Here is a 57,671-nt window from a genome sequence, read left to right as displayed (position 1 = left end):
GCTGAAATATGGAGCGAAACTGAATCTCAAGAAGATGTATGCTATATTTAACTTATGGAAATTTGAAAGGATGTTTTTAATATGTCAAAAAGCGTTGTAATCGCTGAAAAACCTTCCGTTGCACGAGATATTGCTCGTGTACTGAAGTGTGATAAAAAAGGAAACGGCTATCTTGAAGGTAGTAAATATATTGTAACTTGGGCTTTAGGTCATCTCGTTACATTAGCAGATCCAGAAAGTTATGATGTGAAATATAAAAAGTGGAATTTAGAAGATTTACCGATGCTACCTGAGCGTTTGAAATTAACGGTTATTAAACAAACTGGAAAACAATTTAATGCTGTAAAAAGTCAGCTACTTAGAAAAGATGTAAATGAAATTATTGTAGCAACAGACGCTGGACGTGAAGGGGAATTAGTCGCACGCTGGATTATCGATAAAGTTAAGCTAAATAAACCAATCAAACGTTTATGGATTTCTTCTGTAACCGATAAAGCAATTAAAGATGGTTTTGCAAATTTAAAACCAGGTAAAGCCTATGACAATTTATACGCTTCAGCAGTTGCGCGTTCAGAAGCTGACTGGTATATCGGTCTTAATGCAACTCGTGCTTTAACGACTCGCTTTAATGCCCAGTTAAATTGCGGCCGTGTACAAACCCCTACTGTTGCTATGATTGCTAGTCGTGAGGATGAAATAAAGAACTTCAAAGCACAAACTTACTACGGCATCGAAGCTCAAACAATGGAGAAGCTCAAACTTACTTGGCAAGATGCAAATGGCAATAGCCGTAGTTTTAATAAAGAAAAAATCGATGGTATTGTAAAACGTTTAGATAAACAAAATGCTACTGTTGTGGAAATTGATAAGAAACAGAAGAAGTCATTCTCTCCTGGTCTTTACGATTTAACTGAATTGCAACGTGATGCGAATAAAAAGTTCGGTTACTCTGCTAAAGAAACATTAAATATTATGCAAAAATTGTATGAACAGCATAAAGTACTAACGTACCCTCGTACAGATTCACGCTACATTTCATCTGATATCGTTGGAACACTTCCAGAACGTCTAAAAGCATGTGGTGTTGGAGAATACCGTCCCTTCGCACATAAAGTATTACAAAAGCCTATCAAACCTAACAAATCATTTGTTGATGATAGTAAAGTAAGCGATCATCATGCGATTATTCCAACAGAAGGATACGTTAACTTCTCAGCATTCACAGATAAAGAACGCAAAATTTATGATTTAGTTGTAAAACGTTTCTTAGCTGTTTTATTCCCAGCATTCGAATACGAACAACTAACGTTACGCACAAAGGTTGGCAATGAAACATTCATTGCACGCGGAAAAACGATTTTACATGCTGGTTGGAAGGAAGTATACGAAAATCGATTTGAAGACGATGATGTAACTGATGACGTAAAAGAGCAGATTCTACCTCACATTGAAAAGGGCGATACATTAACTGTAAAGTTACTTATGCAAACATCAGGTCAAACGAAAGCACCTGCACGCTTTAATGAAGCAACTTTACTTTCAGCAATGGAGAATCCTACAAAATATATGGATACGCAAAATAAACAACTTGCTGATATGTTAAAATCGACTGGTGGATTAGGTACTGTAGCGACACGTGCAGATATTATCGACAAACTTTTCAACTCTTTCTTAATTGAAAAACGTGGTAAAGATATTCACATTACATCAAAAGGTCGTCAATTACTTGATTTAGTACCAGAAGAATTAAAATCACCTACACTAACTGGTGAGTGGGAACAAAAACTTGAGGCAATTGCAAAAGGAAAACTAAAGAAAGAAGTATTCATTTCGGAAATGAAGAACTATACGAAAGAAATTGTTTCTGAAATTAAATCGAGTGATAAAAAATATAAACATGACAACATTTCAACGAAGTCTTGTCCAGACTGCGGTAAACCAATGCTAGAAGTAAACGGCAAAAAGGGAAAAATGCTCGTATGCCAAGATCGTGAATGTGGTCATCGTAAAAATGTATCTCGTACAACAAACGCTCGCTGTCCGCAATGTAAGAAGAAACTAGAATTACGTGGTGAAGGTGCAGGTCAAATCTTTGCATGTAAATGTGGCTATCGTGAGAAATTATCAACATTCCAAGAACGACGTAAAAAAGAATCTGGAAACAAAGCCGATAAACGCGACGTTCAAAAATATATGAAACAACAGAAAAAAGAAGAAGAACCATTAAATAACCCATTCGCAGAAGCATTAAAAAAATTAAAATTTGATTAAACAAAAAGGTTCCTACCTCTATCGGTAGGAACCTTTTATTTTAATGAATGATTTTACTTCCTTTTGCATTCTCAACAAATTTTTCACTTGATTTGTTAATTGGTGTTTTCAGTAATAACGCAGCAACAATCATAACTACTACGAAAGCACTTAACACAAGTAAATCTCGTGTTACGATATCCCAAAGCATCCCGCCTACTGTTTCACGAATTGCGCTAATTGCGTATGTGAATGGTAAGAACGGATAAATCGCTTGGAAGAACGCTGGTGTCATTTGGATTGGGAATGTTCCGCCCGATCCTGCTACTTGTAGTACAAGTAAAATGATCGCCATCGATTTCCCAACGTTTCCGAAAATAGAAACGAGTGAGTATACGATACAAACGAAGACTCCACCAATAAATAAACTAAATAACACAAACCAGAACTTATCGACTACGTACGTACCGAGTAAGAATATATCTCCCATCGATACGATAAACGCTTGTGAAAGACCTATCGTTAAGAATGTTAATAAACGTCCGAAGTAAATTTCATGGCTCTTATAATTCGCGCCCTCTTCGTGTACTTCTACCGTTAATAATGAAACCATTAATAATGCGCCTACCCATAATGCAAGCACTGTATAGAATGGTGACATCGCTGAACCATAGTTCGGCATCGCAAATAATTTATTTTCTTTTAAATTTACTGGATTCGCAAAGTAATCACTTTGCTTTTCAACATCATTTTTCAATAAGCGTATGATGTCTTTTAAATCCTCTTCAGATTCAAAATCACGAATTTTATCTGCTAATTCTTTAATCTTTTTCTCAGTCTCCGGCATTTCAGCTTTAATATCTGCCAATTTCTTTTTCCCGTCTACTAAGCCTTTTGATGAATCTTCTAGTAATTTTTTAACATCTGGAAGCTTTTTGTCTGCCTCTTTTAAAATTTGAGATGTGTTTTTAGACATACGTTTCGTACGTTCAATTGCTGTGTTAAAGTTTGGAACGATTTCTGAATCATATGTTGCTAAGAAATCACCTAATTGAGCTGAAGCATTTTTAGTCGCTTCATTAATGCTTTCTACAACCTCTTTTGTAGGCTTCTGTCCATTATTAATTAGTGTAGTTGCTTTATTCGTTGCATCTATACCTTTTTGAACAGAATTTTGTATTTTGTTCAATTTTGCAATTCCGCCATTAAGGTTTTTTCCGCTATTTACATCTGCTAATACCTTATTTGTGCTTTCTAGAACCGGAATCGCATCACCAATTAGATTATTAGTAGCTTGTAGTTGACCATTTAAATCGTTTAAAGCCACTTTTGTACTATCTAATCCATTAACACCTCTATTATTTACGTCTGCTATAACACCTTCTAAATTATTTTTTGCCTTTTCATATTCATTTTTCACACTATCATATGCTTCATTTGCATCAGCTTTAGCTTGATCGACTGTGCTGACTGCTTTTTTATAATCTGCTACAAACGTTTCATTATAATCTTTTTCCGCTTGATCAATTAATCCATTTGCTGCATCTAACTTTTGATTCGCTACATCTGTTACATCTTTCTTTACTTCTTGTCCTGTACCGATAACATTTACAATATCTTTAATACCCTTGTTTGCATTTTCCATACCGCTTTTTAGCTTAGTTAAGCGATCCACTCGCCCTTGGAAAAAGCTTTGACCAAAATCAGTCGTCGCTGACTTTTGAAGTTCAGTAAATACATTAATAAGATATGCAATACTATCTGTACGCCCTTGAAGATTTTCAGAAACCGCATTAAGGTCTTGTTTTGCCTTTTCTGGATCAAACTGACCATTTTGCAATCCATTCACAACACTTTTTCCGTATGCTGTTCCTGCACGTGCTGAGTTTAAAACGTTATTAACTGTTTGATTAATGTTTCTTGCAATGTTTTTATAACCTTCATCATTCATCTTTGAAAGATCAGGGCGTGCTGGGAACTCCGGTAATCCCTTCATACCAGAAAGGTCTATCCCTGGATTCATTAAAAAGTTCGTAAAAGCATTGGCCTTATCCATTACATCTTTTGCTACAGTTAAATTGTTTCTCATTGTTCCAGGTGCGTTCTTTAAAGTTTCATCATTATTTGCAAAGAACTTATCTAAATTCCCTAATGCTTCTTGCCCATCATTAATAACACTCTCTACAACTGGCAACTCTTTTTGCGCTACTTTCACAACATCCTCTGCTCGAGTCGCATCATCTAACGCCTTATCCATCAATGTATTCATTTCTGGGAACTGCGCTTCTAACTTAAAGACAAGATCTTTTACTTTCTCGATACTTGGTAAGTTTGTTTCTAAATCGATTCCAAGGTCATTGAAGATTTTAAAAATCTCACCGTTCGCTGTTTTAACGAAGTTTTTACTAATTTCTTCTGTAATACCTGATGCACCTTTTGCTGTAATTTTCGGTGCAATCGCATTTACCTTTTCATTTACATAGTAATCAAGTTCTGGTTTCTGTGGATTTTCATCCAGAACAGTTGCAATTTTTTCAGAGAAGTCTTTTGGGATTGTAATGCTTGCGTAGTAATCCCCGCGTTCAACTCCGTAAATTGCCTGCTTTTCGTCTACAAACTTCCAACCAAGATTTTTGTTTTTCTTCAGAGAATCTACAATCTCGTCCCCGATATTGATATCTTTCCCTCTTAAATTAGAACCTGCATCTTGGTTAGAAACTGCAATGGGAACCTCTTTTGTATTTCCATATGGATCCCAAGAAGCTTTAATGTTAAACCATGCATATAACGATGGTAAAATCATTAATCCTAAAACAATAACAATTGCAGCCCAATGTTTGGCTACATTCCGTAAATCTGTCTTATAAATACGCCAAATCTGTTTCATAGAAGTTATCACCTAATTATATATTTTTCCTTCTTTAGAAAATGATACATACATTTTGCAATTATATCACTTTCTACATCGTGTATTAACCAAAAACGTACTATTTTTTCCCATTAACTTTCACTTACTTCATTATATAACGAAGTGAGTCAAAGTATGAATACAAAATGACCAAATCGGTTTTACATTCAATAATAACAAATATATATGAAATGTCATAAAAAATACAAGTATTTTCTCTTGGAAATACTTGTATTCCTAAAAAAAATCCTCACAGCTTTTATTCTCTGTGAGGATTTCTTCTATTATATATCCAATTGAACCTCTACACCGAAATGATCTGAAATTACATTTCTGTTTGTACCATTAAAAATAACTTTTGAAGAATGAACTTTTTTACTTTGGTTACATAATATTAGATCGATTCGCAAATTATGTTTATTTTCATCCCAACCAGCAATCTCACCTTGGACAGTCGTTCCTTCATCCTTCTCTATTGCTAATTCATATGTGTCATACAAACCTTTTTGCATCATATACTCATAACCTTCGCCTTTCAATCGAGCATTGTTATTAAAATCCCCCATTAAGAAGGCGAGCTTATTGCTATCTACACGCTCCATCAAACGATCGACTTGACCTTTGAATGACTCTTCTTCATCATTCCACCAACCGAGATGACAAGAGTAAAACGTTATATCCTTACCATTATAAGCAATTGTTGTACTTACAATTTTACGCGTTTTCCAATACGTTGTATCCTCGTTTTCTGAAATGAAGAACGTATCTTCTTTTATAATATTATGCTTCGTTATAATCGCTAATCCTTCTTCGTACACGTCATAACCAATATGAGAGAAATCCCAAGTAATATTGTAATCTTTTACATGTAGCGCTTTTAACTCTTCTAATAGTAAAAGTCCAAAATTATCTTTTTTCTTGTTACCGCATACATTTTCAGCTTGTATGGACTGACTTACTTCTTGCAATGCGATGACATCGTACTCTTCTTCTTGAATTACTTTAGCAAGGTATTGTATCTTTTCTATTTGATTCTCTTCTTGCCAAGAATGACAGTTTAAAGTTAGCAATTTCATATTATTACGCACCTAACATATCTTGAATGTCTGACTTTAATACGTCAGCTTTCGGACCATATACCGCTTGTACACCTTTGTCTTTTACAATAAGCCCTAAAGCACCATTTTGTTTCCACTGTGCTTCTGGTGCAACAACATCTAAATCTTTTACTGTTACACGTAAGCGCGTCATACAAGCATCTACGTCAGCAATATTTTCTTTTCCACCTAATAAATCGATAACTTTTGTTGCTAATGAACCGTCTTGTACATTTCCTGTTCCTTCTGATGCCTCATCTTCATTATCAATATAGTTACCTGCACGCCCTGGTGTTGGTAAATTGAATTTTTTAATTAAGAAATTAAATAGTGTAAAGTTAAGACCGAAGAACACTAATGAAACAATAACAAAGTTGATTAAGTCTCTTGTTAAACCTGCGTTAACCATCATTGGCGTACGAGTAATTAACTCAATAAATCCAAATGCATGAACACGTAAGTTAATTAAATCAGCTAGCGCGAATGCAAGTCCTGTTGTAATAGCATATACAACATATAATACTGGAGCAATAAACATGAACATGAATTCAATTGGTTCTGTTACACCTGTTAAGAATACTGCTAATGCTGCTGATAAAAACATTGGTTTATATTTTGCACGCTTTTCTTTATCAACGTTACGGAACATCGCAAATGCAATCCCCATTAACGCTGCTGTTGAGCCGATAACTTGTCCAGCTTTGAAACGAGCTGGTACAACGTTATTTAATAAATCGTTATATGCCTTCGTATCTCCATTTGCTAATAAATTATTTAAATCTGTAATCCATGCAAGCCATAATGGATCTTGTCCTGCTACAACTTGTCCAACTTTTGAACCAGTTAGCATCGTATATGTTCCGCCTAGCTCTGTATAGTTCATCGGAATCGTTAACATATGGTGTAAACCAAATGGTAATAATAAACGCTCTAACGTTCCATATACAAACGGTGCAACAACTGGTGCACTATCTTTTGAAGCTGCAATCCAGCGACCAAATTCATTTAACCCACTTTGGATGAATGGCCATAGAAGTGATAATACAATCGCAGTAACTGTAGACCAAAGAATTACAACGAATGGTACAAATCGTTTTCCATTAAAGAATGCTAATGCCTGTGGCAGTTTATTATAGTTATAATATTTGTTATATAAAGTAGCTCCTAAGAAACCTGTGATAATCCCTACGAACACTCCCATGTTTAATGCAGGTGCACCAAGTACAGAAGTAAAGTAATCTTTTACAATTAAATCTCCCGCTATTACTGAAGAAACTTTCGCTTTTGAATCCGCTAACATTTCAGCGTTTACCCCAAATATAGCTCCTGTAATTCGGTTTGTTAAGACGAATGCTAATAGCGCTGCAAATGCACCACCCGCGCGATCTTTCGCCCAAGATCCCCCAATTGCTACTGCGAATAAGATGTGTAGATTTGTAATGATTGCCCAACCGATGTCTTCCATTACGCGAGCGATTGTATGAACTGCGTTAACATCCCCAGCAGACATACCAATTAACTTACCGATGGAAATCATTAAACCAGCTGCTGGCATTACGGCTACAACAACTAATAACGCTTTCCCGAACTTTTGCCAAAAATCAAAAGACGTAATTTTCATCTGTTCTTCCTCCCCTTTATTTATAAAAACATAATGATTTAAATTATAATTTCTGTTCCCTTTATGAAAACGATTCCTTATGTTACTTTATTTTTATCTTTACGCAACCGTTTTCATAAATCTATTTTAATAAAAGCGTTTTCACTTTGCAATAGAAATTTATTTTTTTTAATAAAAAAAGATGCTCAAAGAGCATCCTTTTTTATTATGAAATGCGATAAACCCTTGTTTCATAAGGCTTTAAAGCAATTGTTGTTACTTCTTCATGTTCCGCAACTTCATAGTTATTTAAAAGCAAACGTTTGCGTTCTAGTGCAAATGAACCCTCATTATACACAGCTTCCTCTTTTGAGATATTACTAATTACAATGACTTTTTCATCCTGTAACGTACGTGTATATGCATAAATTTGTGGATCGTCTTCTAAAAGTAAATCATACGTACCATAGTTCAGTACATCGTGCTCTTTTTTCAGGGCAATCATTTTCTTATAGAAATTAAAAATAGACTTTTCTTCATTTTTTTGCTTTTCAACATTAATTTCTTTGTAATTTGGATTCATGCTAAACCAAGGTGTACTTGTTGTGAAACCAGCATTCATCTCATCATTCCACTGCATAGGTGTACGTGAATTATCGCGGCAAGAAGCCCATATAATCTCCATCATATCTTGATGTGGTACGCCCTCTGCAATTTTCTCGCGATATAAATTTTTAATTGCTACATCATCGTAATCTTCAATATTTGGTAACTGAACATTTGTCATACCAATTTCTTGGCCTTGATAAATAAAAGGTGTACCGTGCATAAAGAAATACATCGCCCCTAGAGCTGTTGCACTTTCACGCCAATATTGTTTATCATCTCCCCATGTTGAAACGATACGTGGTTTATCGTGATTCTCAATATATAAAGCGTTCCATCCTTTATTTTCTAATCCTTTTTGCCATTTCGTTAATACTTTTTTCAATCCTACAACATCAAGGTCTTTCTTCTTCTCTGCATCCCATAAACTTAAATGTTCAAATTGGAATACCATATTGAACTTACCTTGCTCTTCTCCAACCCAAAGCTCAGCATCTTCAATCTTAACACCATTTGCTTCACCAACAGTCATAATATCGTACTTAGAGAATGTATTTTCTTTTAGCTCTTCTAATAAAGGTTGAATACCTTTCACATTCATATGTTTATCAAAAGATGGCACATATTTTAACCCTTTTGGATTTGGCATATCCTTGAGGCCTTCTTCTTTTTTAATATGACTGATTGCATCAACGCGGAAACCATCAATACCTTTATCAAGCCACCAATTAACCGTATCGTATAGTACTTCGCGAACTTCTTTATTCTCCCAGTTTAAATCTGGTTGTTTACGTGAGAATAAATGTAAATAATATTGTTCTGTTTCTTCATCATATTCCCATGCCGAACCATTAAAAATACTTTCCCAGTTGTTTGGCTCCGCACCATCTTTACCATCATGCCAAATATACCAATCACGCTTCGGATTATCTTTAGATGAACGTGATTCAATAAACCATGGATGTTCATCACTCGTATGATTAATAACTAAATCAATAATAAGCTTCATATCACGCTTATGAACTTCATCTAGTAAAGCATCAAAGTCTGCCATTGTACCAAACTCATCCATAATATCTTGATAATCACTAATATCATAACCATTATCATCATTAGGTGACTTATACATTGGACAAATCCAAATTACATCTATACCTAAATCTTTTAAATAATCCAGTTTTGCAATAATACCTTGTAAATCTCCAATACCATCACCATTTGAATCCATAAAGCTTCGTGGATAAATTTGATAAGCAACTGCTTCTTTCCACCATGTCTTATTCATAGTCCTTCTCTCCTTTTGCATCCCATCGGAATTTTATGCAAACGTTTTCGTAACACTATCATAACAAAATATGAACAGTTTGCAACTGTTTTCATTGAACTCTATGTAGATTCTTTATTCTTATGCTTTATTTATTTCTCACAAAGGTAAATCTCATTCTTCACCTCTCCTTGTCCACGCGTATTACAGACATTTTTCATATATTAATAAAAAACTCTGATTATTTTAGAAAGGAGTAATAAATTGAAGCAAACAAAATTAACAGGTCGTATCGTTGTTCCCACAGATCCTGACTACGACGTAGCCCGAATGAATTTAAATTTAAGTATTCCAAAACTCCCTTGTATTATTGTTTTTTGTCAAAATAACAAGGATGTCTGTAACGCCTTAAAATGGGCACGTGAACGTCATATACCATTTCGGTTAAGAAGTGGACGTCATAGCTATGAAAATTTTTCTCTTTTAAATAGAGGACTTATTATTGATGTGAGTGAAATGCATCGCATTACTGTTAATACAGAGAAATTAACAGCAACAATTGAGGCTGGTGCAAATCTTGGCACTGTTTATAAAGAACTTTGGAATTACGGTGTTACAATTCCTGCTGGTACAAGTGCAAGCGTTGGAGTTGTTGGATTAGCACTTGGCGGTGGTATTGGTATGCTTTCGCGCTTATTTGGATTAACATGTGATCAATTAATGGAAGTGGAAATGGTACAAGCGTGTGGAAAATTTGGTGCAAAACTCATTCGTGCAAATGAACAAGAAAACTCTAACCTTTTTTGGGCATGCCGTGGTGGCGGTGGTGGAAACTTCGGAATTGTCACTTCCTTAACTTTTCGAGTCCACCCGATAAAAAATGTATCAATTTTCTCAATTACATGGGAATGGGAAGACTTTATTGCTGCATTTCAAGCGTGGCAAAACTGGGCACCTTATATAGATGAACGTCTCACTTCATCGATCGAATTATTCGCCAAGCAACGAAATAAAATTGAAGCACAAGGCGAGTTTGTCGGTTCTCCCTCTGAACTCCATTCCCTATTATCCCCTCTTCTTGAAACTGGTAGCCCCTCTCTCTTTATAGAAGAAGTTCCTTATATAAAGGCTGTTGAATTTTTTAATGGAGGTAACATCCCTGAAAATTTTAAGCGCTCTGGTTCCTATGTCTATAAACCTATTCCCCTTAAAGGCATTCAAATCATGCAATCCTTTCTTTCTCATGCACCAAATAAAGATGCTAGTATTTGGCATCAATCGCTCATAGGTGCTGTTGAAAATATTTCGCCGAATGAAACGGCTTATTTTCATCGTAAAGCAATTATTGCTCAAGAATACATTACCTCTTGGAAATGCGATGATGAAGAAAATCGAAATATACGCTGGGTTAAAGGTTTACGAGAAAGCTTAGATCCTTATACACTAGGTGACTATGTGAACTGGCCCGATATCGACATTAAAAATTGGCAAACTAGTTATTATGGCTCTAACTTTCACAGATTACGTAAAGTAAAAACCATGTATGATCCTTGTGATGTTTTTCATTTCCAACAAAGTATTCCTCCTTTTCATACGTGAAAAAAGGGGATAACATAAAAAAATCATCCAATATACCGTTACCTCGCAGTATGTTGGATGATTCAAGTTGATTTTCTATATCGTTTCAAATTCTTGCTCCTACTCATAAACTTTTACTTACAGATTAATTGTATTTCGTATCATTTTCATGCAATGAATGTAATTTAATATTTGGTACTTTATCTTTTTCAATACCTCTATTATAAGAAACAGGAACTTGAAATTCAAATTGCTTTGTCTCATGTTTTTGTAAATAGACTGGTTTCGGTACTGGATAGCTTTTTGAATTCTCGTTTGCATTATCATATAAAACAACTTTTAATGCTTGTGAATGATTACGATAATTTTTTAAAGTAACAATGCACTTCGGTTGGATATTCTCTCCATTTTTCTCCATTCTACACTGGCTATCTTCTTTTTTATATTCTATTGCTTCTACCCCTGCTTTTCCTGCATAATACCATGTTTTATTCAATGTCTGGAGGATTGTATTTAAAATAAACGGCATCATTACAATCAAAATACTAGTACCTACTACTTTTATTTTATTCATTTTTCTAAATGTACTAGACTCCTTTTTTCCTAGCCATTTTAAAAATAATATAAATGCAATTACATGTAGTATGAAAGAAACAATCAATATATTTGAGACTTTATAATCCATATAAACATACGTATGTATCGGAATCTTATAGACATTGAATAGTTTTTCCCCAATTAATTCATTATCATTTGGAATTTTTAATAATAACAAAACCCCTATACTGTAACAAATAGCTACTAATCGATCATACTCAATACGAATCATTCTTTCTCCCCTTCACTTTGTATTTTATTATCGATTTTAGCTATTATTACCATACTATACAATCTTTTTATAGAGGATAACGTAAAAAAGTTCCTTATAAATATATAAAGAACCTTATTAATATACACTATGAATTAAAAAATCAATATACAATTTTCACATAGAGATTTCTTCAAAATATGTTGGATCATGTATTGTAATTTTTTTATCTAAAATTGTAACAATGCTATCATTTTTTAATTGTTTTAATACGCTGCTAACTGTCTCTCGAGATGTTCCAGATATTTTGGATATTTCAATTGTTGTAAGTGGACATGAAATTACAATCTTTTCTCCACTCTGTTCTCCTAAATCCTGCATTAAATAATTTAACGTTTGGATAACACGATCTTGTGCATTAGGAATTGTAATATTTTGCACTCGATTTTCGTTCAATTTTAATATAGATGATAATTGCTGAACAACGTACATCAATTGTGTTCTGCTGGACTTTACCATATCTTCAAAGATTACCGTTGGAATATAATATACCTCCACATCCGTCATTGCTTCTGCTGTATAGTTATATCCTCTGTCTGTAAACATACCACCATAAGGAAAAATAGAATACCGCTTTACATAGTCATCGTATAATAAGTTCCCATTTTGATTAACCCGCTCTAACTTTACAAAACCATCTAACATGAAGTAAATTCTTTCCCTTGAATCCCCTTCTAAAAATAAAAATTGACCTTTTTTATAAGTTCGCCAATAAACAAACTCTGTTAAGCCTTTCAATTTTTTTTCTGTTAAATGAGCAAATAATTCGAACTGCTTTAAGTCTTTCACTACGTTCCGTCTATTCATAAAATTCCCTCTCTCTTGCTGTATGTTGGAGCGAAAAATCAAGAAAGCGTATTCAATTTGAATTTTATCATAATTAACTTGTATATTCAGATTTCATCATGAAAACTTTATGAACAATGAGTACAAAAAATATTAATAAATAAAAAGAATGAAGTTATTAACCTCATTCTTTTTTTACTACTAAGTAGCGTACATAATAATTTAAACATACATGCATACATTCTGTTTTGAAATAATAGTACCGGCTTTTTCTTCTAGTGCTTCATATACTTTTTCTAAAGACGTAATAATCGTTTTTCTTTTTGGATTTGTATTAACAAAATTAATAGCAGCTTCGATTTTTGGAAGCATGCTTCCCGCAGCAAATTGTTGTTCTTCAATATATTCTTCTAATTGATTCACTGTGACATGCTCTAATTTTTTTTGATTCGGTTGATTATAATTTACATACACATAATCAACTGCAGTTAAAATAACGAGCGTATCGGCATCTACTAATTCTGCTAATTTCTGCGCAGCGAAATCTTTATCGATAACCGCTTCAGTTCCTTTTAACCCTTCTTCAGAATCAATTACTGGAATTCCACCTCCGCCCACAGCTATCACTATGTTTCCATCTTCGACCAAAGAATTAATCACTTTATGTTCATGAATACTTACAGGCTTCGGTGATGGAACAACACGTCTCCATCCTCTACCAGCATCTTCTTTAAACACTGCTTTTGTTTCATCCATTAATTTTCTGGCCTCTTCTTCTGTATAAAAAGGACCAATTGGTTTAGTTGGATTTTTAAATGCCTCATCTTTTTTATCCACAACAACACGTGTTATAACCGTTGCTACATCTTTGTTTATATTCCGTTTTTTCAATGCCTTTTCAATTGCATTTTCCATCCAATATCCAATCATCCCTTGGCTCATTGCCCCACAAGTATCTAATGGCATTGCAGGTGTCTTTTCCGTTTCTGCAGCTTTTTGCTGTAATAAAATATTCCCCACTTGTGGGCCATTTCCATGCGCAATTACTATATCCACATCATTTTCCATTATTTTCACAAGTTGTTCTGCCGTTTTTTCCAACGCTTCTTGCTGCGCTCCCGCAGTAGCTTCTCCAGACTGTATCGCATTTCCCCCTAGTGCAACTACAATTTTTCTTCGTGCCATATTCCAGCCCTCCAGTTGATTTCGCTTTCACAGCGCTTTATAAAGTAATACTGCCTGTAATTAATCCATAAATCGCAAAGAATGCTAAAGCACCAATTGCTACGGATGATGCTAATTCCACTCGAGTAAATATTTGCTTCGAACTCTTTTGCTTTTGAACATTGTAAAAAATAAAAATACCTGGCGCATATAAAGTCATTGTTAATAATAAATACTCTAAACCGGCTGCATAAACTAACCACACGCCATAAATACTTGCGATCAAGCCAATTATTATATTTTTATTTCGATCTGCTTCTTCAGACTTTAAGCTATGCTTCAGTTGATAAAATGCTGAAAAAGCATATGGGATTAAAATAGCTGAAGATGCTAAAGAGAATGCAAAGTTATACGCCTGATCAGAAACGACGAATGTTAACAAGAATATTTGTATTAAACCATTTGTTATCCATAATGAATTTACTGGAGCCTTATTTTTATTTTCTTTTGCGAACCATTTTGGAAATACTCCATCTTTAGCCGCTAAATATGGAATTTCAGAAGCGAGCAAAGTCCAACCTAACCAAGCACCTAATACAGAGATGACTAAACCTAAATTAATAAAGATAGCACCCCATTTTCCAACAACACTTTCAAACAAATAAGCCATAGCCGGATTTTTCAAACCTGCAATGTCTGCTTGCTGCATAAGTCCAAGAGACAATAATGTGATTAAAATGTAAATGATGAGTGTACCAATTAAGCCAATAACGGTTGCTTTCCCTACATCACTTCTATTTTTTGCTCGACTGGATAAAACAACAGCCCCTTCTACCCCAATAAATACCCATAAAGTTACAAGCATTGTACTTTTAACTTGGCTGCCAACTGCTCCCCATGAAAAAGAACCAGTTTGCCCCCAAAATCCATCTAAGAACGTATCAATATGAAACGCAAAGATTCCTATGACAATAAATACAAATACAGGTACTAATTTTGCGATTGTAGTTACTAAATTCACAAGGGCTGCTGATTGAACTCCACGTAAAATTAACATGTGAACACACCATAATAATACGCTTGCACCAATAATGGATTCTACATTTTGACCGCCTTCAAAGATCGGGAAGAAATATCCTAATGAAGAAAACAATAATGTACCGTAAGCTACATTCCCAAGCCAAGCAGATAGCCAGTATCCCCACGCACTATTAAACCCCATAAAATTACCAAACCCTGCTTTTGCATAGCTAAAAATACCACCATCTAAATCTGGCCGTTTTACAGTTAGATTTTGAAAAGATAATCCGAGTGCGATCATCCCAATTCCTGTTATAACCCAGCCAATAATAATGGCTCCAGCACCAGCACCTTTTGCCATATCACTCGCTAAATTAAAGGCTCCACCGCCAATCATAGACCCAACTACAAGAGCCGTTAGTGTAAACAACCCTAATTTCTTATCTTCACCCATTCCACTCACCTCTCTTTAATTACAATAACAATACAAAAGCAATAGTGAATGATAGTGTCTAAAGGAGGAGAAAGAAGAAAGGAAGACTCCCTTTCTTCTTTACTCCATGTTTCCTAAAGTAGCTGCCATAACCGCTTTAATTGTATGCATTCTATTTTCAGCTTGATCAAATACTTTTGAATGTTTACTGCGGAATACTTCGTCAGTTACCTCCATTTCTTTCAACCCATATTTCTCATAAACTTCTTCGCCATACATCGTTTCAACATCATGAAATGCAGGTAAACAATGTAAGAAAATCACGTTTTCATTCCCTGTTGCTTTAATCATTTTCATATTTACTTGATAAGGTTTCAATAACTCGACACGTTCAGCAAATTTTTCTTCTTCCCCCATAGACACCCATACATCTGTATAAATTACATCTGCATTCGCAACAGCTTCTTCCACATTACTTGTTATCATTACTTGTTCATTATATTTTTTTGCTAAATCAATTACTTCTTGTGCAGGCCATAAAGATTCCGGTGTACAAATACGTACATCCATTCCAACGATTGCTCCACCAACTAGTAAGCTATTAGCAACATTATTTCGCCCATCGCCAACGTAAACGAGCTTCACATTTTTCAATTTCCCTATATGTTCTCTAATTGTTAATAAATCTGCTAGTGTTTGTGTTGGATGCCACATATCTGTTAATCCATTCCAAACTGGCACACCAGAATTTTGTGCTAAAGATTCTACAGTTTCATGATTAAATCCACGAAACTCAATTCCGTCAAACATACGCCCTAACACTTTTGCTGTATCCTCTACAGATTCTTTTTTCCCAAGTTGAATATCACCTTTCCCTAAATATTCAGGATTTGCCCCTAAATCTGTACATGCTACTGTAAATGCACAACGCGTACGAGTAGAAGTTTTTTCAAATAAGAGCGCTACATTTTTACCTTCTAAATAATGATGCGGGATACCATTTTTCTTTTTCTCTTTTAATTCTGCTGCCAAATCTAGAAAATATAACAATTCTTCTTGTGTAAAATCTTTTTCTGCTAGAAAGCTTCTTCCTTTTAAATTTGGTCTAGTCATTAACATAATTCATCCCTACTTTCTCCGTTATTTATACTAAATATCTTTACGAACAATTGGCATACTCATGCAACGTGGACCCCCACGACCACGAGATAATTCCGAACTTAGCACCTCAATCACTTCTATACCGTGTTCACGTAATAACGTATTAGATACATAGTTGCGATCATATGTAACAACTACACCTGGCGCAATTGCTAATGTGTTCGAGCCATCATTCCATTGTTCACGAGCAGAAGCAATTACATCTCCTCCTCCACATGGAATAAGAACTAATTCACTTAAGCCTAATACCTCTTTTAATGCTTCCATTAAAGAAGTACGATGTGTAATTTTAAGAGTTTCCTCATCTGATCCTTTTTCTAAAATATAAATATTCATATTCCCTTTTGGCCCTTGAATGGCTGGGTGAATTGTAAACTTGTCATAATCAACCATTGTAAATACTGTATCTAAATGCATAAATGCTCGACATTTTGGAATTTCTATTGCTAACACTTTCTTAATTTTATTTTGTCGGCTAAAGAGATTTTTAGCTAAACGTTCAATTGCTTTAGCTGAAGTACGAGCAGATACTCCAATCGCAATTGTTTCTTCATTTAAAATTAGCTCGTCGCCACCTTCAATCGGAAATTTATAATCACGATCTAACCAGATTGGTACATTATGTTTTGCAAATCTTGGATGATATTTAATGATGTACTCCATGAATAATGATTCACGTCTACGCGCTGGTTCTCTCATCTTATTTATCGTTAAGCCATCGCCCACGCTAGCTGCTGGATCACGAGTAAAATATAAATTAGGCATTGGATCTAAGTAAAACGGATAGTGATCTTCCATTAATTCATATAAATGTGTCTTCTTACTTGTTTCAATTTCGTTTTTCCGTACACCGCCCATAATTTTTTGAATTAATTCTTCATTTGAAAAGGAAAGTAAATATTCTTTTAAAGTTTGATGTGCAACATTTACGTCGGCCTGTCCTTCTTTTAAAATACGATCAACAAATTCTTCTCGAAGTTTTTTATCTACTAACGCCTCAGCGGCTAGTTTTTCTAAATAAAGAACTTCAACACCCCGATTGCGTAACGTTTGTGCAAAATAATCATGCTCTTTTTGAATAATTGGTAAGTATGGAATATCGTCAAATAATAATTGCTGCAAATAATCTGGCGTCAAGTTTTCCACTTCTTTACCCGGTCGTTTTAATAAAACCGTTTGTAATTCCCCAATTTCTGAAGTAACATGTATCGGATGTTTCATTTGTTGTACCTCCTTTTAAATATGTTTGATGTCTTACAAGTACATAATAAATGCTCTGTACTTTCATCTTTGTGAAAGCATCCACATTATCATTGTGAAATATTAAACAAGTTATTTTTTTAAAATCATACGAATATGTATTTTTATAACAAACTATCTTGCTTTCTCAATAAAAAATACATATATTACGCATATATGTTGAATATTTAACTTCCGTATTTAAACAAAAATCCTGTTTTTAATTTTATTAAAAACAGGATTTTTGCATCTAAATAATTAAATTTAATCTTTCTTCTATAATCTCCCTATCTGATTTCGACTGTGAAATTATAAGGCATGTATCATTTCCACATATACATCCTATTTTTTCTTTCCAATCTAACTCATCAAATAAAACACCAATAACATGTGCATTACCAGGTAATGTTTTAATAACCATTAATTGATCTACACAATCAATTTTTACAACAACTTCTCGTAATTTTTTCTTTAACTTTATATCAGTTTGTAAATGCTCTTCTGAGAAAACTTTATATATCATTAATCCTTCTTGAGAAGGTACCTTCGTTAAGTTTAACTCACGAATATCGCGAGAAACCGTAGCTTGTGTTACTAATACATCTTTTTTTGCTAACAATTCTACTAATCTTTCTTGCTTATCTATTTCATACTCCTTTACAAATTGTTTAATTAACCGTTGTCTTTTTTCTTTTTTCATAAAAGACACCCCTTTTAATATTATAGCTCGCTATAATTTTCATCCGAAAGGGACAGAAAAGAATGTTGCGGAAACGTTCATAGTTTAACTGTAAATATTAAATCAAGCTAAATAAAAAAGAGAAGAACAATATTCTGTTCTTCCTTTTACATTGAAAATCGTTCAATTGTTTGTTTCAAATCAGTTGCTTGCTTCTCTAAATCCTTTAATAATTGATCGATTACTATCATATTTTTAGATTGTTGTAGCGTCACACGTGCTACTTCTTGCGAACCAGCTGACGTTTCTTCAGCAATTGCTGCTACAGCTTTTGTTTGTGCTCCTGTTTGATGAATGTGGCTCACTTGTTCATTCATATAACTACTAATTTGCTGAGTTGCATCGGCTACTTCCATAACACTTGATGACATTTCTTTTAAAATTAATTCCGTAGCTTCCCCACGTTTCGCCTCTTCTTTAGCTATTTTCACTTGTTCTGTCATTTTCATTGCAACTTGTTGTACTTCATCTTGCATATTCCGTAATAACTGCGATATGTTTCTTGCAGAATGATCACTTTCATCAGCAAGTTTACGTACTTCTTCCGCAACAACCGCAAAGCCTCTTCCATGCTCTCCTGCGCGAGCTGCCTCAATAGAAGCATTTAGTGCTAATAAATTCGTTTGGCTAGCAATTGCACTCACAACAGACACAATATGTTCTACTTGTTTCATTCGTTCTTCTAACTTCTGTACATTTTGCATTGAATCTTCATTTTCTTTTGCCAATGTTTGAATACCTTGAATTAAAGACGTAAAGACACGAGTACTATGCCCTAAAGCTTCAACCATTTCTGAAGACAATGTATCAGACTGCTTCGCTTTTTCTTCTACTTCACTTGCAATAGAAGTCGTTGTATCAACAGCAGAAACAATTGCTTGAATTGATGCCGCTGATTGCTCAGCGCCTGAAGAAATCTCTGCAAGTGTCTCAGATACACCTTGCGCTTGTCTCGTTGCTTCGCCTGTTTGTTTTCTAATCTGCTGTACTTGATTATTTGTATACGAAAATGTTGTATCAATATTTTTTACCATGCCCCTTAAGTTTCCTAACATCATATTAAATGCAACACTTAAAGATTTAATTTCATCATCTGTCTTCGGTAATGGAACATCTTCACGAATATCACCCTCAGCTGCTTTTCTTGCCGCTTCCTCTAACTTGCGAAGCGGTTTAATTAAAAATACGGCTGCTCCATATGCTAAAATTCCAGACCATACTACCCCTAATAACATAACGATAATATTATATACAGTTTGACTTACATAACTTTGAAAATAATCGTATATCACGTAAATAAAAAATATACTTGTTGAATATGTAATGAAAGCTAAAACTGTAGTGAATAGCATAAGTTGTGTACGTAATCCAAAAGAAAATGTTTTTCTTTCTTTTTCCATCTTCCCTTTCCCCCTTTTTATAAGCAATATAAATACTACCTATATATTATTATCCATATTTTCATTATAGAAGGATATAGAGATTTTAAAAATCATTATTTCTTTGAATATCAAATTGCACAAAAAAAATAAAGGATTCTGACAATTTATGACTAATAACAGAAATACAGGGCAACATTTGTAAAATATATTTTTAACTGGGGGTTTTGTATGATTCAAGTTCGAAATCTAGTAAAATCATTCGGTTCACTTGATGTGTTAAAAGGAATTGATTTAGAAGTAAAAGAAAAAGAAGTTGTTGTTTTAATTGGTGCCAGTGGTTCTGGTAAAAGTACATTACTTCGCTGTCTTAACTTTTTAGAAATGTACGATGAAGGCGAAATTCACTTACAAGGTGAGCGAATTGATCCAAAGCATTCAAATTTAAATAAAGTCCGTGAAAATGTCGGTATGGTTTTTCAGCACTTTAACCTCTTTCCTCATATGACCTCACTAGAAAACATCATAGAAGCACCTATTCACGTAAAAAAATTAGAGAAAGCAAATGCACAGGATATTGGAAATCAACTTCTCCAAAAAGTCGGCCTTCAAGATAAAGCGGATGTAACTCCTCATCTTCTTTCAGGTGGTCAAAAACAGCGCATTGCCATTGCACGAGCTCTTGCAATGAGCCCTAAGATTATGCTATTTGATGAGCCTACCTCAGCTTTAGACCCTGAACTTGTTGGAGAAGTATTGCAAGTTATGAAAGAACTTGCTGAAGAAGGGATGACAATGGTTATTGTTACTCATGAAATGAATTTCGCAAAAGATGTAGCTGATCGCGTCATCTTTATGGACGATGGAAAGATTGTAGAAGATGCTCCGCCAGTACAATTCTTTTCAGCTCCATCACATGAACGGGCAAAACAATTTTTACGCAACGTTTTATAATGTAACTTTTGTTTCAAACGAAAAGGAATACATTCATACGGTGCACAACTAATCATCCAAATAAAATATTTCAATAACATACTAAAAAACTATCCGTATGATCAATATATAGGAGGGGTTTTATGAAAAGAAAACTATTAACCATTGTTGCGAGCATTACACTATGTACATCCTTCATACTAGGAGCTTGTAGCAAAGAAAGCTCTACTACTTCATCAAATAGTGAAAAAGAATTTCGCTATGCGATGAGTGGATTATACAAACCTTTTAACTATAAAGAAAATGACGGCAAACTTGTCGGCTTTGATGTAGAAATCGGTGAAGCTCTTGCTAAAAAGATGAACATGAAGGCTACGCCCGTTACAAACCCATGGGAAACGCTGATTCAAGGTCTTCAAGCGAAGAAATATGATGTAATACTGGGTAGTATGGCAATTACAGAGGAGCGCTTAAAAGCTGTTAGTTTCTCAAATCCGTACTATCGCTCTGGCGCCCAAATTTTTGTGGCTAAAAAGAATACCGCTATCTCTTCTCCAGAAGATTTAAAAGGTAAGAAAATTGGTGTTGTAAAAGCTAGTACCTTTAAAAATCTTGTTGCAAAATATACAGATCAAATCACAGAATATGACAGCGATATTACTGCTCTTATGGACTTAGAGCCTGGGCGTGTTGACGCAGTAATTACGGATCAAATGGTTGGTCTACGTATGATAAAAGAAGGAAAATCGAAGATAAAAGAAGCCGGAAAACCATTAAATCTTGATGAAATGGGAATTGCTATTCGCAAAGATGATAAAGAAATGGTTGAGAAAGTAAATAAAGCGTTAGATGAAATCATTAAAGATGGTACGTATGAAAAGATCAGTAAAAAATGGTTCGGGCGTAATATTCTCGGTGAAGAGGAAAAAACGAAGTAAGTTAGCCATTCAAAAGATTTATAAACAATGCCCCACTGATTAAATGTTCATTTTATGTGGGGCATTTCATTCTCTACTAAAATCTATACAATATGAGGTGAAACGCATGTTTGAAATTTTTATCTCTTCCTATCCCACACTCTTAAAGGCTACTATTGTCACATTACAATTAACATTAACTTCCCTAGTACTCGGTTCATTAATTGGATTATTATTCGCTTTCTTTCGAATCTCTAACAATAAAGTTTTAAATAGTATCGCTCATGTCTACATTGCTATTATTCGTGGTACACCTTTAATTGTTCAAATTGCCATTCTCTATTTTGGAATTACATCCGTTGTTGTTTTCACCCCTTTTTGGGCAGGTGCAATCGCTTTAGCAATTCATAACGGAGCATATATTACGGAAATTTTCCGTGGATCTATTCAATCCGTTGACCGGGGACAATTAGAAGCAGCTCGCTCTTTAGGCATGCCTTATCCTTTAGCTATGCGACGAATTATATTACCACAAGCATTTCGTCTGTCTCTTCCTCCTCTAGGAAACCAATTTATTATCGGATTAAAAGATTCTTCACTTGTTGCTTATGTAGGAATGTCCGAATTATGGGGTTCAGGTTTATCAATTGCAGCAGGTAATTTCCAACAATTAGATACTTACATAATCGTTGGTGCATACTATCTCATACTTGTTCTTCTATTTACTTATTTTGTTAATCTTTTAGAAAAACGACTACAACGAAAAGAAACTAACTCCGTCCAAGTCCATAAAAGGAACAAAAAGGAAGTTTCTTTATAAGAAAAAGCAAGCCTGAGATGGCTTGCTTTTTCATTGCAAAAATATATTAATTTTTACTGATTTACTTTTTTAATACTCTTTTCTTCTTCTATATGTTCCTCACGATATGAAATATTATGAGGATCTAGTCCATTTCCTAAAGAACCATAGAAATGCTCTCTATGCGGATCCACTAATTCACTTCCTTGATAATACACACGTGGTGTATTCCATAGCGCTGCCAAAGCTTTTGTCATCGGCATCTCATGATAGCGTTCCGGCCACATTTCTTTAATCTTCTCTTTTACTAACGGATAGTATTTAGAACTCATAGCGGGAAACAGATGATGTTCTGTATGATATGAGAAATTGAAATGTAAAACGTCTACCCAGCGCGGCACTGTTACTGACAAACAGTTTGCTAACGGATCATTTACTGGAACAATTGGATTTAAGCGGTGATTTGTTGCGATATATGCCATTACAATAAAGTTAGCAATTAACAACGGAATGACATATGCAAATAACCATTTTCCAGGTCCCATAATAAACAATAAACTAATCCAAACTGTCCAAGGCAAAAGAAGTTGAAGCCATACAGATTTTTGATTGGATGACTTGAACTCTTTTATAAAATGAAAGAACATTCGAGTCGAATGCAATGTAAATTGAATTGTTAGTGACAGAAAACTAAAGAATGAACGTACATGTAAAGGCATACGATATACCCAACTCAAAAACTTACTCTTCTTAAGTTTCTCAAGTGTCGGCCATGCATCTGGATCATTCTCTTCATGCTGTGTATGAACATGATGCGTTGCATTATGCCACTTTCTCCAAAGCTTTGGCCCTGTTGATAATGGCATAAATGCAATCGCGCCTAAGAAGTCACGAAGCCATGCCTTTCTTACAACAGTTCCATGTAAAATTTCATGCCCTAAAAATCCTAGTGAAGCAAAACATAATCCAAGAACAATCGCAATTCCTAGATTCGCCCACACATTCAATTCAAATACACCAATCGATATTAACCCCGCCAATGCCACAAGCAAATAAGCCAGTCCACCAAATAAACGAGTAGGCACTGGTTTAAATGCTTTTTTCGGCAAATGTGGTGATACACGTGCTGCATACCACCCAAACGTATGAAGCTCCTTCATCCTTTTGCTCCTTTCTTATGCCGCGCCTTGCGCAACTTACATATATCAATTCTTGCTTCCAGATTGATTTTACTAGATGATCCAAAAAGCATCTATTATAAGGAAAATATACTCACTCTATCGTCACTTATTTTTCGCTTTTATTATCAATGAAAAACATTTCTCTTTTTACTCTCTATCAACCTTTCCACATGATGAATCATAACAATAGAATTTCTATATTGTCAACACCTTTTATGACCTAGTAATAAAAGGTGGTTATATTTTTATAATCATACTTTATTTCACTAAAGAAAATGTATAGATTCCATAAGGATTTACCCACTATATATAGACATTTTCTTAAACGCCATAGACTCTATCTCATTCAATAACTCCCTATGTAATCAACAAACAGAATCACTTGAATTTAGTTTTATATAAATCCTACTACATCATAATGCCCCACCTAATTAATTATATTAAAATAATTTATAACCTCTTTTAATAAAAATAGACTACTTCTAAAACAACACACATGAATTTCATATAATATGGAAATATTAAAAGGAAAATTGTTCTAAAATCAGGAGGTTTCCGCAATGACAAGTGATACATTTCCACAACTGCCGCTATCTTATTGGATTGAATCTACTCAGTTTCCTACTTTCCCTCGTTTATCCGAAAATATAAAGACGAAAGTTGCTATTATCGGTGCTGGTATTACAGGTATTACTACTGCCTATTTACTTGCAAAAGAAGGCATCGATGTTGTTTTAATTGATTCTGGTCGTATTTTAAATGGAACGACTGGGCATACAACAGCGAAAGTAACAGCACAACATGATCTTATTTATGATGAATTAATAAATCATTTCGGTGTAGAAAAGGCCCTGCTTTACTATGAATCAAATAATCAGGCTCTACAATTCATAAATAAAACTGTTCAAACATATAAAATCGACTGTAATTTCTCAAATGAAGATTCATATTTATATACAACTACTGATAACGGATTAAGAAATTTATCGAAAGAATATGAAGCTTATCAAAAATTAAATATACCTTGTGACTATGTTCAATCTCTATCGATTCCTATTCCAGTACAATCTGCGCTTGTAATGAAAAATCAAGCACAATTCCATCCCCTTCTTTATTTAAAAACACTTTTAGAAAAGTTTGTGGAGATGGGCGGAAAGGTCTACGAACAAACAACAGCTATGGATGTGGAAAAGGGCGATTATTCACAAATAATTACAAAAGAGGGCCATCATATCACTTGTGAATATGTCGTCTCTTGTTCACATTTTCCTTTTTATGATGCGAATAGCTTTTTCTTTACGCGAATGTACGCAGAACGCTCCTACGCTCTTGCAATAAAAGCAAAAACGGAGTATCCAGGTGGCATGTATTTAAGTATTGATGATCCAAAGCGCTCCTTACGCTATATAACAAACAATGGAGAAAAATTAATTTTGATTGGCGGAGAGAGTCATAAAACAGGTCAGGGAATAAATACGATGCTTCATTATGAAGCACTCTATTCTTTTGCTGAAGCCACTTTTGGAATAGATGAAGTTCCTTATAGATGGTCAGCACAAGATTTAATTACTCTAGATAAGCTTCCTTATATCGGACATATTAACGAAAGAAATCCAAATATATTTGTTGCAACTGGATATCGCAAATGGGGAATGACAACTGGAACTGCTGCCGCTCACCTACTGAAGGACTCCATCCTAAAAGTTCACAGTCCCTATAAAGAACTGTATGCACCATCACGCTTCCATGCAAATCCAGATATAAAAACGTTCCTCTCCCAAAACATTGATGTTGCGAAACATTTAATTGCAGGAAAGATTGAAACCGCATTACGTAAGCCAGAAGATCTCGAAGTTGGTGAAGGATCTGTCGTACATGTTAACGGTAAACGAGCAGGTGCTTATAAGGACAAAGAAGGAAAATTACATATCGTCGATACAACTTGTACACATCTCGGCTGTGAAGTTGAATGGAATAATGGTGATTGTACTTGGGATTGCCCTTGCCATGGTTCTCGTTTTTCAATTGAGGGAGACGTTCTTGAAGGCCCAGCAGACCAACCGTTAAAACGAGTTGATAATGAGTAAACAAATAAAGAAGTTCAACAAAATTACTGTTGAACTTCTTTATTTGTTATAAACCCTTTTCAGATAAAATTCGACACAAGGAGGAAAATATTAACATTAAATAAAATAATATATTCATCTACAAATTAAAAGGGGTGAATATTATGCAACCTTCAGCTCCACCTCATCTAGAATCTACAGAAACTATCTTTCCAAGCTCTATTACAAAACTTGTTGTTTTTATTTGTTGGCTAGCCATTTTAGCTGATGGATATGATTTAGGTATTTACGGTGCCGTTCTACCAAAGCTCCTAGAAGACAAAAGCTGGGCGCTATCACCAGCGCATGCTGGTACAATTGCAAGCTATGCTTTATTTGGGATGTTTATTGGAGCTATTCTAGTTGGAACGATTACAGATCTAATTGGGCGTAAATGGACGCTTATATGCTGTTTAGCACTTTTTTCTATCACAATGGGTTTAGCGGCTATCGCTCCTTCTCCTGAGTTATTTGGATTATCTCGATTTATAGGAGGAATCGGATTAGGCGGTGTTATCCCAACAGCTTCAGCACTTACTGTTGAATATTCACCAAAAAAAAGGCAATCTTTTATTTATGCTCTTATGTTTACTGGCTATCCTTTAGGTATCGTGTTAGGTGCTATTTTGTCCATGCTTATGTTAGAAGATTTCGGATGGAGAATTATGTTTGGTATCGGAATGATTCCACTACTCCTCATCCCTTTCATTATTCGCTATTTACCCGAGTCCATTCAATTTTTATTATCACGTAATCACCAAGAAGAAGTGAACCAAATTCTTAATCGTTTTCAAATTGAATTTCATGTAAAAGATAAAACTCATCAAGACCCATCTACTATACGAAAGAAAAATGGATTTTTTACTTTATTCTCAAAAGAATACATAAAAGCAACGCTACTTTTTTGGATCACTTATATAATGGGAATGTTTTTAATATATGGTTTAAACACTTGGTTACCACAGATGATGCGCCAGGCAGGATATCCTCTTGGGTCTAGTCTGTCATTTCTACTTATGCTAAATATTACCGCAGCTATCGGCGCACTATTCGCTGGAGCAATTGCTGATCGTATAGGAGCAAAAATTGTTATTAGCATCTCTTATCTTATGGCAGCCATATGTATCGGACTATTAACAATCAAACCATCTGTTACAATCATTTATCTTTTAATTGGCCTTGCTGGTATTGGATCAGTCGGTATTACTCAAATATTAAATGCATATGTAACACAATACTTCCCATCACATATCCGAGCTACCTCCTTAGGCTGGGGACTGGGGCTTGGCCGAGTTGGTGCAATTGCTGGCCCAATTCTCGTCGGTATTATTATGACAATGCAATATGACTTAGCATGGAATTTTTACTTATTCTCCTTTGCAGGTCTTATCGCAGCTATATCTGTTTTCTTCATTCCTACAAAATAAAAAGAGCACAAACTTACTTGTGCTCTTTTTCATATGCTTCAAACAACATATCTCGAAACAATGTATTTAAACTCTCAATATCGATTCCTGATCCCTTTTCAATTCCTTTTACATATTGCTGATAGTAATGAATTTGTTCTTCTAAAAATTGATTTAGCACCTTAATTTTCAATCCAACATCTAATTCAGTACCTGCTTTTTTCTTTATTAACAACTTTTCAATTTCATCTAATACGCTACGTTCTAATGATAATTCTGTAATTAATCGATCAAATTCTACAGGAGGTAAAGTCGTTTTCTCTTCTAGCCACTTACAAGCTAAAATGGGACGTAATACATAAAAGTACTTTTTCAGCTTTACATTCTCACCTTGCAAAAATTCACGATAATTTTTCGACGCCATATGTAAATAATGATATATCGTTGCTTTTGGATCAAAATTCTTCTCACTCATCTGTTGAAGTAGTTCTGGAAAATTAGAGTTTTTCGAATAAAAAATTGGTGATCGAATCCACTCAAGTAAAGCAGGATTCGACTTCGCGAATAGTTGCAACGCCTTTTTAATATCCCAACCACTTATATCTAAATCATCACTAATTGGATATTCAATTACATCTCGTTTGTCATGAATTGATAAATACCATTCTACCGGATGTATATAAACAAACCTAACATCATAATCGCTATCTTTCGATGGAAACCCCCAAGCACGACTCCCTGATTCCACCGCAAATAAAATTTTTACATCATTCTCTTTTTCAATTCTTTCTAACTCCAACTCGATTTTCTCTCTCATTTCATAACATCTCCATTTTTTGATTATTTCCTTGGAAATTCGACAATACACTATTAATTTTACTACATACTAAAAAAACTGTCAGAAATTACTGACAGCCTAATGAAACGTCTATTGTTGCTTTTCAATTACAGTAGCAGCAATTCGTTCAAACTCTTTTTGAATCTCCTCTTTATATGCATCTACTATTGAAAAATCCATAGCAGCAATATAAATTCGTTCTAATTTATCACGAACCGATTTTGCTTTCGCTAAGAAAGACATCGCCTCATTCATTTTTGCTTTATATTGAATGGAGACATCACGAATTTCCTTCGCATATTTCTCATCCGTCCCTGGCGTAACAATAAGGGCATACATATCAATAATTTCATCACCCTCGCGACTTGGAAAATATTCATGTGGTGCGGTGCTATCAAAAATTGCAAATCCTAATTCTCTTACGATAACCATATCAAGACTATTCGGGTCAAATCCGCAATGATATACTTCAACTTCAAACCCTTTTTCTTCAGCTGCCTTAGCTAACTTTTTGAGCATCGTTGATTTTCCAGAGCCTGGGCGCCCTTTTATGAAATAACGATGTGGTAACCCTTCTGTTAAATTAGGAACAAAATCAACTGCTCCTTTCGGTGTAGCAGCTCCTAAAAAACGATGTTTTACAAGCGATTGTCTCCCGCTTTTATCTGCAAATAATTTCTGGATTAGCTGATTGGTTAGTTCATTTGCTTTATTAAAATCTATATTATCAATATATATCTTCTCCCACTCATCATGTATAACCAATGCCTCTTTAAAACGTGCGTAAGCAAACTGAAAAGCTTTGCTTGCTTCTGAAACAAATCTTTCAATTTCTAACTTCTGCTTTCTTAGTTTATCTGAGTCCCAAGCAATTCCTAAATTTATATACTCTTCAACAACTCCTGGCATTTTTGGCTCAATAACATGCGGCGATGTCCCATCAACAATTCCTACTTTTAATTTTGGGATAATTACACCATCAACCGATTTATTATCAGAAGAACAATGTAAAAATTCAATATCATATCCTTTTTCAATCCATTCACGACCTATTGCCTTTATTAAAGAAGATTTTCCCGTTCCTGGGCCACCCTTTAAGATAAATAATCTGTCTAATCCTTTTAAATTCTCTTCGTATAAATTGTGAAATCCCCTAGCTGTATTACCACCAGCATAATAATTTAATACATTTCCTGTCACTGCACTCACTCCTTCGCAGCATTCTATTTACATAAGCCACAATATGCGAGCAGCTTTATTTGGGTGAATACCTATTTTGTATTGCACGCAAAAAGGAAATGAATTACAATTTAACTATCGGAAAATTCCGATTTTAAAAACTGAATACTTCTTTATCAAGAGAGGCAGAGGGACCGGCCCTTTGAAGCCCAGCAACCTCAGTTTATACAAACTGAATAGGTGCTAATTCCTGCAAAATGCAATGCATTTTGGAAGATAAAACTCAACTAGCATGTAAAGCTCATCTTTCTTGATACTGAAGGATAAGCTTTTTATTATTTGAAAAACATATATTGGAGGTATGTAAAATGAAAGTAATTGATTTATCACAAACATTTGAAAATAATATGTCTCAATTTCCTGGAACACCTAAAATACAACTAGAAGCTGTTACAAGTGTTGAAGAATCAGGATATCAAGTTACAGATTTTCATTCTGTCGTTCATGTTGGCACGCATTGTGATGCTCCTGCGCATTTTATTTCAGGCGCAACGACCATCGATCAATTACCGCTGGATCAATTTGTAGGTGAAGCTGTTCTTATAGATGTAACACATATTCAAGAGCGAAAATTACCTAAGACAGTATTGCATAATACTGACATAAAAGAAGGTGATATTGTTATTTTTCATTCTAATCTATCCACAAAATGGAATACAGAAGCTTATGAGAAGGAAGCATTTTATCTTTCTGAAGAATTAGCTAAAGAACTAGTGCGATTAAAAGTAAAATCTATCGGTTTAGATTTCATTTCTCCTGATGAAGTCACAACAGAAACATCACCGATTCATCACATATTACTAGGGAATGATATTTACTTAATTGAAAACTTAACAAATCTAGATGCTATCGAAGCAAAACGTTTCTTTTTCTCAGCAGCACCTTTAAAAATTAAAAATAGTGACGGTGCTTTCGCAAGAGCATTTGCTGTTATTTTTTAAACATAGCCTATAAAAAAAGCAAAGGCCACTACTGGTCTTTGCTTCTATATTTTCTATTTAAATTAAGAAAGAATTGTTCCACACGAGGACGCACCCAAGCTAAACAATCTATCTCTTTCTTCTTTGTGCAAGCTATCTCTTCTCCATCTACCATTTCAACAAGTTCTAGTTCTAACAGTTGCCTCGTGAATGCTAACATATTCACTTCTTCGGATGGATACTCTTCTTTTAATTTCTCCTCAATTTCCCCCAATAAAAAACCGTCACGCATCATTGCCAATGCATCAATCCAAAGTGGCGGCATTTCATATTTTTCTCCTGTAATTGTATCTTTTACAATATAATTCTTTTGCTCTTTTCGAAATTGAATCGTGTGTAAACATACAGTCGAATTTAATGTTAATTCCATCATACCACCTCTTTCATAATATCTGCATAGAAAAAAGGATGCGTGTGCACCCCTTCTTATCTTTTCATAACACTACTGAACCGCTACATGAGCAATCAATCTCATGTCGATATTTTCCTCCATTATAAACGAAGTATTTTATAAAAAAAACCCTTCTTGAAACATTTTATAAAATGTTTATATTTACACAACAAGAACACTTTTCTGAAAAATCTTTTCTCCCAATACATTAAAAGGTCGGCAAAAAAATTTCTACTTTCGTTCCTACTCCTACACTACTTTGGATCGTGATACTCCCTTGATGTTCCTTAATAATTTTATATGTAATCATTAATCCAAGTCCTGTACCAGTCTCCTTTGTTGTGTAAAACGCCTTGCCAATTTTTTCTAACTTCTCATTCTCTATACCAAATCCTTGGTCTTCAACAGAAATACACAAATGTCCTTGCGTTTTTTGATATGCACGGATATGAATTTCTCCACCCTCTGGCATTGATTCTATTCCATTTTTAATGATATTTAATAACACTTGTTTTAATTGCTTATCATCACCGTTTATAGCCGGTAAATTCCCATCTACTTGTAAATGACATTTAACTCTATATTGCGTTGCATAACTTTCCATTAGATGCACAACATATAGAAGGATGTCTCGTATATTACACCTTTCATAATTTGTTGGCTTTGGTTTTCCTAACAACATCAATTCACTAACAAATCCATTGACTCTTTCAATTTCTTGTAGCATAATGTCGTAGCTCATCGTATCAGTTGGATTTCTTTCTTTTTGCATTTGCGTAAACCCTTTTAACGCTGTTAACGGATTTCGAATTTCATGAGCAATTGTTGTAGACATAGTCCCAATCACAGCTAAATTTTCCGTCTCTTTCATATTGTTCATCATTTCAACCACTGTTCTTACATAAGATTGAAATCGTTTTAATAAAGAATGTGAAATAATGAAATAAAATACACATAAAACAAGTGGAATTATCACTTTTAAATCTTGTAATAGCAATGTGAAAAATACGTACTTTCCAATTACACTAAAGGACACTAAATAAAAGTATTTTCTATTCACGAAAACTGGGGCAAATAAAATTAATAACATTTCTACCATACTGCCATGTTCAAAAGGTCTATCCGTTCGCAAATAAATCATTAAATTATTCACAAGATTGATAAACATGTACCCAAATAAAAATAAATATTTTACAGAATATACATACCCTCTTTTTTGAAGATATATAGAAATAGGAAATAATGCTATTACAAATATAGGCACACCTATCCCAAGACTACCTTCTGGCCAACCTACCGCTGTTCCACTAATATTCATAGCAGGATATACAAAATAATATATAGCGTCATATAAAAAGAATATAATATAAAATAATAATATAAATACCTTTAAGGCTCTTCTTTCTTCATAAATCAAGCTCTTGTATTTATTCATATAAAAACTCCCCTTGATCGATACAAAAAACTTTCATTGTTATCTCCTTAAAGTATAAGTATGAAATTGCTTTCAGGGCAATATTTAACCTTATAATACTGAAAGGAAGGAGATCTCTCCTTCCTTTTGGTAACAACTTACATCCATCTTACCCTGTCATGTAACAATCCATCCGTAAAATTATTATGCCCCATTACAAAATCCTTCATATATAAATTTAAATACTCACCGTACTTACTTTCTGTATTTAATAACAACTCCTCGACGTAATAAGCACCTTGTTCAAATTGATCTAAAAGTAAACTGGACAAGCCCGCATAAATCCCGCACCCTACCTGAAAATACGTTGCATTCGTTTTATATTTACGAAAAACTTGGCTACTATTCATCACATTATACATATATGCCTCACTATTTTCATAAACGAGTAACACACCGACCAAGTCCTCTCCAGCAACCTCTTCTTCCGCTGGATTAAACACTTTACGATTCCAGTTCCATAAATCTTCTACTTGATCTAAGTTCTGTCTAATTATATTTGTTGTATACTCATTAATTCGATAAAGAAAACCAACTTCCATATTGAAGTTTTTCCCTAAAATTAATACTTCCTCATGTGGCATTAAACAACCATAGAATTCTTTTTCTCCTAACTTCACTTTATACTCTGAAGAATATACATCTTCATAAAAGTAAAGAGGACGATGATGACTCATATACATCGGATAACTCCAGATCGCTTCATCTAAAAATCGCTCTACTGCCCATGAAGCATAAAGTGTATGTGGCTTTATAAGTGCTGTATCATTCAAAAATGATGTGTCATGTTCTACAATATAACATGCTCTTGGCCTTTCATTTGGTCGTTCCTTCATAAGCTCAACAACCATCCATTGAACAACACCTGGATTCATACCTGAACCTATAATCGCTTTTGTATTTGTAAATTTCTCTTTCTCCTTCTCAAACCTTGTATATCTTTCCGTAAGCTGAAAACCGATTAAGCTATCGTCCTGATCTACTGCCTCATTTTCCAAGGCTGAATTAATATAACAAATTCCTAGTTCATTACAGCAGCTTAATACTCTAATTGTATCTGCCCCTGAAACATCAATCACAACACTCGTTCTTTTTTCTTTTAAATGTTTTTTAAATTCCACTACATTTTGAAGGTTTATTTCATATAAATATAATTGATCTTTCAAATTCGAAAACAACTCATCGTAATAATTCCTATCTTTTTGTTTTATATCCACCAAATGAAATTTAGCATTCTTTAATACTTCATAAATTGGATCTTTTTCATTTGCTATCGCTTGATTTAAAATTGCTAAAACTGCTTTTGCTGCTCCACCAGCACTACCAAGCAATGTAATTGATAACGAATTCGGAAACTGCTCCACAAACAAAACCCCTTTAATAAATTAGTTGAGCAGCTCCTCCTCAAAAAATAAATTGAATATATAATAAGATAGCTCGTACACAATGTTTATAAGTTAGTGCAAAGTTACCTTTTAAAAAATCACACTATACTATGCTTATATTCAATTCATTTTCCCCTCATCTCCAAATTAAACTAAAACAAATAGGCTCGACCTTTTCTTCTGCATATAAAAGAAAAAGCCAGCCCTTTCAACTAGCTTACGGACAATGGACAGATTTTACATGTTGAATATTTACATACATTTTCGCATCACGTGCTTTTGAGATTTCAATATGACCTTCATCAATTTTCGCCATTTTTCCAATTTTATTGGACTCCTCACCTAAATCGAACACCATAATTTTCCCAGCCATTTTAATAAGCTGTTCTTCAAACGTTCGAGCTAACGTAATATTTAACGGATTCACGGGGAGTTCATTTTTATTGAGGGCATAAGGCACTTGATTTTCTTTATACGGAATTAACCATTTCAAGTGTTTTAAAGATATATATACAGTTTTATAAACTGGACTATAAAAAACAATATAATCGTTCATCACACTTGTAACATAACCATGTATTGGAGCATTTCCGGCTACATAAATTTCCGTAAAAATCCCTTTAGATGTACTTAATACTTTCCTCAAAGAAATTGAAGGAGACTCTCTCTTAATTACAGAATCCACATCTGGTTTTGAGATTTCTTCATCATTTGATCTTAAAAACTTATAATATTGTACATGATATAAAGATATATATACGTAGTCTTGTCCATTGTAAAGAACAACGATATCATTTCCTACATCAATTAATACACCTTTAAATCTTTTTTCACCGATTAATTTAACATATATATTTTCTCCAATACTTTTGTTTAACTCATTCATCTATATCCTCCTTCCTACGAATTTCTTCTTATCTGTCTTCCATTTCTAAAAAAATAATCAGGGCAAAGTTCTGTTTTAATAGTAAGTAATTCCTTTTCATACTATCGAAATAAGAAATTGTTCTTCTCTTTCCCTCATAATGCCCCTCTTATTTATTAAACATTATTCATCTTCATTCTTTTTACATTTAACTACTTGACTCACACTCTTAATATGAGACTTAATTACATAAATAACTTCATCACCGTTTACTAGTGTAATACAGCCATGGTGTACCTCACTTAATAAACCTTCCACACACTCTGGACCGCCACGATTAATTTTTACCCACTTATACTTCAAGTCTTTTAATATATCTAAAAAAGTATCCTCATCAGAGCAGAAACATGAACTATAGCAATCGCCACATTTACTTTCTTTCACTTTCTTCACTAGACTCTTCACATGTTTCAACTGATAATATACTAATTCACCATGAGGTAACTGTAACGTTAGATAATCTTTTCCTAACGATACGAGCTCACCAACTCGACTTTCTGGTCCACGAAGGTTTACTTTTACAGTCTCACCAACTAAACATTTAATTTGGTCACAGCATAATACATTCTCCAATTTCGTATCCCCCTTTCTTATTATCTTCCTCTACTTGATTGTCTTTGTGCACGAGCACGACCTGAATTATCGCTACTTTCCTTACTATTGTCGCTCTCATCGCTCTCTCCGCATGCTAAAGCATTATAGTTAACACTTTTAATATGCTTTATTGCAATTAATATAATTTCTTCTTTTACGATTAATGTTACGAAGTCACAAGAAACATCTTGCAAAATGCCTTCCACTTTCTCTGGACCGCCGCGATTAATTTTCACCCAGCAATATTTGAAACTTTCAAGTAGTGCTTCAAAATCTTCTGCACAGGCGCAATCTTCCCACTCACAATCACTTGATCCACATTCTTTCGCATTTTTTGTAATACTTTTTAGATGTTTAAGTTGATAGTAATAAAGCTCACCTTTTTCATTCTTCAATACGAAGTAGTCCTGACATACTGATATTATTGTTCCTTTTTGAGATTCTGGACCACCCCTGTTTACTCTCACAAAAGATCCAATTAAGTCTTTCAAAAAATCACAATGAAATAAACTCACGAGAAAACCCCTTCCATTAATTTATAAGCTTTTGCACTGATAGTATATGTATCTGTACAGGTTACGTTCTCTATGTTTGTCCTAGCTAGAAAAAAATATGCTTTTAACATGGTAGACTACTACCTATCAAAATTTGAAGAAAGGCTAAGAACTTCTTATGTTTTTGATATCTTCAAACAAAAAACCCCTTATGAAGATACATTTCTGCATATCTTCATAAGGGATTTCCCATAGTTTAATCTTCGTCTTTAACATCCATATCTTCTGGAATTGGTTCGTTCAATATTTCTTCCACTAATTGCTTATATTTCTCCATTTGTTCTAAATGCGTATTGAATTGTTCTTTATTTACTAAATATTGCTCTCCATCGAATAGCGCACGAATTTTCTTTTGCTGAATTAACTCTTCAATATACGATTTTGGTAAATTCAAATACTCCGCAGTCTCTTCTATTGTTATATACAATGCGTTCATTCCTTTATTATTTTTTCATCTATACTGTATCTTACTTTACTTTATTTTTGTAAACAAATAAAAAAGATTTTGTAAATGCAGTTCAAAAAGCAGGTAGATGCATTCCATATATTGTATAGTATTATATAGTAAGAATTTTTTAAATATAGAATGGTATTACCCATTTACACAAAGGAGAGTTAACATATGGCTACTCGTCACATCATTACAATGTTAGAAAAAACACTACAAGTTGAAACAGAAAACACAATTTCTCATTTGAATGTATCTTTATCTGATCGTTTTCTTTCTCAAAGCACAGCAATACATGAAAACAATTGTTATCATACAATTGGTGAATGGTACAAAAATCATTTCTTATTCCAACAAGATGATTTCCTTTGGGCTAAATATGCCTTCTATGACGCATATTGTGAAGCCATCCAAAAACAAGGTCATCTTACAAAACGCGTCCGTCAAATATTAGAATCATTGGCTCGAAAACACGGAAAACAGTATATTGCTTCTATACTAAATATGCCATTTCCTAATAAACGCGCTAAAGGGACAGCGTAATTTAGCCATGTTCTGTGTAAGCAAAACATAGCTAAATTGTTTTCTAGGATGCTTTACCAATAAAATGTTCATATCATATGAACTGATGAAACCGGTGTCATTATAATGATAGAAAATATAGTAAACAGGAAAACCCCCACGTACATCTCTCATTCACTTGAATAGAGAAATACGTGGGGGTATACTTGTTCCTTATTATTTCATCATCTGCTTAATCAGTTCGCGATTTCTCTTCTTAAATACTTCATTATGAGAAGAAACCATTCCGTACTCACTTGCATCTGGTTGGATAAATTGTTTTGCTTTATTCACAGCATTTCCAGCATCTTGGAATGCACCTGCAATTAAGTGTAGTTTCCCTTCGTGCTTTAAAATATCTCCAGCAGCATATAATCCATCTACTGAAGACTCACTATTTGCATTACCTGCAATATAATAATTATCTATAATTGCAACGTCTAACTCACTATTTTCTAATAATGTAATGTCGCGTTCATATCCATGATTAATAATAACTTCATCAATAGGTAAATGAGAAACCTCACCTGTTTCATGATTTGTTAATTCTACATATTCGATCGCCTCATGATTATCACCGGCAATTAATTTTGTAATCGATGTATTAAAGAAACACTCCGCTGAGCTGTTCATAAGTTGTTTTACTTGTGCTTCATGACCAGATAATTCTTCTTTTCTATAAGTTACATACACTTTTTTCGCAATTGGTTCCAATTCATTTGCCCAATCAACAGCAGAATTGCCTCCACCGGAAATAATAACTGTTTTACCTTTGAAACGCTTTAAAGATTTAACTGTATAATTTAAATTCGATACTTCAAATCGCTCAGCACCTTCAATAGATAACTTTTGCGGTTTCAATATACCACTTCCTGTTGCCACGATAACTGTTTTTGAAAAGTGGTCTTCGCCAGTACTTGTTTTTAATGTAAAAGTACCATCTTGATTACGAATAATCGATTCTACTTTTGTATCTAATACAACTTCCGGCTTAAATGTTAACCCTTGCTGTACAAGTTGTTCAATTAACTTATCACCTGTAACTGGCAATAGTCCTCCTACATCCCAAATCATTTTTTCCGGATACACATGTATTTTTCCACCTAAATGTGGTTGAAATTCTATTATTTTCGTTCTCATTTCTCTGAGTCCACTATAAAAAGCTGAATAAAGCCCTGCAGGTCCTCCGCCTATCACGGTTACATCAAACAATTCTTCTCGATTCATTCGTGCTCACTCCTCAGCTATTAATCGTTGATTATCATTCTCAATAAAATATAACCTGTTTCCGCAAAATTTACAATCAAAATTACTATTGACAATACACCTATATAAAATTATATTATTTAAAGAATCAATAGTGATAATCATTATCATTTTGTTAATAATTAGCAAATTTGAGATTACATCTTCTTTCATTAATATGGTTATTACTATATTATAAAATCTCATATTCAAGATTTTTAATAAATTATTTTGCATTACCACTACTATTTCAAAAAGATTGCAGTTAAACAAATTATTGTATACACATATCATCTATGTTAAAGGAGAAAGACGATGAAAAAGTTATTTATTTCACTAACAGTCCTTTTCGTTCTTGTTATGAGCGCTTGTAGCAATAGCTCTACAGACAAAAAGAACGATGCAAAAGGTAGCAAATCAGAAACAATTACATACCAATCTGAAGATGGTAAAAAAGTAGAAGTTCCTGCAAATCCAAAACGCGTTGTTGTATTATCATCATTCGCTGGTAACGTAATGTCATTAGGTGTAAATCTTGTTGGGGTAGATTCATGGTCTAAACAAAACCCACGTTTTGATAGCAAACTTAAAGATGTTGCTGAAGTATCTGATGAAAATGTTGAAAAAATCGCTGAACTAAATCCAGATTTAATCATCGGTTTATCAAATGTTAAAAATGTCGATAAGTTAAAGAAAATCGCGCCTACTGTAACATACACTTACGGAAAAGTTGATTACTTAACACAGCATTTAGAAATCGGTAAGTTATTAAATAAAGAAAAAGAAGCAAAAACTTGGGTTGATGACTTCAAGAAACGTGCACAAGAAGCTGGTAAAGAAATTAAAGCAAAAATCGGTGAAGATGCAACAGTTTCTGTTGTAGAAAACTTCAACAAACAGCTTTATGTATACGGCGAGAACTGGGGCCGTGGAACAGAAATCCTGTACCAAGAAATGAAATTAAAAATGCCTGAAAAAGTAAAAGAGAAAGCATTAAAAGAAGGTTACTACGCATTATCTACTGAGGTATTACCTGAATTTGCTGGTGATTACTTAATCGTAAGTAAAAACAAAGATACTGATAACTCATTCCAAGAGACAGAATCATATAAAAACATCCCAGCAGTAAAAAATAATCGCGTATATGAAGCAAACATGATGGAATTCTATTTCAATGATCCACTTACATTAGATTTCCAACTAGACTTCTTCAAGAAGAGCTTTCTTGGTAAATAATACAAACATGAGGAATTCTTAATTTAAGAATTCCTCTTCCTTTATTCTATGAACAGAAAAGATGTGAAACGAATGACAAAAGATCATGACAATCCACGTTCTATAGCTTTTACATACAAACTAATTTTAAGCTTAATTGCATTCTTTCTTATTTTTATGGTTGCAATGGTATTAGGTGCTGCAGATACTTCGATAAAAGATGTATGGTTAGCACTCACTTCCTCCGCTAAAGGAGACAAAATATCTATTATTCGAGAAATACGTTTACCACGTGAAGTTGCTGCTATTTTTGTAGGAGCTGGATTAGCCGTTTCTGGGGCAATTATGCAAGGATTAACACGAAATCCACTTGCGGACCCTGGATTATTAGGGCTATCTGGTGGAGCAAATGCTGCGCTTGCACTGACACTTGCTTTCAACCCTTCCATCAGCTATCTTTACTTAACATTAGCTTGCTTTATCGGTGCTGCAATTGGCGCAATTATGGTATTTGGAATTGGTATGGTGAAAAAAGGCGGCCTTTCTCCTCTTCGAATTGTATTAGCGGGCGCTGCAGTTTCAGCATTTCTACTCGCAATTTCAGAAGGAATCGGCATTTACTTTAAAATTTCACAAGATGTATCACTTTGGACTGCTGGGGGCGTAATTGGAACAACTTGGAGCCAATTAAAAATTATTATTCCAGTCATTTCAATTAGTATCTTTATCGCTATCTTACTAGCAAAAAAATTGACAGTTCTTAGTTTCAGTGAAGAAGTGGCTATTGGACTAGGTCAAAAAATTATTGTTATTAAAACTATTTTATTTATCATTATTATCTTACTTGCAGGTGCATCTGTAGCGCTTGTTGGAAATATGGCATTTATCGGCTTAATGGTACCTCACATGGTACGCCCAATTGTCGGTCCAGATTACCGATTTGTTATACCGATGTCAGCAATTGCTGGAGCTTCCTTTATGCTACTTGCAGATACAATCGGACGTACTATTAACGCTCCATACGAAACACCAGTTGCGGCAATTGTTGCGATTGTAGGGTTACCATTCTTCCTATTCATTGTACGTAAAGGAGGAAAAACATTCTCATGATGCAATCTATTTTAAGAAAACAGCGTCTCATTATACTCGCTTTACTTATAGTAATCATCACAACCATTGTAGTTGGAATGGGACTTGGTTCAGCATCTTTATCTTATGATCGACTACTCCCAACATTAATGGGGCAAGGGACTTTTAAAGAGGAGTTTGTTTTATACTCTTTAAGACTACCTAGAATTGTCATTACATTATTAGCTGGTATGGCTCTCGCTTTATCAGGGGCTATTCTGCAAGGAATTACCCGAAATGATTTAGCTGAACCTGGTATTCTTGGTATTAACTCTGGGGCTGGTGTTGCTGTTGCTATTTTCTTTTTATACTTTCCAATAGACGTAGGTTCATTTCTTTACTTACTACCTGTCGTTGGATTTATTGGGGCATTTCTGACAGCTGTTCTAATTTACGTGTTTTCATATAGTAAATCAACTGGACTTCAACCAATACGATTAACATTAACTGGTATCGGTTTTGCATTTGCACTATCTGGAGCGATGATTGTCCTTATTTCATCCGCTGATCGTATGAAAGTGGACTTTATCTCAAAATGGATTGCCGGAAATATTTGGGGAGATGACTGGATTTTCGTTTTAGCAATGCTCCCATGGTTAATCGTATTCATTCCGTTTGTTTTCTATAAAGCAAATCGATTAAACATTTTAGCATTAAACGAACCAGTCGCAATTGGCGTTGGAATTGAAATTGAAAAAGAACGCAGGTACTTATTAGTTGCAGCCGTTGCACTTGCAGCCGCAGCTGTTTCCGTAACAGGAGGAATTAGCTTTATCGGATTAATGGCTCCTCATATCGCGAAATCTTTAGTAGGTCCAAGACATCAAATCTTCATGCCTATCGCCCTTTTAATCGGCGGATGGCTATTATTATTAGCAGATACAATCGGACGAAATATCGTTGATCCTAATGGCATTCCAGCAGGTATTGTCGTTGCTTTAATTGGGGCTCCTTACTTTATGTATTTGTTGCTTAAAAAAGCTTAAAAAACACCCTCAAGATTTCTTGAGGGTGTTTTTGTTTCATTCTACTGCTGCCCATACCCTTCAAACTTCTTCGCCAAATTCTCCATCTCATCTTCTGGCAATAGCTTTGGTTCCCCAATGCTTTTCGTTTGATAATAAATTTGAGCACAAAACTCAATCTCTTCTGCAACAGTAAACGCCATTTTTATATTATTTGCACCAGCAATTAAACCGTGATTTGCAAGTAAAACAGCACGGCGATCAATCATGCCTTCAAAAGCAGCCTCCGCTAATTGCTTCGTACCAAATGTTTCATACGGTGCACAGCGCACATTCGGTCCTGCGAAAGCAATTAAATACGATACAGCAGGAAGCTCCCATCCTAATGATGCAATCGTCTTCGCGTAAGGAGAGTGTGTATGCACAAGCGCATTTATATCTTCACGCTTCCTATAGTAAATAAGGTGCATATCTAATTCACTTGATGGTTTTCTCTCTCCTTCTACTACTTCACCATCTAGGTTTAATATAACTACATCTTCAGGCTTTGTTTCATAATACTCTAAACCACTTGGGCTAATCGCAACAAGACCTTGTTCACGATTAAAGATACTAATATTACCGCCCGTTCCCTTTGTTAAACCACTAGAAATCATTTTCTTTCCATACGCTACAATTTCTTCTCTTTCTTTTTGTAATAACATATACATCCCCCTAAGTATGAAGCTTATGATGACTGACTTTTACATTTATCTACTTATTGAAATAGCTTTTTTAAATTCTCCGTAAACGGTGCCTTTACAATCCCTTTTTCTGTAATAATCGCTGTTACATTTTCATGTGGAGTAACATCAAATGCTGGATTATATACTTTACTTTCTTTCGGAGCAGAATATTGTCCGAAGCGATTAATCACTTCAGAAGCATCTCTTTCTTCAATCGGAATTTCTTTTCCTGTCGATGTCTTTAAATCAATTGTCGGTGTTGGCGCTGCTACATAAAACGGAATGTTGTAGTACTTAGCTAAAATAGATACGCCTAATGTGCCAATTTTATTTGCTACATCACCATTTGCTGCCACACGATCACATCCAACAATTACCGCATCAATCTTCCCTTGTGACATGACCATAGCTGCCATATTATCTGTAATAACAGTAACGTCAATGCCTGCTCGCTGCAGTTCTAATGCTGTTAACGTTGAACCTTGTAATCTAGGGCGTGTTTCATCAGAATAGATTTTTAAGTCCCATCCTTTTTCTTTCGCTAAGTACATGGGAGCTGTCGCGGTACCATACTTAGTTGTCGCTAACGCACCAGCATTACAATGTGTTAATACTCCCATTCCATCATGGAATAATGTTAATGCATGTTCTCCAATTTGACGGTTAATTTCTTCATCTTCTCTATGAATCTCTTTTGCCTCTTCTAGTAATCTATTTTTCAGCTGTGAGATTGATAAATGAATATTATCTGTCGCTACACTTTCCATTCTTTCAAGTGCCCAAAATAAATTTACGGCAGTCGGTCTTGATGTCGCCAAGTATGTACATACCTTTCTTACTTCATCCATAAATCCCTCTTCCGTACTTTCAGCAAATTCCTTTATCCCTAAATACACTCCATAAGCAGCTGAAACACCAATCGCGGGTGCACCTCGTACTTTCATTACTTGAATCGCATCCCACACACTTTCAGCTGTTTTAAAAGATTCATAGACAATTTCATTTGGTAATAACGTTTGATCTAACAAAACTAAAGCATCATCTTTCCACTGAATTGGTATTAATTGCTCTTCCATCATATTCTCCCCTTACTTCGCGTAGTGCATTGACTGTTCTTTTAACGTTTCTACAAAACTTGTGCCCGTTCTATATTGATTCGCTCGTAAAATAAAACCCTTCGCTACTTGAAGACAAATTCGCTCCGCTCTAGCACGTGCTTCCTCATTCCCAATACAAGTAATATCTTTTACTTTCGCTAATCCAACAATACGGCGAATTAATTCCAGACCTGTCACTGCAGCTGTATCCTCTAATACAGATTGCAAATAGACTTCGCTAAAGCCTTCTTCCCTCGCCATAATCTCGGTCACATGAATATCCCAAGCACCTAAAAACTTCTGCTTAAATAAATCAATTACCTCTACCATCGTAGTTTGTAACCAATCCATATACGTATCTTTCTCAGCTCCAGGTGACATCGTTGCATCTGCATTCACCCAAGCAAACATTAAATTCGCCATTACATTCCCAACGTCATATCCCATAGGTCCATAAAAAGCAAACTCAGGATCAATAACCTTTGTAGAATCATCTCTTACAAAAACAGAACCAGTATGTAAATCACCATGAAGTAATGCCTGTGCATTCGTCATAAAAGAAAATTTACGTTTCGCTACTTCCATACGAAGCTCTTTATCACTATAAATATGTTCCCTAATCCATCCCTCATTTAACGGAAATAACTCATTACGCTTATTATGATTTGTAAATGGTTCTGAATATACGAGGTCCTCTGTAATCTCACATAATTCAGGATTTATATAATTCTTCACAAGTTCCTTCTTCTCTTTATGATTCATTACAACATCCGATGTTAACAAAAGTGTATTTACCATAAAAGTAGTTAAATCATCCGCAAGCCTTGGAAATATTTGATGATTTATAAGTGCTGTACGTAATATTGTGTGATCCGATAAATCTTCCATTACGCAACAATTCATCACACTATCAAATAAATACACCTTAGGAACAAGTCCAGGTGCTAACTCATCCTCTAACTGCAAAACATCTGATTCTATACGAATACGATTCGTCGACAACTTAAACTCATCTGAAATGCGAGCTGTATCCCCAGCTTGCTTTACGATGACAGACATGTTCTCTTTTTCATCCCAAACGCGGAACACATAATTTAAATTGCCATCACCTATTTCTTTACACTGTAACCCCTTTGCATGTTCAAACTTAGATAATTTCTCTTTCACATATGCAATCACATCTTTAGCTTCCATTAAAAAATACTTTGTGAACTTAGACATGGTTTCCCCTCCACACCAATTGTAAGCGTTTTCTAAAAGCTATAAAAAATAATAGGATTAAATCTTTCATCCTAAAATATATGATCTTCTTTTTGAAATGTATATCTAGGTTTTATTATATCTTGTTAGCACTTTGAGTCAATGTTTCTAACTATTATCGTAATATACTTCCTAATTATATATTTGAGATGACAAAAATTGTTCAAAAAATTTCCGATTCATTTTATTTTATTTATCACAAAATTCTTTGTAAAATAGAAGTAAGCAGTTCCTTTTCAAAACCACAACTTCTAAGAAATATCTCCTTCCTAAGAAATTAAACTTACACACTATCTCTAACATACACACTAAACTTTCAACTACTCATCTAAAATTTATAGACTTAAAATTACCTTTCCATTCCCTGTTAGTCTTAATTGAGAATAAATATTAATTAAATTGGTATAAAGTTGGTTTATTCTCTTGACAAAATAACCACTTCTATATGATAATTAATATCGAATTAGAATTATTATAGTTAATTAAAAAATATATTTTATGAGCACACTATTTTTTGATGCTCAAAACCAACATTTAGGAGGAATTTTAACATGTTATTAATCGGCACAGAAGTAAAACCGTTTAAAGCTAATGCTTACCATAATGGAGAATTTATCCAAGTTACTGACGAAAGTTTAAAAGGAAAATGGAGTGTAGTTTGTTTCTACCCAGCTGACTTCACATTCGTTTGCCCAACTGAACTTGAAGACTTACAAAACCAATACGCAACTCTAAAAGACTTAGGCGTTGAAGTATACTCTGTATCTACAGACACTCACTTCACTCACAAAGCATGGCATGATAGCTCAGAAACTATCGGCAAAATCGAGTACATCATGATTGGTGACCCAACTCGCACAATCACTACAAACTTCAACGTTTTAATGGAAGAAGAAGGTCTTGCTGCTCGTGGTACATTCATCATCGATCCAGACGGCGTTATCCAATCTATGGAAATCAATGCTGACGGTATCGGCCGTGACGCAAGCATTCTTGTTAACAAAATTAAAGCTGCTCAATACGTACGTAACAACCCAGGTGAAGTTTGCCCAGCTAAATGGCAAGAGGGTTCTGCAACACTTAAACCAAGCCTTGACCTTGTAGGCAAAATCTAAGGAGTTCGATCAAAATGATACTAGATGCAGATATAAAAACACAACTATCCCAATACCTTCAATTAATGGAGAACGATATTTTACTTAAAGTAAGCGCAGGAGACGATAACGTATCTAAAGATATGTTAGCTCTAGTAGACGAATTAGCTACTATGTCATCTAAGATTACAGTAGAAAAAGTTGAATTAGAGAGAACACCAAGCTTTAGCGTAAACCGCCCTGGTGAAAACACTGGTGTCGTATTCGCTGGTATTCCATTAGGACACGAATTTACATCATTAGTGTTAGCTTTACTACAAGTAAGTGGACGCGCTCCAAAAGTTGAACAAAAATTAATCGATCAAATTAAAAACATTCAAGGCGAATATCATTTTGAATCTTATATCAGCCTAAGTTGTCATAACTGTCCTGATGTTGTACAAGCTCTTAACGTAATGAGCGTTCTTAACCCTGGTATTACACATACTATGATTGATGGCGCTGCATTCAAAGAGGAAGTAGAAAGCAAAGACATTATGGCAGTACCAACTGTTTACCTAAACGGCGAATCTTTCGGAAGCGGTCGTATGACACTTGAAGAAATTTTAGCTAAAATGGGTAACGGTCCAGATGCATCAGAGCTTTCTGATAAAGATCCATACGATGTTCTTGTTGTTGGTGGCGGCCCTGCTGGTGCAAGTGCAGCAATTTACGCAGCACGTAAAGGCATCCGCACTGGTATCGTTGCTGAGCGCTTTGGTGGTCAAGTAATGGATACTATGGGCATTGAGAACTTCATCAGCGTGAAAAAGACTGAAGGTCCTAAGCTAGTAGCAAGCCTTGAAGAGCACGTAAAAGAATACGACATCGATGTAATGAATCTACAACGTGCGAAACGTTTAGAGAAAAAAGAACTTATTGAAGTGGAACTTGAAAACGGCGCTATTCTGAAAAGTAAGAGCGTAATCGTTTCTACAGGTGCTCGCTGGCGTAATGTTGGCGTACCAGGTGAAGCTGAGTTCAAAAATAAAGGTGTAGCATATTGCCCACACTGTGACGGTCCATTATTCACTGGAAAAGACGTAGCAGTTATCGGCGGAGGTAACTCTGGTATTGAAGCAGCTATCGACTTAGCAGGTATCGTTAAGCACGTAACTGTTCTTGAATTCATGCCAGAATTAAAAGCTGATGCTGTATTACAAGAGCGTCTTAACAGCTTACCAAACGTAACTGTTCTGAAAAACGTTCAAACGAAAGAAATCACTGGTACTGATAAAGTAAACGGTATTTCTTACATCGATCGTGAAACTGAAGAAGTTCATCACGTTGAATTACAAGGTGTATTCGTACAAATCGGTCTTGTACCAAACACAGACTGGTTAGGCGAAACAGTTGAACGCGTTCGCGGTGAAATCGTAACAGACAAGCACGGCGCTACAAACGTACCAGGAGTGTTTGCTGCAGGTGACTGTACAAATAATCCGTACAAACAAATCATCATCTCTATGGGTTCAGGTGCAAACGCAGCTTTAGGTGCATTTGATTACTTAATCCGTAACTAATAAAAAAGACGCGCTACCAATAGGTAGCGCGTCTTTTTTATTATATTTCATGTAAATAGTTATCAAGTTCCTTCCAACTCATTACTGTATAAGGTGTACCTACATTCAATACTACTTTTACATTTTCTGCTACTATTTGCATTCTCTTAGTTGGATTATCTCTTTTTCCTGAAGGATAAATAGCAAGTTTCATCATTTCTTGCTTTCCATCTTCATAAATCCTTTTCTTTAAACCAAATTGGTTAATTTGTTCCTTTGAAGGAACTTCGTTGACTTCCCAGTCACATATTTCAAATAGAGGATACCTATCTCCGTGCCATTCCTCAATAATCTCAATGACTTTAAGAATAATACAACTCCCTGATACTAATTCATAACTAACAGCATCACCTGCTTTTAAAGAAGTATTAGCTATAAATCTTTTCGGCACTTTTTTAGCTTCTGGCTGCCGAGAATGTAACTGCTCTCTTAGTTTATTTAAAACTACTTCACGTTTCTTCTGTAATTTAGGTTCTTCTTCCCAACGGGCTAAATCTGCACCACTTTCTATTATTTGCAATGCCTCCTGCTTAACATTCTCTTGAAGTCTCCCTAACCTCCATTGTATGGAAGCAAATACTAACCAAAAAACAATAGTCTCTTCATTATCTAATTCATTCTTGTATTCCTCAATTACAATCCTACTTGCGTCCTCATTTGAATATTCATTTGCTAACAAATCCTTATACAGTAACTTAATATCTTCAGCAATATCGTCTGATAATATTGCTACTCCCCAAGCCCCCATACATTAACACTCCAATCTATAAACTAAAAACCTCTCATTCCCATTCTTCTCATAAGCACCTGGCAATCTAACTTCTTTCTTCAGCTCAAACGCAGTCTGATTTTCTAAGAAGAAAATATAGTCCTCAGAAGGATAATATAAAATAATATCCACTTCTCTCCCCGTTTCTTCTACTGAAAGCAAAATGTTATTTACTACATTCATAAACACTTGTACAGAAAATGGATTAAAGAAATAAAACCTATTATCATGTGGATCAATCTCATATTCCTGCGCTAAACAACATTGGAATTGAATTTTCCCCTTACTGTTTCGTGCCTTTCGTGCATAACGATCTCGATTATCCATCGCTTCTTTATAAAACTCTTCATTCATTTCAATTCCAACTGCTGAAGCACCACATTTATGATGCATATAAAAGTTTAATCGCCCTTTTCCGCACCCAAAGTCTACAATTCGGTCGCTACTTCGTATTTCATATTGATTCAATAACTCATCTAACCCGCTATACGGTGTCGGTTCATAGCGATGATAATGCATAGACTTGTTAAACCCTTTTTGCTCACCGACTGTTTTTATATGTAAAACTGCATCGTAATATTGTTCGTTCATTCGTTTTCTCCTATTAAAAAATGGTACTTATTATTATACACCATGTACTGGAGGCTCATTTTTCATCAAATTAATAGGTACGTGAAATTATATCAACGATTTTCTCAATATATCTATCATAACTTCAAATATATCAACGGTTTTCTTAATATATCTATCATAACTTCAAATATATCAACGATTTTCTTAATATATCTATCATAACTCAAAATATATCAACGTTTTTTCAAATATATCGATTTGCCGACAATTCACGACAAAAAAACAGGAGCTCTCTAGCCCCTGTCTTCTAACACTTTCAATACAGTTTGTTTCAATATTTCTACCCCATCCATAATACAACTATGATCAAACCTCATATACGGATGGTGTAATCCAGGTTGTAGGTCTGCTCCTAGTCCAAGCATGACAGCTTTTAAATGTGGTCTTTTCACTGTATAGTAATGGAAATCATCGCTTCCTGTCGTATAGAGAGGCCCTGTGCATCTCTCTTCCCCATACACTTCGAGAATACCTTTACGCATAAAGCGCTCTGCTTCTTCGGAAACCTCTGCTCCTGGTGCAAGATCCATCCATTCGTATGAAGTTTTTGATCCCATCGATGCAGCTGATTCTATTACATGCTCAATCTTTTTCTTTAATTCTTCTAATAGTATATTACTCTCTGCTCTTACATCTAAACTGAAATGACCATTTCCCGGAATAATATTTAAATTATCACCACCAGCTTGGCATCTCGTCATTTTTACTGAATAAGAACTTTGCGGTGGCAGCCAAATATTTTTCAAACCGATATTAATCATGGAAATGACATCAATTGCATTCACACCTTGATGTGGTCTTGCCCCGTGTGCATCCTCCCCATGAATCATACCCTCTAAAAATCCTGCTGCTCCATGACGAATAGATGGGGCTGCTTGTTTCAAAGATAGTTCTTCAATTGGTCTTAGATGGACGCCAAATAAGAAATCAGCATCATCTACAGCACCTTTCTCCACCATCTTCAAAGCACCATTCCCCTTCTCTTCTGCTGGCTGAAAAATAAATCTAACCGTACCACTTTTCCATCTCATATTTTTCAATTGTAAAATAAGTCCCATTACAATGGTCATATGAGCATCATGGCCACATGAATGGTTCGCTTTAAATTCTCCATTTACTTCTTGCCAAAGTGCATCCATATCAGCACGAATCGCAATAACCGGATTCCCGCCTCCAATCTCAGCAATTACACCTGGACAATCATCAAATGTTCTATATGAAATTCCTTCTTCTTTTAAAAAGTCAGTAATATACGCTGTCGTTTCATATTCTTTCCAACTTACTTCAGGGTTTTCGTGTAAATGCTGAAAAATCTCCGTTAAGCGCTCTTGTAGTTCTAATGTTTTCAACGTTCCAGTCTCCTTCCCACATTACAAACGATTCGGGTTAATTATACTTATGAAAAACAGATGTTTTTATGAACATATTGAATTTTAAGAAAAAAGTCAATTATTTATTTTTAAATACTTAAAAAGCTTACTCTGCACTTATATTACAAACTAAACAAACAACTAGAACATTCCTTATTTTCTGTTTTTTATGTTGACGCTTACATAAACTTTTAGTTATCATAACCTAATAAACGTCTATTTTACGACAATTCTAAAAATACAAACAAACATACGTAACAAGGAGGAACTTTATGAAAAAAGAAATACCTTTTGGAATAGCGATTATCCCTATTATCATTACCGTTGCAGTTATGATGGTTACAATTGTTGTATTAAAACAAACCCCTCACGTTCCACTTATTATTGGTACAACCGTTGCTTCTATTGTCGCTTGGCGTTACGGTTACAAATGGAATGATCTTGAAGAAGCAATGTATAAAGGGATTCGTCTTGCATTACCCGCTATCGTCATTATTATTCTTGTTGGCTTAACAATTGGTGCTTGGATTGGCGGTGGAATCGTCGCAACGATGATTTATTACGGTTTAAAACTTTTAACTCCATCACTATTTTTAGTTTCCATTACCGTCATTTGTTCTATCGTAGCATTAGCAATTGGTAGCTCTTGGTCTACAATGGGCACAATTGGTGTTGCTGGAATGGGAATTGGCCTAAGTATGGGAATTCCAGCTCCAATGGTTGCTGGTGCCATTATTTCAGGCTCTTATTTTGGCGATAAAATGTCACCGCTTTCAGATACAACTAACTTAGCCGCAGGATTAACAAATACAGATTTATTCGCACACATTCGTCATATGTTATTTACTACAGTTCCAGGTTTAATTATTACTCTTATCGTCTACGCAGTCTTAGGAAAAAGCTTTGGCGCTAACAATATTGATGCGAAGAGCATCGATCAAACGTTACAAGTATTGCAACAAAACTTTGTTATCTCGCCTTTTCTACTCATTATACCCGTAGTCGTTATGGTATTGGTCGCTAAAAAAGTCCCTGCTATACCAGCGATTCTCGTCGGTATTATTTTAGGATTCTTATCACAAGTCTTTATTCAAGGTGGTTCTGTCTCAGCATCTGTCGGTGCACTCCAAGCTGGATTTGTTATAGACACTGGAAACAAGCTAGTAGACGAACTATTTAACCGCGGTGGCTTAGATTCGATGATGAATACAGTCTCTATGACAATTGTCGCTATGACTTTCGGAGGAGTATTAGAACATACAGGTATTCTTCGCTCAATTGTAAATCAAATTTTAAAGTTAGCGAAATCAGCAAAAGGGCTTATCGCTTCTACTATCGCATCTTGTTTTGCAACAAACCTTACTTGCTCTGAACAATATATTTCAATTGTTGTCCCTTCAAGAATGTACGCAAATGCCTACACGGAAAAAGGACTACATTCAAAAAACTTATCCAGAGCATTAGAAGATGGTGGAACATTAACTTCTGTCTTCGTTCCTTGGAATACGTGCGGTGTATTTATTCTCGCAACACTTGGCGTAGGTGCATTTGAATATGCTCCTTATGCTATTTTGAATTTCATCGTACCTATTATCTCAATCATTTATGGTATAACAGGCTTCACAATTGTAAAACTATCAGACATTGAAAAAGCAGAACTACTAAAGAAACAAAAAGCTCAACTAGAAGCTTAAAAATAGCGGTAAATTCAGTTCATATAGTGCACGAGGTCGCCCTTGTTGATAGGGCATTTCCTCGCCGCAAATATGAGCATACCCGTAATCAACTAATTTCTTTAACAACCTTTCTGTCGATCTTCGAGTTACTTGTAAGTACTCAGAAAGGTCAGCTGCTGTAAACTTCAATGACGGGTGCGATTGACTAAATTGAATGATTTTTGACAAGTTGGCCGGACTAAGCTTTGTTTCCTTCGCTATTTTCATTAGTTCCGGATTATCATTTTTCAAACTTTGTACTCTCTGTTCTTTCGGGAACGGACCAAACAAATCTTTATCACTTGTTAGTATATAAAAACAACGATCTATTGGATTGTTCTTTGCAAAACTTTGAGCAATTTTTGCATTTTGCTCCGCTTCTTTCACGGTTTTCCCATAACCAAATCCAATAGCTATCGTTCCTTCTACGCTCGCAAACAAGTTATCTATCGCATTTGTTTTAATAATTGATTCGATATCACCACGAGTTGTATACAAAATGCATGTCATTTCATCCACTTGTTTAAATGAACCACGTAGTTCTTTTGAAATGACATCTAGTTTTTCAAGCAAACTCGTTCGTAATTCTAAGGAAGAAATAATACAAGCACCAACAGTAGCGGAATAGCTTTTTGCTAACTCAGCTTTTATTTTTGCATCTTTTAGCCCATGTATAATGGATTGTGTTGGATCAATCATACGCTCTGAAGGAACACCTATTTTTTGAAGCTCGTCGTAAACAGCGTGAATACTAGTTAAAGCTAAATGAGCCTCTCCAGATTGATATTTAGCTACATGAAAATCGATAACTCTATTTATTTCATCTTTACTCCACAGCATATTTTCATAATCCAACACTTGCGGGCTTTCTTTTATACCGATATCATGGAACACATTTGTAATAAACGAGCGGTCTACTAAATCGATGGAAATGTTATGTGGTTGAATACTTTGATGATACATGATAGAAAGAATTGAAGATGCGACAGTTGTCTCGTCTTGCTGTAAGTATGTACTTGGAATTCGTAATTGTTCTCTTATTTCTTTTGCCATATAATAAGGTAAAGCACCTGAGAAAAAGATGACATCACAAGGCTTTAAACACTTTAATAGTTCAGAAGATTCCGCCGGATGAAGGTAAATATATGGATCAATTTCTATTCCTTCTAATTTTTGAGCAATAGGAAAAAGGTTCTCCATAAACTCCTTTGAACCGACAACTGCAATTTTTATCATCATTTTCTCTAACTCCTTATCATTAATTAACGACTATTTAACGTCAACTATATCAAATGTATAAAACTATTGTAAACAGGAAGGGGTTTCTATTCAATGAAAATTACAGCTATTCATCTTTACGCAATTCGTTTACCGCTTCGCAATCCGTTTGTTATTAGTTATGGCTCTTATTCTGATATGCCCTCTATTATCGTCAAAATGGAAACAGATGAAGGTATTATCGGTTACGGTGAAGGCGTTGCTGATGATCACGTCACAGGTGAATCATGGGAAAGTACTTTCTATACTTTAAAACATACGCTAACCCCTGCTCTAATCGGGCAAAATCCAATGAATATCGAAAAAATACACGACATGATGGACAATACAATTTACGGTGTTCCAACAGCGAAAGCCGCAATTGATATTGCTTGTTTTGATATAATGGGCAAAAAACTAAATCAACCTGTATATCAATTAATTGGCGGGCGCTACCATGAAGAATTCCCTGTCACTCATGTTTTAAGTATTGCCGATCCAGAAAACATGGCTGAAGAAGCTGCTTCTATGATTCAAAAAGGTTACCAATCTTTCAAAATGAAAGTTGGTACGAATGTAAAAGAAGATGTGAAACGTATTGAAGCTGTACGAGAACGTGTAGGAAATGACATCGCTATTCGCGTTGATGTAAACCAAGGCTGGAAAAATAGCGCAAACACATTAACAGCACTTCGTTCATTAGGAAATTTAAACATTGACTGGATTGAACAACCTGTTATCGCGGACGATATTGATGCCATGGCTCATATCCGTTCTAAGACAGACCTCCCGCTTATGATTGATGAAGGCTTAAAAAGTTCTCGTGAAATGCGCCAAATTATTAAATTAGAAGCTGCTGATAAAGTAAATATAAAACTAATGAAATGCGGCGGCATATATCCAGCTGTAAAGCTCGCTCATCAAGCAGAAATGGCAGGCATTGAATGCCAAGTGGGATCAATGGTCGAATCATCTGTTGCCTCTTCCGCAGGTTTCCATGTCGCTTTCTCAAAGAAAATCATTACGAGCGTAGAGCTAACAGGGCCATTAAAATTCACAAAAGACATCGGAAACTTACATTACGACGTACCATTCATTCGCTTAAACGAAAAGCCTGGACTCGGCATTGAAATAAACGAAGATACATTACAAGAACTAGCCGTCTTTCAAGACGTTGTACGCTAAAGGAGGACTATCATATGACGGTTCTATACGAAGGAACATTAAAACAAAATAACAATCCATTTCACGTTACATTACTATCACTAGAGCACATCGAGCAAATCTTATCACTACAAAACATTGTAGTTGAAGCACTAGAAGATAAAAGTCGTTTACAACCACTCTCACAAGAAGAATTTCAATACATTCTAGAAGGAAACGGCATGATGATCGGTGCTTTTATCGAAAACAAACTCATCGCATTTCGTGCTCTACTCGTCCCTCCTATCGACGATGAACATTTAGGGCTTGATATTGGTCTATCAGAAAGTGAACTGCACCGCGTCATCTATCAAGAAATCTCAAACGTTCATCCGAACTGCCGAAGAAATGGTATGCAAAAAATATTAGCAAACGTCATCATGGACGAATTGCAAAAAGAAGATAGCAAATATGATTATGTATGCTGCACCGTTGCTCCTTTTAACATCCCGAGTTTGAAGGATAAGTTTGCGCAAGGGATGGCGATTGCTGCGCTAAAGGAGAAGTATGGTGGTAGTCTGCGGTATGTTTTTGTGAAGAAATTGCGCGGAGATAAAGAAAGCGATTGGACGGATATTCAAAGTATTCTAATGAGTGATGCTAGTGGACAGCAGGCTTTGCTTTCGGAGGGGTATCGTGGGTATGAGATGGAGAAAACAGCAGATACTTTCATTGTGAAGTTTGGGCGATAATCTATATGGTCGAAAAGAGGAGATGTCTGCTGTGACCTCTTCTCTTTTCGATTTGTTGAACAATCCTGTGGTAAATGAAATTATATCAACGATTTTTCGAATATATCTATCATAACTTACAATATATCAACGATTTTTAAAATATATCTATCATAACTTACAATATATCAACGATTTTTAAAATATATCTATCAAAACTCACAATATATCAACGATTCGACAAGAAATATCGATTTACAGACAAAAATCGATATCCCTTCCTAAACCGTCATCTTCCAACTAGATAACGCTAACCAATTCTCCATTTCTTTATAATCAGGCATTATCTTCCCGACAAGACGCCAAAAAGATCGATCATGATTTAAATGAACCATATGACACATTTCATGAACAACTACATAGTCAATTACTCGCTGTGGTGCCATTGCTAGCTTCCAATTGAATGTTAGTTGTAAATTCGAATCGCAAGTACCCCAAGTACGACTACTATCTGTAATACGAATAGAACGTGGTTTTGTTTTGAAATTACTTTGATGCGCTTTAATACTCTTCTCTACTAAAGATTTACACTGCTTATAATAAAATCGTTTTAAAGCTTGTTGTATTTTCTCATCCTTAAGCTCTTTCACATAAATATGTAACTTATCCCCTTCAAAAATCGCATTGTCTTGCTCAATGCTTGCATCTTGGGAAATCTGTATCGGATACGTATTCCCTAAATACAAAAAGCCCTCTCCTTGATCATAATCCTTTTCCTGTGGTCCATGCGCTCGCTCCGCCATTTCCTTACGTGTTGTCTGAATCCAATCCCACTTCTCCTCTAGCAACTGGACTAAGTATTCAACAGGTGTTCCTTTCGGAGCCTGTACTTCCACATTTCCATACGAATCCACAAAAAGACGCACGGACTTTTTCTTCTTATAAGTTATATGAAAATTAATTGTCTCACCTAAATATGTATGTACCATTTCATCACCTAGCATAGTATTTTTACAAATAAAAAAGAGTAGGATACGAACGTCCTACTCTACCTATTATATCATTTACTGCTTTAACGAACTCATTATCCTCTATACTTTACACCTAATCCCTTAATGAAATTCCTTGCGTATCTATCGCCACACTCTTTGTAATTTTTATGGCCTTTCTTTCTTAATAGAGCGCCTAACTCTCCTTTTGTTACCGTAACGCCTACGCTATCTAATATATCAAGTACATCCTCACTCGTTAAAGATAGTGCGATTTTCATTTTCTTTAGAAGAAGGTTATTGGCACTCTCCTTGCTCTGTACAGGTGCAGGCTGCCCTGGTTTCGGATCTTGCTTTCCTCTTTTTAAAGTAATAAATCCATTTAAAAATGCCTCTAACATCATCATATCGCATGTTTTTACGTACTCATCTTCAGCTACCTCATCATTTTCAGCTTCATGCTGAGGAGCTCTCTTTATTTTTGTAAGCATATCAACTACGTCTTCTTTCGTTACTTCCATCCCGCCTAGTTTAAAGATTTCTACCATATCTATATCTTTTATATCTAAAGCGTATCGTACTCTTTTTAATATATCGTTGTTGCTCATTGCCATTGGGTTTCCTCCTGAAATGTTGATTATTTATTCAGCGGTTAAAGTTTATGCTATAACCTACTTTAAATTATCATGTTTAATCTAACCTTTTAGTTATTGTCCGCTAAATTAATACTTTAACATTTTAAAGATATGTTTTATAGTCTTACCCGAACTTTTCTCTATCATTGTATCTACAGCGCTCTTACATGTTTTTTATATGCCTATAAAAAGATTTCTCTCTTAACATTAACTAAAAGAAAAAAAACAGTGTTTTGATTTCTCAAATACACTGTTCTTTTCCAGCTCTACGCTTATTTTCAACTCACTCATGTCATGCACTACATATGAAATGATTTAACTGCTTAAAAGTTAAACCGTCTCACTATCCTGAGCCACACCAACACTATCCTCAAACTTATCCAACAAAGCACGCACCTCATCAGTCGATTTCGTACTCATCAATTGATTTCTCAATTCAGCAGCTCCAGGGAAGCCTTTTACATAAATTTTGAAGAAGCGGTGAAGCCCTGTGATTGAGCGTGGCAGTACTTCTGCATATTGATCTTGAAGATCAAGTTGTAGTCTTAAAAGATCTAGGTGCTCTTTACTGCTATGCTCTCTTGGCTCTTTTTCAAAAGCAAATGGATTTTTGAAGATGCCTCGTCCGATCATTACGCCATCAATGCCGTATTTTTCAGCAAGTTCCAGCCCCATTTTACGATCAAGGATGTCTCCATTGATTGTTATTAACGTATTTGGTGCGATACGGTCACGTAATTTTTTAATTTCCGGAATTAGTTCCCAATGCGCATCTACTTGGCTCATTTCTTCTCTTGTACGTAAGTGAATAGAAAGGTTTGCAATATCTTGTTTGAAAATGTGCGTTAACCAATCTTCCCACTCGCTTAACTCTTTAAAGCCAAGTCGTGTTTTTACGCTGACAGGTAGTCCGCCCGCTTTTGCTGCTTGGATAAGTTCTGCCGCAACGTCTGGACGTAGAATAAGGCCACTACCTTTTCCTCTTGATGCAACGTTCGGTACTGGGCAACCCATGTTAATATCGATGCCTTTAAATCCTAGTTCTGCCATACCAATACTCATTTGACGGAAGTATTCGGGATTGTCTCCCCAAATATGTGCCACCATCGGCTGTTCGTCTTCTGTAAAAATTAAACGGCCACGTACACTTTTCATACCTTCTGGATGACAATAGCTATCCGAGTTTGTAAACTCTGTGAAGAATACGTCCGGACGACCTGCTTCACTTACTACGTGACGGAAAACAACGTCTGTCACATCTTCCATTGGTGCAAGTA

The 57,671-nt window shown here is 35.0% G+C and carries 49 protein-coding genes, 2 pseudogenes and 1 riboswitch (1 of these 52 running past the window's edge); of the genes and pseudogenes, 17 read left to right on the top strand and 34 right to left on the bottom strand.

Annotated elements, in window-relative coordinates; all coding sequences use genetic code 11:
- Positions 1-81: 81 nt before the first annotated feature.
- Positions 82-2,271: a DNA topoisomerase III gene (gene topB, locus ACTL4X_RS02200; RefSeq protein ID WP_098214370.1), complete on the top strand. Its 2,190-nt coding sequence runs from the start codon at positions 82-84 to the stop codon at positions 2,269-2,271.
- 40 nt (positions 2,272-2,311) lie between these two features.
- Here the strand turns inward: topB and ACTL4X_RS02195 are convergent, their stop codons facing one another.
- From ACTL4X_RS02195 to ACTL4X_RS02180, 4 genes are all read right to left on the bottom strand, one after another.
- The gene (locus ACTL4X_RS02195; RefSeq protein WP_086692275.1) at positions 2,312-5,137 is read right to left on the bottom strand and encodes a YhgE/Pip domain-containing protein; all 2,826 of its coding nucleotides are present in this window, start codon (positions 5,135-5,137) and stop codon (positions 2,312-2,314) included.
- Positions 5,138-5,442: 305 nt separating this feature from the next.
- Entirely contained in the window at positions 5,443-6,234 is a 792-nt protein-coding gene (locus ACTL4X_RS02190; protein WP_000771997.1) for an endonuclease/exonuclease/phosphatase family protein, read from the bottom strand.
- A gap of 4 nt (positions 6,235-6,238) precedes the next feature.
- On the bottom strand, positions 6,239-7,876 hold the full coding sequence (locus ACTL4X_RS02185; RefSeq protein ID WP_000705560.1) for a PTS transporter subunit IIBC: 1,638 nt from the start codon (positions 7,874-7,876) through the stop codon (positions 6,239-6,241).
- 205 nt (positions 7,877-8,081) lie between these two features.
- A complete protein-coding gene (locus ACTL4X_RS02180; RefSeq protein WP_001044710.1) occupies positions 8,082-9,746 on the bottom strand; it encodes a glycoside hydrolase family 13 protein in 1,665 nt (554 codons plus the stop codon).
- A 243-nt stretch (positions 9,747-9,989) separates the two neighbouring features.
- Between ACTL4X_RS02180 and ACTL4X_RS02175 the strand changes: the two genes are divergently transcribed.
- Complete coding sequence (locus ACTL4X_RS02175) at positions 9,990-11,324, top strand: FAD-dependent oxidoreductase (RefSeq protein ID WP_000814898.1); 1,335 nt, start codon at positions 9,990-9,992, stop codon at positions 11,322-11,324.
- Positions 11,325-11,448: 124 nt separating this feature from the next.
- Here ACTL4X_RS02175 and ACTL4X_RS02170 read toward each other — a convergent pair whose 3' ends face one another.
- The 9 genes and pseudogenes from ACTL4X_RS02170 to ACTL4X_RS02130 form a co-directional block, all read right to left on the bottom strand.
- Positions 11,449-12,132 carry a hypothetical protein gene (locus tag ACTL4X_RS02170; protein ID WP_063245430.1) on the bottom strand — a complete coding sequence of 228 codons (684 nt, stop codon included), beginning with the start codon at positions 12,130-12,132 and terminating at the stop codon, positions 11,449-11,451.
- Positions 12,133-12,288: 156 nt separating this feature from the next.
- Entirely contained in the window at positions 12,289-12,978 is a 690-nt protein-coding gene (locus ACTL4X_RS02165; protein ID WP_001081905.1) for a Crp/Fnr family transcriptional regulator, read from the bottom strand.
- Between the two features lie 201 nt (positions 12,979-13,179).
- A complete protein-coding gene (gene arcC, locus ACTL4X_RS02160) occupies positions 13,180-14,142 on the bottom strand; it encodes a carbamate kinase (RefSeq protein WP_000113951.1) in 963 nt (320 codons plus the stop codon).
- 37 nt (positions 14,143-14,179) lie between these two features.
- Complete coding sequence (gene arcD / locus ACTL4X_RS02155; RefSeq protein WP_000503412.1) at positions 14,180-15,595, bottom strand: arginine-ornithine antiporter; 1,416 nt, start codon at positions 15,593-15,595, stop codon at positions 14,180-14,182.
- Between the two features lie 99 nt (positions 15,596-15,694).
- Positions 15,695-16,693, bottom strand: a complete 999-nt coding sequence (gene argF, locus ACTL4X_RS02150) for an ornithine carbamoyltransferase (protein WP_000930289.1) — start codon at positions 16,691-16,693, stop codon at positions 15,695-15,697.
- 30 nt (positions 16,694-16,723) lie between these two features.
- On the bottom strand, positions 16,724-17,956 hold the full coding sequence (arcA, locus tag ACTL4X_RS02145) for an arginine deiminase (protein ID WP_000682331.1): 1,233 nt from the start codon (positions 17,954-17,956) through the stop codon (positions 16,724-16,726).
- Positions 17,957-18,224: 268 nt separating this feature from the next.
- Positions 18,225-18,674 (bottom strand): arginine repressor, encoded by a 450-nt coding sequence (gene argR / locus ACTL4X_RS02140; RefSeq protein WP_000711826.1) that lies wholly within the window; start codon positions 18,672-18,674, stop codon positions 18,225-18,227.
- A 146-nt stretch (positions 18,675-18,820) separates the two neighbouring features.
- A pseudogene (locus ACTL4X_RS02135) lies at positions 18,821-19,393 on the bottom strand (methyl-accepting chemotaxis protein); the annotation flags it as partial.
- A gap of 369 nt (positions 19,394-19,762) precedes the next feature.
- A pseudogene (locus tag ACTL4X_RS02130) lies at positions 19,763-19,948 on the bottom strand (HAMP domain-containing protein); the annotation flags it as partial.
- 375 nt (positions 19,949-20,323) lie between these two features.
- Between ACTL4X_RS02130 and ACTL4X_RS02125 the strand changes: the two are divergent.
- The 3 genes from ACTL4X_RS02125 (at position 20,324) to ACTL4X_RS02115 (ending at position 22,762) form a co-directional block, all read left to right on the top strand.
- A complete protein-coding gene (locus ACTL4X_RS02125) occupies positions 20,324-21,046 on the top strand; it encodes an amino acid ABC transporter ATP-binding protein (RefSeq protein WP_000616927.1) in 723 nt (240 codons plus the stop codon).
- A 122-nt stretch (positions 21,047-21,168) separates the two neighbouring features.
- Positions 21,169-21,963 (top strand): ABC transporter substrate-binding protein, encoded by a 795-nt coding sequence (locus ACTL4X_RS02120; protein WP_000823765.1) that lies wholly within the window; start codon positions 21,169-21,171, stop codon positions 21,961-21,963.
- Positions 21,964-22,006: 43 nt separating this feature from the next.
- Entirely contained in the window at positions 22,007-22,762 is a 756-nt protein-coding gene (locus ACTL4X_RS02115) for an amino acid ABC transporter permease (RefSeq protein ID WP_002025246.1), read from the top strand.
- A gap of 53 nt (positions 22,763-22,815) precedes the next feature.
- Here ACTL4X_RS02115 and ACTL4X_RS02110 read toward each other — a convergent pair whose 3' ends face one another.
- Positions 22,816-23,901 (bottom strand): fatty acid desaturase family protein, encoded by a 1,086-nt coding sequence (locus ACTL4X_RS02110; protein ID WP_000661226.1) that lies wholly within the window; start codon positions 23,899-23,901, stop codon positions 22,816-22,818.
- 581 nt (positions 23,902-24,482) lie between these two features.
- On the opposite strand from ACTL4X_RS02110, the gene ACTL4X_RS02105 reads away from it, so the two are divergent.
- Both ACTL4X_RS02105 and ACTL4X_RS02100 read left to right on the top strand, forming a co-directional pair.
- Positions 24,483-26,009 (top strand): FAD-dependent oxidoreductase, encoded by a 1,527-nt coding sequence (locus ACTL4X_RS02105; RefSeq protein WP_000199980.1) that lies wholly within the window; start codon positions 24,483-24,485, stop codon positions 26,007-26,009.
- Positions 26,010-26,152: 143 nt separating this feature from the next.
- A complete protein-coding gene (locus ACTL4X_RS02100) occupies positions 26,153-27,454 on the top strand; it encodes an MFS transporter (protein ID WP_001183078.1) in 1,302 nt (433 codons plus the stop codon).
- Positions 27,455-27,467: 13 nt separating this feature from the next.
- Here the strand turns inward: ACTL4X_RS02100 and ACTL4X_RS02095 are convergent, their stop codons facing one another.
- Together ACTL4X_RS02095 and ACTL4X_RS02090 are read right to left on the bottom strand one after the other, a co-directional pair.
- Positions 27,468-28,250, bottom strand: coding sequence for a nucleotidyltransferase domain-containing protein (locus tag ACTL4X_RS02095; RefSeq protein WP_001208237.1), 783 nt, complete (start codon positions 28,248-28,250; stop codon positions 27,468-27,470).
- 111 nt (positions 28,251-28,361) lie between these two features.
- The gene (locus ACTL4X_RS02090) at positions 28,362-29,471 is read right to left on the bottom strand and encodes a PRK06851 family protein (RefSeq protein ID WP_000147458.1); all 1,110 of its coding nucleotides are present in this window, start codon (positions 29,469-29,471) and stop codon (positions 28,362-28,364) included.
- A gap of 149 nt (positions 29,472-29,620) precedes the next feature.
- A riboswitch (SAM riboswitch) is annotated at positions 29,621-29,733 on the top strand.
- 85 nt (positions 29,734-29,818) lie between these two features.
- Between ACTL4X_RS02090 and ACTL4X_RS02085 the strand changes: the two genes are divergently transcribed.
- Positions 29,819-30,451: a cyclase family protein gene (locus tag ACTL4X_RS02085; protein ID WP_006926178.1), complete on the top strand. Its 633-nt coding sequence runs from the start codon at positions 29,819-29,821 to the stop codon at positions 30,449-30,451.
- A 28-nt stretch (positions 30,452-30,479) separates the two neighbouring features.
- Here the strand turns inward: ACTL4X_RS02085 and ACTL4X_RS02080 are convergent, their stop codons facing one another.
- From ACTL4X_RS02080 to ACTL4X_RS02050, 7 genes are all read right to left on the bottom strand, one after another.
- Positions 30,480-30,860, bottom strand: a complete 381-nt coding sequence (locus ACTL4X_RS02080; RefSeq protein ID WP_000424116.1) for a hypothetical protein — start codon at positions 30,858-30,860, stop codon at positions 30,480-30,482.
- 229 nt (positions 30,861-31,089) lie between these two features.
- Positions 31,090-32,316, bottom strand: coding sequence for an ATP-binding protein (locus tag ACTL4X_RS02075; RefSeq protein ID WP_001046103.1), 1,227 nt, complete (start codon positions 32,314-32,316; stop codon positions 31,090-31,092).
- A 137-nt stretch (positions 32,317-32,453) separates the two neighbouring features.
- Complete coding sequence (locus tag ACTL4X_RS02070) at positions 32,454-33,719, bottom strand: hypothetical protein (protein ID WP_000434715.1); 1,266 nt, start codon at positions 33,717-33,719, stop codon at positions 32,454-32,456.
- A 238-nt stretch (positions 33,720-33,957) separates the two neighbouring features.
- Complete coding sequence (locus tag ACTL4X_RS02065; RefSeq protein WP_001004284.1) at positions 33,958-34,626, bottom strand: hypothetical protein; 669 nt, start codon at positions 34,624-34,626, stop codon at positions 33,958-33,960.
- A 162-nt stretch (positions 34,627-34,788) separates the two neighbouring features.
- Positions 34,789-35,238, bottom strand: coding sequence for a spore coat protein B (locus tag ACTL4X_RS02060; RefSeq protein WP_000432509.1), 450 nt, complete (start codon positions 35,236-35,238; stop codon positions 34,789-34,791).
- 20 nt (positions 35,239-35,258) lie between these two features.
- Complete coding sequence (locus tag ACTL4X_RS02055) at positions 35,259-35,774, bottom strand: spore coat protein B (RefSeq protein WP_000051527.1); 516 nt, start codon at positions 35,772-35,774, stop codon at positions 35,259-35,261.
- 235 nt (positions 35,775-36,009) lie between these two features.
- Positions 36,010-36,249: a helix-turn-helix domain-containing protein gene (locus ACTL4X_RS02050; protein ID WP_002025240.1), complete on the bottom strand. Its 240-nt coding sequence runs from the start codon at positions 36,247-36,249 to the stop codon at positions 36,010-36,012.
- Positions 36,250-36,435: 186 nt separating this feature from the next.
- On the opposite strand from ACTL4X_RS02050, the gene ACTL4X_RS02045 reads away from it, so the two are divergent.
- Positions 36,436-36,804: a hypothetical protein gene (locus tag ACTL4X_RS02045; protein ID WP_000235476.1), complete on the top strand. Its 369-nt coding sequence runs from the start codon at positions 36,436-36,438 to the stop codon at positions 36,802-36,804.
- A gap of 195 nt (positions 36,805-36,999) precedes the next feature.
- On the opposite strand, the gene ACTL4X_RS02040 is transcribed toward ACTL4X_RS02045, so the two are convergent.
- Positions 37,000-38,049, bottom strand: coding sequence for an NAD(P)/FAD-dependent oxidoreductase (locus ACTL4X_RS02040; RefSeq protein WP_001078296.1), 1,050 nt, complete (start codon positions 38,047-38,049; stop codon positions 37,000-37,002).
- 333 nt (positions 38,050-38,382) lie between these two features.
- Here ACTL4X_RS02040 and ACTL4X_RS02035 point away from each other — a divergent pair, with 333 nt between their 5' ends.
- Genes ACTL4X_RS02035 through ACTL4X_RS02025 form a run of 3 tightly spaced genes read left to right on the top strand, consistent with a single transcriptional unit; the run spans position 38,383 to position 41,396 of the window.
- Positions 38,383-39,303, top strand: coding sequence for an iron-hydroxamate ABC transporter substrate-binding protein (locus ACTL4X_RS02035; RefSeq protein WP_000732597.1), 921 nt, complete (start codon positions 38,383-38,385; stop codon positions 39,301-39,303).
- A gap of 48 nt (positions 39,304-39,351) precedes the next feature.
- The gene (locus ACTL4X_RS02030) at positions 39,352-40,392 is read left to right on the top strand and encodes a FecCD family ABC transporter permease (RefSeq protein ID WP_002025239.1); all 1,041 of its coding nucleotides are present in this window, start codon (positions 39,352-39,354) and stop codon (positions 40,390-40,392) included.
- Entirely contained in the window at positions 40,389-41,396 is a 1,008-nt protein-coding gene (locus ACTL4X_RS02025) for a FecCD family ABC transporter permease (protein WP_000983751.1), read from the top strand. Before ACTL4X_RS02030 ends, ACTL4X_RS02025 begins: the two co-directional genes overlap by 4 nt.
- A gap of 41 nt (positions 41,397-41,437) precedes the next feature.
- On the opposite strand, the gene ACTL4X_RS02020 is transcribed toward ACTL4X_RS02025, so the two are convergent.
- From ACTL4X_RS02020 to mtnK, 3 genes are read right to left on the bottom strand one after another with little or no spacing between them, the layout of a single operon-like run.
- Positions 41,438-42,079 carry an L-fuculose-phosphate aldolase gene (locus tag ACTL4X_RS02020; RefSeq protein WP_000926557.1) on the bottom strand — a complete coding sequence of 214 codons (642 nt, stop codon included), beginning with the start codon at positions 42,077-42,079 and terminating at the stop codon, positions 41,438-41,440.
- A gap of 53 nt (positions 42,080-42,132) precedes the next feature.
- Positions 42,133-43,179: an S-methyl-5-thioribose-1-phosphate isomerase gene (gene mtnA / locus ACTL4X_RS02015; RefSeq protein WP_025690395.1), complete on the bottom strand. Its 1,047-nt coding sequence runs from the start codon at positions 43,177-43,179 to the stop codon at positions 42,133-42,135.
- Positions 43,180-43,188: 9 nt separating this feature from the next.
- Positions 43,189-44,418, bottom strand: coding sequence for an S-methyl-5-thioribose kinase (gene mtnK / locus ACTL4X_RS02010; RefSeq protein WP_065381875.1), 1,230 nt, complete (start codon positions 44,416-44,418; stop codon positions 43,189-43,191).
- A 590-nt stretch (positions 44,419-45,008) separates the two neighbouring features.
- On the opposite strand from mtnK, the gene ahpC reads away from it, so the two are divergent.
- On the top strand, positions 45,009-45,572 hold the full coding sequence (gene ahpC / locus ACTL4X_RS02005; protein WP_000924420.1) for an alkyl hydroperoxide reductase subunit C: 564 nt from the start codon (positions 45,009-45,011) through the stop codon (positions 45,570-45,572).
- 14 nt (positions 45,573-45,586) lie between these two features.
- Positions 45,587-47,113 (top strand): alkyl hydroperoxide reductase subunit F, encoded by a 1,527-nt coding sequence (gene ahpF, locus ACTL4X_RS02000; RefSeq protein ID WP_000599508.1) that lies wholly within the window; start codon positions 45,587-45,589, stop codon positions 47,111-47,113.
- A gap of 40 nt (positions 47,114-47,153) precedes the next feature.
- Here the strand turns inward: ahpF and ACTL4X_RS01995 are convergent, their stop codons facing one another.
- From ACTL4X_RS01995 to ACTL4X_RS01985, 3 genes are all read right to left on the bottom strand, one after another.
- The gene (locus tag ACTL4X_RS01995) at positions 47,154-47,900 is read right to left on the bottom strand and encodes a hypothetical protein (protein WP_098213833.1); all 747 of its coding nucleotides are present in this window, start codon (positions 47,898-47,900) and stop codon (positions 47,154-47,156) included.
- Positions 47,901-47,903: 3 nt separating this feature from the next.
- Positions 47,904-48,512, bottom strand: coding sequence for an SAM-dependent methyltransferase (locus tag ACTL4X_RS01990; RefSeq protein WP_001005624.1), 609 nt, complete (start codon positions 48,510-48,512; stop codon positions 47,904-47,906).
- A 275-nt stretch (positions 48,513-48,787) separates the two neighbouring features.
- Positions 48,788-49,903 carry a M20 peptidase aminoacylase family protein gene (locus ACTL4X_RS01985; protein WP_000853516.1) on the bottom strand — a complete coding sequence of 372 codons (1,116 nt, stop codon included), beginning with the start codon at positions 49,901-49,903 and terminating at the stop codon, positions 48,788-48,790.
- 293 nt (positions 49,904-50,196) lie between these two features.
- Here ACTL4X_RS01985 and nhaC point away from each other — a divergent pair, with 293 nt between their 5' ends.
- Complete coding sequence (gene nhaC / locus ACTL4X_RS01980) at positions 50,197-51,618, top strand: Na+/H+ antiporter NhaC (RefSeq protein WP_000711522.1); 1,422 nt, start codon at positions 50,197-50,199, stop codon at positions 51,616-51,618.
- Here nhaC and ACTL4X_RS01975 read toward each other — a convergent pair.
- Positions 51,607-52,878: a hypothetical protein gene (locus tag ACTL4X_RS01975; protein ID WP_000972811.1), complete on the bottom strand. Its 1,272-nt coding sequence runs from the start codon at positions 52,876-52,878 to the stop codon at positions 51,607-51,609. The genes nhaC and ACTL4X_RS01975 overlap by 12 nt on opposite strands.
- A gap of 93 nt (positions 52,879-52,971) precedes the next feature.
- Here ACTL4X_RS01975 and ACTL4X_RS01970 point away from each other — a divergent pair, with 93 nt between their 5' ends.
- Both ACTL4X_RS01970 and ACTL4X_RS01965 read left to right on the top strand, forming a co-directional pair.
- Positions 52,972-54,081: a mandelate racemase/muconate lactonizing enzyme family protein gene (locus tag ACTL4X_RS01970; protein ID WP_086692266.1), complete on the top strand. Its 1,110-nt coding sequence runs from the start codon at positions 52,972-52,974 to the stop codon at positions 54,079-54,081.
- 14 nt (positions 54,082-54,095) lie between these two features.
- Positions 54,096-54,791, top strand: a complete 696-nt coding sequence (locus ACTL4X_RS01965) for an N-acetyltransferase (RefSeq protein ID WP_086692263.1) — start codon at positions 54,096-54,098, stop codon at positions 54,789-54,791.
- A gap of 260 nt (positions 54,792-55,051) precedes the next feature.
- On the opposite strand, the gene ACTL4X_RS01960 is transcribed toward ACTL4X_RS01965, so the two are convergent.
- From ACTL4X_RS01960 to ACTL4X_RS01950, 3 genes are all read right to left on the bottom strand, one after another.
- A complete protein-coding gene (locus ACTL4X_RS01960; RefSeq protein ID WP_000233754.1) occupies positions 55,052-55,759 on the bottom strand; it encodes a M48 family metallopeptidase in 708 nt (235 codons plus the stop codon).
- 95 nt (positions 55,760-55,854) lie between these two features.
- The gene (locus tag ACTL4X_RS01955) at positions 55,855-56,373 is read right to left on the bottom strand and encodes a DUF1456 family protein (protein WP_001251702.1); all 519 of its coding nucleotides are present in this window, start codon (positions 56,371-56,373) and stop codon (positions 55,855-55,857) included.
- 351 nt (positions 56,374-56,724) lie between these two features.
- Positions 56,725-57,671: the 3' portion of a tRNA dihydrouridine synthase gene (locus tag ACTL4X_RS01950; RefSeq protein WP_000566708.1), read on the bottom strand. Its footprint extends 43 nt past the window's final position; the window shows 947 of its 990 coding nt (coding positions 44-990); its start codon lies off the right edge, out of view — the gene reads right to left on this strand; it ends in the stop codon at positions 56,725-56,727.

The sequence above is a fragment of the Bacillus sp. RE35 genome (genome assembly GCF_052146655.1).
Taxonomy (GTDB): domain Bacteria; phylum Bacillota; class Bacilli; order Bacillales; family Bacillaceae_G; genus Bacillus_A; species Bacillus_A cereus.
The sequence above is the reverse complement of the archived record's forward strand: the minus strand, read 5'-3'. Positions and strand labels throughout refer to the sequence as shown.

Bases quoted from the DNA above. Each gene is read 5' to 3' on its own strand.
- topB (WP_098214370.1), top strand. From the start codon at position 82: ATGTCAAAAAGCGTTGTAATCGCTGAAAAACCTTCCGTTGCACGAGAT.
- ACTL4X_RS02195 (WP_086692275.1), bottom strand. From the start codon at position 5,137: ATGAAACAGATTTGGCGTATTTATAAGACAGATTTACGGAATGTAGCC.
- ACTL4X_RS02190 (WP_000771997.1), bottom strand. From the start codon at position 6,234: ATGAAATTGCTAACTTTAAACTGTCATTCTTGGCAAGAAGAGAATCAA.
- ACTL4X_RS02185 (WP_000705560.1), bottom strand. From the start codon at position 7,876: ATGAAAATTACGTCTTTTGATTTTTGGCAAAAGTTCGGGAAAGCGTTA.
- ACTL4X_RS02180 (WP_001044710.1), bottom strand. From the start codon at position 9,746: ATGAATAAGACATGGTGGAAAGAAGCAGTTGCTTATCAAATTTATCCA.
- ACTL4X_RS02170 (WP_063245430.1), bottom strand. From the start codon at position 12,132: ATGATTCGTATTGAGTATGATCGATTAGTAGCTATTTGTTACAGTATA.
- ACTL4X_RS02165 (WP_001081905.1), bottom strand. From the start codon at position 12,978: ATGAATAGACGGAACGTAGTGAAAGACTTAAAGCAGTTCGAATTATTT.
- arcC (WP_000113951.1), bottom strand. From the start codon at position 14,142: ATGGCACGAAGAAAAATTGTAGTTGCACTAGGGGGAAATGCGATACAG.
- arcD (WP_000503412.1), bottom strand. From the start codon at position 15,595: ATGGGTGAAGATAAGAAATTAGGGTTGTTTACACTAACGGCTCTTGTA.
- argF (WP_000930289.1), bottom strand. From the start codon at position 16,693: ATGTTAATGACTAGACCAAATTTAAAAGGAAGAAGCTTTCTAGCAGAA.
- arcA (WP_000682331.1), bottom strand. From the start codon at position 17,956: ATGAAACATCCGATACATGTTACTTCAGAAATTGGGGAATTACAAACG.
- argR (WP_000711826.1), bottom strand. From the start codon at position 18,674: ATGAAAAAAGAAAAAAGACAACGGTTAATTAAACAATTTGTAAAGGAG.
- ACTL4X_RS02125 (WP_000616927.1), top strand. From the start codon at position 20,324: ATGATTCAAGTTCGAAATCTAGTAAAATCATTCGGTTCACTTGATGTG.
- ACTL4X_RS02120 (WP_000823765.1), top strand. From the start codon at position 21,169: ATGAAAAGAAAACTATTAACCATTGTTGCGAGCATTACACTATGTACA.
- ACTL4X_RS02115 (WP_002025246.1), top strand. From the start codon at position 22,007: ATGTTCATTTTATGTGGGGCATTTCATTCTCTACTAAAATCTATACAA.
- ACTL4X_RS02110 (WP_000661226.1), bottom strand. From the start codon at position 23,901: ATGAAGGAGCTTCATACGTTTGGGTGGTATGCAGCACGTGTATCACCA.
- ACTL4X_RS02105 (WP_000199980.1), top strand. From the start codon at position 24,483: ATGACAAGTGATACATTTCCACAACTGCCGCTATCTTATTGGATTGAA.
- ACTL4X_RS02100 (WP_001183078.1), top strand. From the start codon at position 26,153: ATGCAACCTTCAGCTCCACCTCATCTAGAATCTACAGAAACTATCTTT.
- ACTL4X_RS02095 (WP_001208237.1), bottom strand. From the start codon at position 28,250: ATGAGAGAGAAAATCGAGTTGGAGTTAGAAAGAATTGAAAAAGAGAAT.
- ACTL4X_RS02085 (WP_006926178.1), top strand. From the start codon at position 29,819: ATGAAAGTAATTGATTTATCACAAACATTTGAAAATAATATGTCTCAA.
- ACTL4X_RS02080 (WP_000424116.1), bottom strand. From the start codon at position 30,860: ATGGAATTAACATTAAATTCGACTGTATGTTTACACACGATTCAATTT.
- ACTL4X_RS02075 (WP_001046103.1), bottom strand. From the start codon at position 32,316: ATGAATAAATACAAGAGCTTGATTTATGAAGAAAGAAGAGCCTTAAAG.
- ACTL4X_RS02065 (WP_001004284.1), bottom strand. From the start codon at position 34,626: ATGAATGAGTTAAACAAAAGTATTGGAGAAAATATATATGTTAAATTA.
- ACTL4X_RS02050 (WP_002025240.1), bottom strand. From the start codon at position 36,249: ATGAACGCATTGTATATAACAATAGAAGAGACTGCGGAGTATTTGAAT.
- ACTL4X_RS02045 (WP_000235476.1), top strand. From the start codon at position 36,436: ATGGCTACTCGTCACATCATTACAATGTTAGAAAAAACACTACAAGTT.
- ACTL4X_RS02040 (WP_001078296.1), bottom strand. From the start codon at position 38,049: ATGAATCGAGAAGAATTGTTTGATGTAACCGTGATAGGCGGAGGACCT.
- ACTL4X_RS02035 (WP_000732597.1), top strand. From the start codon at position 38,383: ATGAAAAAGTTATTTATTTCACTAACAGTCCTTTTCGTTCTTGTTATG.
- ACTL4X_RS02030 (WP_002025239.1), top strand. From the start codon at position 39,352: ATGAACAGAAAAGATGTGAAACGAATGACAAAAGATCATGACAATCCA.
- ACTL4X_RS02025 (WP_000983751.1), top strand. From the start codon at position 40,389: ATGATGCAATCTATTTTAAGAAAACAGCGTCTCATTATACTCGCTTTA.
- ACTL4X_RS02020 (WP_000926557.1), bottom strand. From the start codon at position 42,079: ATGTTATTACAAAAAGAAAGAGAAGAAATTGTAGCGTATGGAAAGAAA.
- mtnA (WP_025690395.1), bottom strand. From the start codon at position 43,179: ATGATGGAAGAGCAATTAATACCAATTCAGTGGAAAGATGATGCTTTA.
- mtnK (WP_065381875.1), bottom strand. From the start codon at position 44,418: ATGTCTAAGTTCACAAAGTATTTTTTAATGGAAGCTAAAGATGTGATT.
- ahpC (WP_000924420.1), top strand. From the start codon at position 45,009: ATGTTATTAATCGGCACAGAAGTAAAACCGTTTAAAGCTAATGCTTAC.
- ahpF (WP_000599508.1), top strand. From the start codon at position 45,587: ATGATACTAGATGCAGATATAAAAACACAACTATCCCAATACCTTCAA.
- ACTL4X_RS01995 (WP_098213833.1), bottom strand. From the start codon at position 47,900: ATGGGGGCTTGGGGAGTAGCAATATTATCAGACGATATTGCTGAAGAT.
- ACTL4X_RS01990 (WP_001005624.1), bottom strand. From the start codon at position 48,512: ATGAACGAACAATATTACGATGCAGTTTTACATATAAAAACAGTCGGT.
- nhaC (WP_000711522.1), top strand. From the start codon at position 50,197: ATGAAAAAAGAAATACCTTTTGGAATAGCGATTATCCCTATTATCATT.
- ACTL4X_RS01975 (WP_000972811.1), bottom strand. From the start codon at position 52,878: ATGATGATAAAAATTGCAGTTGTCGGTTCAAAGGAGTTTATGGAGAAC.
- ACTL4X_RS01970 (WP_086692266.1), top strand. From the start codon at position 52,972: ATGAAAATTACAGCTATTCATCTTTACGCAATTCGTTTACCGCTTCGC.
- ACTL4X_RS01965 (WP_086692263.1), top strand. From the start codon at position 54,096: ATGACGGTTCTATACGAAGGAACATTAAAACAAAATAACAATCCATTT.
- ACTL4X_RS01960 (WP_000233754.1), bottom strand. From the start codon at position 55,759: ATGGTACATACATATTTAGGTGAGACAATTAATTTTCATATAACTTAT.
- ACTL4X_RS01955 (WP_001251702.1), bottom strand. From the start codon at position 56,373: ATGGCAATGAGCAACAACGATATATTAAAAAGAGTACGATACGCTTTA.